Raw genomic sequence first — 57,179 nt, 5'->3', positions numbered from 1 at the left:
GATCGGGTTTGTCGAACTCCAGCCAGGCGATGTCGGCCACCCGGATGATCGGGTTCCTGGCCCTGCCCGGGTGCTCGCCGCGCAGGGCACCGTGCTCGCTGTGCAGATCGGTGTGCGCGTCGCGGTGCCCGTCGACCTTCGGGATCGTCATCTGACCTCCTTAGTTGATGAAATCGTCACATACGACCGATCCGTCAGTCAAGGTTTTCTGACGGATTCCTCAGTGATGACGGGGCAGGACCAGCGGTGTCGACACGCGCACCCGTCCGGGGCGAGCACCGCCTGCGTGCGCCCCGTAATCCCTCGTCGCCGGTTGGGCCTTAATTTGTGCTGTTAGGGTCAAACGGGTTTTGCCGCGCGCGAAGGGAGACACGGTATTGAACCGCGCAGTTGCGCTGAGGTATGCCGCGTGCGGACTCATGGGCCTCGGCGCAGCGCTGCTCATCGCAGCGCTGCTCCTGACCACCTACACCAAGGGCAAGATCTCCAAGATTCCCCTGGACATCGACACCACCCTGGTCAGCGAAGGCACCGGTGACGTCTTCGACCCCGCCTCGCTGAACTCCCAGCGGTTCGTCGTCGACCAGGACGTCCCTGTGGTGATGCAGCAGCAGATCAGCGTCGAATCCCCCGCCAACGCCGATGTGGTGACGCTGCAGGTCGGCGACTCGCTGCGGCGCTCGGACCAGCAGGGCGACCGTGGCCTGCTGCTGGCGATGGTGGACACCGTGACCCTGGACCGCACCACCGCCGAGGCGGTCTCCAGCGAGTCCAACCCCGGCGGCGCCGTGCAGAAGCCGCGTGCCATCGAGGACCAGAACCCGCCCACCAACATCGCGCTGCCGCACGAGGGCCTGGCCTACCGCTTCCCGTTCGACACCGAGAAGAAGACCTACCCCTACTTCGATCCGATCGCGCAGAAGGCCTACGACGCCAACTACGCGGGTGAAGAAGACGTCAACGGACTGACCGCCTACAAGTTCACCCAGAACGTCGGCTTCGACAACGAGGGCAAGCTCGTCGAGCCCGTCAAGTACGCCTCGCTGTACGACGACGACGCCGACAGCCAGGTCACCGCACGCGCCGCGCTGTGGGGGCTCGAGGGCGATCCCGAGGAACAGATCACGATGACCCGGTACTACGCCGCCCAGCGCACCTTCTGGGTCGACCCGGTGTCGGGCACGATCGTCAAGGAAACCGACCGGGGCTACCACTACTACGCGCGTGAGGCCCTCAAACCCGAGGTGACGTTCGCCGACTACACGGTCACCACCAACGACGAGTCGGTGGAGAGCCAGGTCAACGCCGCGTACGACGAGCGCGACCGGGTCTCGCTGTGGGGCCGCATCCTGCCGATCACGTTCACCGCGCTGGGCATCGTGGCACTGCTCGGCGGCGCGCTGCTCGGCTCGTTCAGCCTGCGCGCGGAGTCGACCCTGATCGATCCAGGCCTCGACGACACCAGTAGTCGCTTCTACGGCGGCCGCGGTGACGAGGGTGAACCGGTGCCCGGCGCGGAGGCGAAGACAGAGAAACTGCCGGCGCAGCGGCCCACCGATCTACCCCCGGACCGACCGGTCTGATCCCCCGCGCCCGTCCGCTGGCGGCCCCGGCCTATGCGCTGGTGCTCACGCTGGCGGTGACCGCACCGCTGTTCGCCCCGGGTTATCTGCTGCTGCGCGACGCGGTGTCGACACCGCGGTCCTACCTCACCGATGCCGCGCTGGGGCTGACACAGGCCGCGCCGCGGGCTCTGCCCCAGGACGTCGCCGTCGCGCTGGCCTCGGCCGTGGTCGATGGCGGCGTGCTGGTCAAGGGGTTGCTGATCCTCGGGCTCTGGCTCGCGGGCTGGGGGGCCGCGCATCTGGCGACGACGGTGCTGCCCGGAGCCGGCCTGCCCGGGCAGTTCGTGGCCGTCACCGTCGCGGTGTGGAATCCCTATGTCGCCGAACGGCTTCTGCAGGGCCACTGGAGCCTGCTGGTCGGTTACGGCGCGCTGCCGTGGGTGGCGGCGGCCGTGCTGTCTCTGCGAGCCGCTGGGGCCACCGGCGTGGGGGCGCTGCTGTTCTGGCTCGCGCTGGCCGGGCTGACGCCGACCGGGTTGATGATGGCGGCGACGATCGCGCTGGCGTGCGTCGCCGCCCCGGGCGCGGGCCGTTCGCGGTGGTTCTGTGCCCTCGTGAGCCTGGCCGGGTCGACGACCGCGGCGTTGCCCTGGCTGGTCGCGTCGGCGCTCGGGTGGTCCCCCGGCGTCGATCAGGGGCCCGCGGTCGCGGCGTTCGCTGCGCGCGCGGAGCCCGGGCTGGGCACGCTGGGCAGCCTCGCCGGGCTGGCCGGAATCTGGAACGCCGACGCGGTGCCTGCCACGCGCACCACCCCGTTCGCGGTGGTGGCGACCGTGGTGCTGCTGGCGGTCGTGGCGACAGGGCTGCCGGTGCTCCTCCGGTACCGGGTCGCCCGGCCGCTGCTGGTGGTCGCCCTGATCGCCGTGCTGGTGCCCGCGCTGATGGCGACAGGACCCGGTCTGACGGCCGTCACGGCGCTGCTGGACGCGGTGCCGGGGCTGGGAGTGATCAGGGACGGTCAGAAGTGGGTGGCGCTGGCGATGCCGGCGTACGCGCTGGCCGGTGCGGCCGCCACGATCGCGCTGCGCCCGCGCGTACCTGCCCTCGCGACTGCCGCGGTGTGCTGCGCCGCTGTGATCGCGACGCTGCCCGACCTGGCGTGGGGGGTCGGCGGACGCGTGCATTCCGTCCAGTACCCGCCGGCGTGGCGGGAGGCGGCGGCCGTCATCAACGCCGAGCCGGCACCGGTGGCCGTGCTCCCGGTCGACAGCATGCGGCGCTTTTCCTGGGCCGGGCCGGCGCCGGTCCTGGATCCGCTGCCGCGCTGGCTGCGCGCCGAGGTGCTGACCACCGGCGACCTGTCGATCGGCGGCCGTCTGGTGCCGGGTGAGGGCGTCCAGGCGCGGGAGGTTCAGGCCCTGCTGCTCGCCGGTGCGGATCGGGCCCGGCTGGCCGACGCCGGGGTGGACTGGGTGGTGGTCGAAGGCGCGGGGACGAATCTCGACCTGCCCGTGGCGTTTCGGTCCGATGACTTGACGGTGTACCGAGTCGGCGGCGTGGGGCGGCCGTCGCCCTACCGCGGCGTGGCGTTGGCCGCGCACGGCGTGTGGCTGGCGCAGCTCATCGTGGGATTGGTCTTGATCGCGTTGCAGCGCAGTCGGATTCGAGAGGCGTGCCGAATGCGTCAGTGATCAGAACCAGCCATGGTTGTGATCACTCCCCTGTCGATGGCCCGGCTTTATCCTTGTGAGACAAGGGATTTCGCGAGGCGTTCCCGCCACCGGGACAGAGTCGAAGGGAAGTCGATCTGATCGGGCACCACGACCCACCAGTAGGAGTACCCGATGCCCGTGGTCAAGATCTCTCTGCTGAAGTCGTCGGCGTCGAGCTCCGCGGTGATCGACCCATCGGCCATACCGGCGCGAATACCATCGGCGATCACCTGGCGTACACGGATGAGCCACTGCCGGATCCGATCGCGCAGGGTGCCGGCGTCGTGTACCGCTTCGAAGTTGATGATGAACATGGCCCGCAGGAATGTGGGGTCGTCAGCCACGAATTGACAGAGCGCATCGACCGGCGCGATGGCTCTGTCTAAGCCGGTTGCATCCGAGGGAACGCCTGCGTCGATGCGACTCTCGTACTCGCTCAACACGGTGTCCAACAGAGCTTCCTTGCTGCCGAAGCGTTCGGCCACCATCGCCCGGCTGTACCCGGCCCGCAGGCCGATGTCCTTCGCCGTCGTGTGCGCATAGCCCTTTTCGACGATGAGCTCGATGGCCGCGGCGGCCAGGCGTCGAGAGGACTCGTCGACACGCTCTCGCTGGGTGCGTCGCTGCTTACCCTCAGTCATCGCTGGACGCGTACCGGTGCTCGCCGACGGCATCCCCACCCGAGCTCACTCTGCGGCGAACATCGCCGACGTCCGTGTCCGCCACGAGGAAGCGCCATGGTGGGAGGATAGTTGCTGGCTTCGATCACGGACAAGTCTTGCTTGCCTGAATGCAGACAAGTAAGTTACCCCGTGTGGAGCTACGCCAACTGGACGCGTTCGTTGCCGTGGCCACTGAACTGCACTTCGGCCGTGCCGCAGAGAGTTTGCACATCAGCCAACCCACTCTCAGCGACCTGGTCCGTCGACTGGAACGCGAAGTGGGCACCCCACTGCTGACGCGCACGTCGCGACGGGTGGCGTTGACCAACGCCGGAGCCGAGATGCTCCACCGCGCCACCTTGATCCTCGAGCAGGCCGGAGCCGCCGTCGCGGCGATGCACCAGTGGGCCGACGGTGACGCCGGGGTCGTACGCCTCGGTGTCGCCCCGCCCGTTGCGCCCGTGCTGACTCCCCACCTCGCCGCCGCTCTGCGCGCCGAGGCACCCGATGTCGAACTACAGGTACGGCGAATGTGGCCCTACGACCTGGAGCGCGCAGTCGCCGACGACACTGTTGATGTCGCGATCACGTGCGGCCCCGTGCTCGCGACCATGGGCGTGGTGAGCACTGTGTTCTGCGGCGAGCCGTGGTTGGTCGGGTTGCGTCCCGATCACCGACTCGCAAGCCGCGATGCTGTCACACTGGCTGATCTCCGCGATGAAACACTCGGGATGCACAGCGAGACACTGTTTCCCGCATGGACTGTGGCCCAGAAGCAACTTCTCCGCGGCGCAGGGCTGTGCCCGGCGATCGTCGAACTCGCCGATACTGATCTGTCTGCGTGGAAATGGCCGGCCCAGTCCGACGTCGACTGGATCCTCACGACAGCGTCGGTGGCCGTAGCGGATTGCACGGTCGCGATCCGACCGATCACACCGCAGCAGGTGGTCCCCTTCATGCTGCATTGGGCTCCTGGTCGGGCTTCCAATCCGGCGGTGGGTCGATTCGTGCGATTGACCTTGGACGGCGAGGTGCCGTCAGGATTGGTCCGACTGACCGACGAGTCGCGACGGAGCAGAGCTTCGTGAGCACGTGCTGGGCGACCGAGTCATCAGGCAGCTTAACCGCAGAATGAGAGTCATTGGAGACGAGCCGGTTTCACGCGATACCGGGCTCCGATGACCCACCCCGGCCGGGACCGCCACGGCATCGTCTCGACATCGCCGAGCCCACGGTCGCGATCTCATCCGGCAATCCTGGGGCTGACCGCGGCAGCGACCGTCGTTGTCGCGATGGTGCTGTTGGCGGGTCTTCAGCGAGCGCAGACCGCGATGCCGGCGGTCATGCCGGGGACCAGAACCTGGACGGGCCACTACTGCGATGTCGGAGCGTTCCTTCTGTGGACCCTCGGCGACACAACCGAGCCGGGCTTCGCACACTCAGCACTGGCCGGCGCCCTGATGCTGCTCGGTGGATACACCTCCCACGGGGCCTCCATCCGCAAGAGTCGCTGGGCTGGGTTCCCCGTCGCGTCAGGCACCGCGTTGCTCCCACGGGCCCTGGGCAGCGCGGCCCTGGGATTGGTGCTCAGCAACGTGGCGTGGGGCTGGACCATCGGCGTGTCCGGGACCTGGCAGCCCACCTTCGTGCCTTTCGCCTCCGTGTCCGCTGCGGTCGTGCTGATCTACGGCGGCAGTACGCCGGTGCTCCTCACCGGCGCCGCACTCGGGGCATGCCTCACCACACCTCTTGCGCTCGCGGCGGTGAACTTCGCCTGTCGCCCGCTGGGGCTGCCCACCGTCATCGGGGCCACCACCGGCATGTGGGTCAGTGCGCTCGTCGCCTTCGCACTGTGTCGCCATCTTCGGTGGATGCCGAAGAGGCTCGTCGCCGTGCCCCGCTGCCGGGCGACGTCACCACACACATTCCGAGACTCCGCACCGCTGGGTCCGAAGTGGCTGGCCCGCCGCATGTTGGCCGATTTCACCGAAGCGCAGTTCATCGGAAATGAGACAGCCGGCGCTGCACTGCTTTTCGGCACCGCCCTCTCCTATCTGCTGTCTCCCACGCTGACCAGCGGTGCGGGAGAACTCCTGCCGCAGCTCCTGGGCGCGCAGATCATGACCTCGGCACTGTCGGTGACGCTGTGGCACCGACAATGGGCGAAGCACGGCTGGTACCCGACGTTCGTCCCAGTGGTGTCCATCGCTCCCGCCACCGTGCTCATGGGCGGCGGTTCGCTGTCGTCGATCGTGGTCGGCGCAGTCGTCGGCGCTGTGATCGGACCGCCGCTCGCAGCGGCGATCGCGCGCCGACTGCCCGCAGATTTCCATCCGTTCATCGGCAATGTCGTCGCCATGTCCAGTGCCACCGCACTGGTCGCCATCGTCTGGGCGTCGTCACACTGAGAAACGTACGGACAGGTGAAGGCCACCGAACTCATCGATGGACGGACGCGAGGAGTCGTGGTCCTCACCTCATGATCGACGAGAACTCCTGCTCTCAGCGATTGCGTCACGCACCGCGGGCACGATGTCATGGGCAAACCGTCGCGTCTGGTCGAGATCATCGTCTGGGGCACCGAAGATGAACGTGTCCATACCGGTCTCGACGGCGAGCTCCGTCAGGTCATGGGTCCATTGGGCGACCGTTCCGCGGAACGGTTCGCTGGACTCGTGGTCGCTGATTTCTCCGAAGACGTTGTACGCGCGCACGATTGACGCCGGGTCGCGGCCGGCCTCGGCTGCGCCGCGGTCGATCTGCTGGTTCATGCCGTCGAGCGCCTCCGGCGGGAAGTAGGAGTTCGACGGTAGCCAGCCGTCTGCGTGGCCACCGAGGTACCTGAGCAGCTTGGGTCCGCCCACTCCCAACCAGATCTGCATGTCGTGGGCTGGCCGAGGCCCCGGGTGCACGCCGTGCACCCGGTAGATGTCTCCGTCGTATCTGACCGACCGCTGCCCCGACCACATCAGTCTCGTCACTTCGACCGCGTCGCGCAGGGCTCGGGCCGCCTCGCCCGGCGTACGCCGCGGACCACCCATGGCCACGATCGCATCCCAGAACGCTCCCGCCCCGAGAGCCAATTCGACCCGACCGCCGGAGATGACGTCAAGGCTCGCTGCCGTCTTGGCCAGAACCGCGGGGTTGTGCAACGGGAGGTTCGCCACGTCGGGCACCAACCGTACGCGGTCGGTCCTAGCCAGCAGTGTGGCGATGAACGCCCAGGCTTCCAGGAAGTCCTTCTGATAGGGATGGTCCTGTACGCCGATGAAATCCAGGTGTTGGTCGGCGAGCTCAGCGATGGCGTAACTGTTCTCGAGGAGGCCAGGGCTCGGGGTCACGAACACCCCGAACTGCAGTTCGCGTCCGTAGTCGGTCATCGCATCCACCCGCCTGCGACGTCCAGCGTGGAGCCGGTGATGTAGGAGGCCCGCTCGGACAGCAGGAAGCAGACCGTGTCCGCGATCTCTTCAGGGCGCGCGAGCCGACCGAGGGCATTCATCGAACGGGTCACGTCGTCCGGGGCGACGTGGGCCAGCGCGGGATGGACATAGTCCGCCCCGTTCTCGGCGGCCATGTCGGTGGCAGTTCCGCCGGGGGCAACGGCGTTGACAGCGATACCCGCCTCGGCCAATTCCGGTGCCAGGTTGAGCGCCATCGCCGAGACGGCGGCCTTGCTGGCGGCGTACAACGCGTGGTGATGCACCGCGATGCGGGCGCTGACCGAAGAGGTCAGCACGATCCGACTTCCCGGCGGCATGACGGCCGCCGCTGCCTGTACGGCGAACAACTGGCCACCGACGTTGGTGCGGAACACATTCTCGAAGTCGGCGGCGGTGATGTCCGCCAGTGGGGCGAAGTGCTCCACGCCTGCGTTGCTGGCCAACAGGTGCAAAGCGCCGAACTCCTCGACGACGCGGGCGACGACATCGGCGATCTGAGCGGGGTCGGTCACGTCGCCGCCGAACGACGCCGCGCGGTGTCCGCGCGCACGCAGCTCGTCGACGAGTTTCTCCGCTGCGCCGGCGTTGGCCCGGTAATTGACCGCGACCGCGGCGCCGCCGTCGGCCAGGCGCGACGCGATCGCGGCACCGATACCCCGGCTTCCGCCGGTCACCAGCGCGACGCGGCCTTCGAATGTCGAACTCATGTCGCTCTCCTCTTTCTCTGTGGCTCGACGTCAGGCGGTCGGTACGGCATCCAGCGTGGGGTAATCGGTGTACCCGCGATCGTCACCGCCGTAGAAGGTGGCACGGTCGGGAGTGTTGAGCGGCGCACCGGTGGCCAGGCGCAGCGGCAGATCGGGATTGGCCAGGAACGCGGCTCCGAACGCCACGAGGTCGGCGGTGCCGTCCTCGGCGAGGCCCAATTCGCTTGGACCGGTGATGCGTCCAGGTGTTGCCGGGTTGAGGATGAAGGTCCCGCCGAAGCGGTTGCGCAGCTCGTTGGTGAAGTCGCGATCACCCACTTCCATCACGTGCAGGTAGGCCAACTTCCTCGGCGCCAGAGCGTCGACCAGCGCGCGATACGTCTCGTGGTAGTCGTCTTCGTGAATGTCGTTGAGCGGGTTGGCCGGGGAGATGCGCAGACCGACGCGGTCCGCACCGATCGCGGCTGTCACGGCCTCGACGACACGCAGAGTCAAGCGGAGGCGATTGTCGACCGACCCACCCCACCGGTCGGTGCGCAAGTTGGCGTTGGACGACAGGAATTGATGCAGCAGATAGCCGTTGGCTCCGTGCACCTCGACGCCGTCGAATCCGGCGGCGACGGCGTTGCGTGCGGCCTGCGCGAAGTCGAGCACTGTCTGGGTGATCTGATCTTCGTCGAGCTCTTCGGGAGTCACGAAGGGCTGCATGCCCTCGAGGGTGAACACTTCGCCTACCGCAGCGACCGGTGAGGGACCCACGGGGACCATCCCGGGCGGGAGCAAGCTCGGGTGTCCGACGCGACCCGTGTGCATCAGCTGAGCGAAGATCACACCGCCGTCGGCATGCACCGCGTCGGTGACTGCCCGCCATGCCTGCACCTGTTCGTCCGAGTGCAGGCCCGGGGTGTTGGGATATCCCTGACCGATCACCGACGGCTGCGTGCCCTCGGTGATGATCAGACCCGCGCCGGCCCGCTGCCGGTAGTACTCAGCCATGCTGGGTGTTGGCGTCGCACCCGCGCCGTACGCACGGCTGCGGGTCATCGGCGACATGACGATTCGATTCTTCAGTGCGATACCGCCCACCGTAATGGGGTCGAAAGCAGTGGTCATGATTCTCCCTTTCATCAAGATGTCTCGGATACCTGTCCGAACAGGTAAACCGAGGCGTTCATTCCCACCGGCGAAAACCCATGAAAAAACTGTTTTTCTCCTTTTTGCGGAGTGACTCCGGGGCTCACCGGGGCCGAGTAAGCTGCCTGGACATGAAGCGCTCATCGGCTGCCGGTGACCCATCGGGGGCTGAGCTCGAATCCAGCGTCCCGGTCCCGGCGGCCGCGGAGAGTGGCCCCATCAGCCACGCGATCTTCCGGGTCGCACGGCTGCACCGGATGATCGCCGGACACCTGCTCAGGGAGGTGGGGCTGCATCCCGGGCAGGAGATCGTGATGATGCATCTGTGGCAGGCAGGCCCGCAACGGCAAGTCGATCTCGTCCGCGTCCTCGACTCGGACGCTGCCACGATGACGAGAACGATCCGACGATTGGAGAGCGCAGGATTCGTGCGCCGCGTCCCGACGCCGACCGACAAGCGGGCCTCGCTGATCGAACCCACGCCGGCGAGCGTCGCTCTGCGTCAGCGCGTCGAGCGCATCTGGGCCGAACTCGAAGACGCTGCGGTCGGCGGCTTGGATGCCGCATCCTGCCAGGCGATCGAGGAAAGTCTCCTCACCCTCGAGGAACGATTGAACCGTGCCGCAGACCGGCTGGGGCGCTGAGGCATTCACTCGTCGGCAGCGTCGTCGACGAGGCGGATCAGCACCCTGCCGGATGCGGTCCCGGCCTCCACGGCGAGGTGTGCGTCGACGGTACGCGCCAGCGGCACCACCAAACCGATCCGGGGACGAAGACCCCCGTCGCGCAGGCAGTCTCCGATGTCGGCGACGGCGGCTGCCTTGCCCTCCACGGGCACCGTGTACACGTAGACGAAGCGCACGGCCGCGTTGGCGACCATCGCCCGCACGATGGGCAGACAGACCTCGTCTGACGGGGATTCGGTCGCGTAGGCGCTGATGACGCCGCCGTCGGCCAGTGCGGCGAGATCGGTGTCGAGGTTGACACCGATTGCCACGTCGACGATGCGGTCCGCGCCACGGCCGCCGAGAATTGTTCGCAGCTGCGACATGTCGTCACTTCCGGCGACGACCACTGACTCGGCGCCCGCGAAACGCGCCGTATCCGCGTGCTCGGCTCTGCGCACCGTCGCCGCCACTGTGGCGCCCCTCCAGGTGGCGAGTTGAATGGCCGCCAGGCCCACCGCCCCAGCTCCACCGTGAACCAGAACCCGGCGACCTTCGAGACGACCGTCGGCGAACAGGCAGCGGTGCGCGGTCATCGCCGGCACGCCCAGCGCGGCTCCGATCTCGAACGAGATCTCATCGGGCAGTGGTACGGCGGGCCAACCGGCCGCCGCGCCACCGCCGGGCAACGAGGCCGTCCTGCTGGCCCCCGCGTTGGGGCCATGACGACGCCGTCGACGCTGCCCCGGGCATGGCTGGCGGTTCTCGCGCTCCTCACCGCGGTTGGCCCCCTCTCGGTGGACTTGTACCTGCCGACGCTGCCTGCAATGGCGGGCGAGTTCGGCGCCGACGCGTCCCGGATGCAGTTGACGCTGCTCGGGTTCATGGTCGGGATGGCGGTCGGTCAGTTGGTCGGTCCGCTGTCGGACCGGTGGGGCCGACACCGCTTGCTGATCGCCGGCACGCTGCTGAGCACCGCGGCCGGCGCGGCCTGCGCACTCGCCCCGTCCCTGGAGGTCCTGGTCGGCTGTCGCATCCTGCAGGGCCTCGGCGGAGCCGCCGGGGTTGTGCTCAGCCGGGCGATCGTCGCGGACCGATCCGAAGGTGCTTCTGCGGCAGGGGCATTCAGCTTGATGATGATCATCAACGGGGCCGCGCCCATCGTGGCGCCGTTGATCGGCGGGTCCGTCGCCGGCATCATCGGGTGGCGAGGAATCTTCTGGATCCTGGCCGCGCTGAGTGCCCTGATGGTTCTCGGAGCGACGATCGTGTTGTCTGAAACCTGTCCGGCGGCAGCACGTTCCGAGCGAGCAGGCGCCGGCATCCTGGGGGTGCTCGGGAACCGGTCCTTCCTCGGCTGTGCGTTGACGTTCGCGTTCGGTTTCTCGGTGATGTTCGCGTTCATCTCGGCGTCCCCGTTCGTCCTGCAGAACGTGCTGGGACTCTCGCCGGTGGGTATCGGAATCGCCGTCGCCGCCATCGCGTTCGGGCTGCTCGCATTGAACGCGGGAACGCGCGCATCGTGGCGAGGTTCGGGGCGCCCCGGCTTCTGAAGACCGGGGCCATGTTGGGTGCTGCTGCTGGCGCTCTGGTGCACGGTGGCCAGCTTGGGTCTGTTTGTCGCAAATGCCACATCGCCGGCACTCGATCAGGTGCGCCGCGCCGCGGACGCGGGTTCGGCGGCCCTCGGGGTGCTCCAGTACGCCCTGGCTGCCGTGGTCTCACCGCTCGTCGGGCTCGCCGGCAGCCACACCGCCGTGCCGATGGCGATCACGATGGCCGCATGTGCGGGCGTCGCGGCGGTCGCGTTGACCCTGCTCACACCAGGCCGCTGACCCGGCCGCCCGCCTGCACCGCGCCGAGCACAGCCGCCATCGCGTCGGCGCTCTGCTCCCAGGAGAATTCCGAGCTGCGCACCCGAGCTTTCGCACCGAGCTGTTCGCGCAACACGTGATCGGTCAGCAACCGGTGCAGTCCGTCGACCAGATCGTCGACGTCGTCGACCAGCACCCCGGTCACCCCGTCGACGATCGAATCGGACAGCCCACCCGAGGAGCGGTACCCGATCGTCGGCACCCCGTGCTGGGCGGCCTCGATCACGGCCAACCCCCAGCCTTCCTTGCGAGACGGCAACAGGTTCACCCAACTCTGTTGCAGCAGATCGTGTTTGGTCGCATCGTCCACGTGGCCGTGGAACGTCACCGCGTGGGAGATGCCCAACTTCTCCGCATGATCGAGCAAGGGCTGCGCCCACCAGCCGCCGCCCACCACGTCGAGGTGCAGGTCCGGAATCCGGCCGCGCAGTCGCGCGACCGCGTCCAGTGCGTCCTCGATCTGCTTGTGCGGCACCAGCCGCGACAGCACGACCACGCGGGGCGTCGCCGAGCGGGGCGCCGTCAACGACTCCGGCGGCGCGTCATCGACGCCGTTGCGCACCACCGCGACGTGGTCGGCGCGCACACCCAGATCCGTCAGGTCCCGAGCCGACGGCAGCGACACCGTCACGTACTGATTGCGCCGGTGCAGCCGCGGCGACAGGCGCGATTCGACGAACCACCCGATGCGGCTCTTCATCGGGCCTGCCACCGGCCACTGTTCGCGGTGGCAGTGGTGCACCAGCACCACGGCGCGGCGGCCGTAGGCCAGGCGGGCCAGGAACGGCAGGCCGTTCTGCGTGTCGACGACGACGTCGGGCTTGGCCCTACGCAGTGGGCCCACACCCAGCCGGCCGGCCACCATGGCCAACCCCGCCCGCACGTACACCGAATAGGGCCCGCCTCGGCGCTGGATCTCCACACCGTCGACCACCTCGCGGCGGGCGGCGCCGGGGTAGCGGGCGGTGCGCAGCGTGACCCGCACCCCGGACTCGGCGAGGTGCGTACCGATGCGCTGCAGATACGTCTCACTGCCGCCACCCTGCGGGTGCCCGGTGTCGCGCCAGCACAGCAGCAACACGGAGTTCAGGGGGGCGGACATCGGTGTTCAGACTAGCGGTGTGCCTAGGGTGGCCGGGTGGTCGCTACGGAACTGTTCGCCCGACGGGCGACGCTGGCGCGCTCGTTGCGGTTGCTGTCGGCCTTTCGCTTCGAGCAGAGCGACCCGGACCGGTTCTACGGCGCGCTGGCCGACGACACCGTCGCACTCGTCGCCGACCTCTGGACCGGCGTCACCGGGGCCGTCACCGCCGGCCGGACCGTCCTCGACGTCGGCGGCGGCCCCGGCTACTTCGCGTCGGCGTTCACCGAGGCCGGGATGCGCTACGTCGGCGTGGAACCCGACCCGCGGGAGATGCACGCCGCGGCGCCGCGCACCCACGAGCGCGCGGGATCGTTCGTCCGCGCCTCCGGTACCGCGCTGCCGTTCCGCGACCACAGCGTCGACATCTGCCTGTCCTCCAACGTCGCTGAGCACGTCGCGCAGCCGTGGCGCCTGGGTGAGGAGATGCTGCGGGTCACCCGGCCGGGCGGGCTCGCGGTGCTGTCGTACACGGTGTGGCTGGGACCGTTCGGCGGCCACGAGATGGGGTTGACGCATTACCTCGGCGGGCAGCGCGCCGCCGACCGCTACGCCCGCCGGCACGGCCACCGACCCAAGAACGACTACGGCTCGTCGTTGTTCGCCGTGCATGCGCGCGATGGCCTGCGCTGGGCGCGCGGCACCGGCGCGCTCATCGCGGCATTTCCGCGCTACCACCCGCGATGGGCCTGGCGCGTGGTCCGGTTGCCGGGGCTGCGGGAGTTCGCGGTGAGCAACCTGGTGCTGGTGTTGTCGCCGTCCTGAATCGGCGAACTGCAACAGGTTCTACTTAGCGCTGTTCGTAGGTAGTGTGACGTCTATGACACAGAGCACCGCATTCCGGACCGAGTGGGACAAGTTGTTCATCGGCGGTAAATGGGTCGAGCCGGCCACCTCGGACGTCATCGAGGTGCACTCCCCCGCCACCGGTGAGCTGGTCGGCAAGGTGCCGCTGGCGTCTGCCGCGGACGTCGAGGCGGCCTGCGCGGCCGCCCGCAAGGCCTTCGACGACGGCCCGTGGCCGCAGATGTCGCCTGCCGAACGCCAAGAGGTGCTGGCCCGCGCGGTCAAGATCCTCGAGGAGCGCGCCGATGAGCTGAAGTTCCTGCTCGCCGCGGAGACGGGGCAGCCGCCGACGATCGTCGACATGATGCAGTACGGCGCCGCGATGTCGGCGTTCCAGTACTTCGCCGGCGCGGCCGACAAGTTCACCTGGCAGGAGATCCGCGACGGCATCTACGGCCAGACCCTGGTGGTGCGCGAGCCGATCGGTGTCGTCGGGGCTGTGACCGCATGGAATGTGCCGTTCTTCCTGGCGGCCAACAAGCTGGGCCCGGCGCTGCTGGCCGGGTGCACGATCGTGCTGAAGCCCGCCGCCGAGACCCCGCTGTCGGTGTTCGCGATGGCCGAGGCGTTCGCCGAAGCCGGGCTGCCCGAAGGCGTGCTGTCGATCGTGCCGGGTGGGCCGGAGACGGGCCGGGCGCTGACCAACAACCCGGAGCTGGACAAGTTCACGTTCACCGGGTCCTCGGCAGTGGGCAAGGAGATCGCCAAGATCGCCGCCGAGAAGCTCAAGCCGTGCACGCTCGAGCTGGGCGGCAAGTCCGCGGCGATCATCCTCGAGGACGCCGACCTGGATTCCACACTCCCGATGCTGGTGTTCTCCGGCCTGATGAACTCCGGACAGGCGTGCGTCGGACAGACCCGCATCCTGGCGCCGCGCTCGCGCTACGACGAGGTGGTCGAGAAGCTGTCGGCCGCGGTGTCGGGGATGCTGCCGGGGCTGCCGACCGATCCGGCCGCGATGATCGGCCCGCTGATCAGCGAGAAGCAGCGCGAACGGGTCGAGGGCTACATCAAGAAGGGTGTGGAGGAAGGTGCCCGCGTGGTCGTCGGCGGTCAGCGTCCCGAGGGTCTGGACAGCGGCTGGTACGTGCAGCCGACGGTGTTCGCCGATGTCGACAACTCGATGACGATCGCCCAGGAGGAGATCTTCGGGCCGGTGCTGGCGGTGATTCCTTACGAGGATGAGGACGACGCGGTACGCATCGCCAACGACTCCGTGTACGGCCTGGCCGGGTCGGTGTACACCACCGATCACGATCGGGCGCTGCGCATCGCGCGGCGAATCCGCACCGGCACCTACGCGGTCAACATGTACGCCTTCGACCCGGGGGCGCCGTTCGGCGGGTTCAAGAACTCCGGCATCGGGCGCGAGAACGGCACCGAGGGCATCGAGGCGTACTGCGAGCCGAAGTCGATCCTGCTGCCGTTCGGCTACACCCCGGCCTAGTTCTCCCCGCGACCAGACGCGAACTCGAGTGGTCTCTCGGCGTGTCCACTCGAGTTCGCGTCTTGTCGCGCTAAGGGGTGTGGGGCATCGAGTGGTGCTCGTGGGCGATCAGCCACGCGCCGTCGACCTTGCGCATGCCGAACGTGCTGCGCAGCCGGTTCTCCGGATGGGCCGCGATGTCCTCGGGCATGCCGGCGCGGAACAGGCCGAACGCGTAGGCGACGGTGTCGCCGGCGATGACGTCGAGCATGAGTAGTTCGAGCACTGCACCGCCGGCGATCCATTCGAAGAACTCCGGCCAGGTCTGCCGATACGCATCGATGCCGTAGACGCCCTCTTGAGGTGGCGGCACGTCGTACAGCACGACGTCGTCGGTGTGCGCGGCGATGACGCCGTCGATGTCACGCGCGCGAATCGCCTCGATCCAGCGGTCGATGACGGTGCGGATGTCGGTGTCGTCGGTCATGCGGATGCAGACCGGCCCGTTGCGGGAAACTCATCGGGGCCGCGAGGGCTCACTTTCTTCCCGCGAGAAGACGCGAACTCGAGCGCGACACGCCGCGAAGAGCTCGAGTTCGCGTCTGGTCGCCGAAAACACGGGACCCTAGAACGCGGCTTCGGGGACGTCCATGGCCGTCAGGTCGACCGCCTCGAGGATCGCCCGCCGCGCCGTCAGCACCGGCAGCATGTTCTTGGCGAAGAACAGCGCGGTCGCCACCTTGCCCGTGTAGAAGTCGCGATCGCGTGCGCTCGGCGAGCCGTCCAGCGCAGTCAGCGCGATCTCGGCCTGATGCAGCAGCTGCCAGCCCAGCAGCAGGTCGCCGACCGCCAGCAGGAACGGCACCGACTCCAGCCCCACCCGGTACAGCTCCTGCGGGTTCTGCTGCGAATCGATCAGGTACTTCGTCATCGCCGCGACCATGGCCTGCACATCCGCGACCGCGGTCGCGAGCAGCGCGCGACCCTCTGCCAGTTCCGGACGGGCCGCGCCATCGTCGAGGAACGCCCGGATCTGCGTCACCACATGCAGCAGCGCGCCTCCTTGATCGCGGGCGATCTTGCGGAAGAAGAAATCCTGCGCCTGGATCGCGGTGGTGCCCTCGTAGAGCGAGTCGATCTTGGCGTCGCGGATGTACTGCTCGAGCGGATAGTCCTGCAGGAAGCCCGAGCCGCCGAGGGTCTGCAGCGATTCGGTCAGGCACTGGTAGGCCCGCTCCGACCCCACCCCCTTGACGATCGGCAGCAGCAGGTCGTTGACCCGGTCGGCCATCGACGCGTCGGCGCCCGACACCACCGCCGCCACCGCCGGATCCTGGTGGGCGGCGGTGTAGAGGTACAGCGCCCGCAGCCCTTCGGCATACGCCTTCTGCGTGAGCAACGCCCGGCGCACGTCGGGATGGTGGATGATCGTCACCCGCGGCGCCGACTTGTCGGTCATCTGGGTCAGATCGGCGCCCTGCACACGCGACTTCGCGTACTCCAGCGCGTTCAGGTACCCGGTCGACAGGGTCGCAATCGCCTTGGTGCCCACCATCATTCGCGCGTACTCGATAACCTTGAACATCTGTGCGATGCCGTTGTGGGTGTCGTTGACCAGCCAGCCCACCGCCGGGGTGCCGTGCTGGCCGAACGTCAGCTCGCACGTCGCCGAGGCCTTCAGACCCATCTTGTGCTCGAGCCCGGTGACGAAGACACCGTTGCGCTCGCCGAGCTCACCGGTCTGCGGGTCGAAGTGGTACTTGGGCACGATGAACAAACTCAAGCCCTTGGTTCCCGGGCCTGCACCCTCCGGGCGAGCGAGAACCATGTGCACGATGTTGTCGAACAGGTCGTCGCCGTCGCCGTTGGTGATGAACCGTTTGACGCCGTCGATGTGCCAGGTGCCGTCGGGTTGCTCGACGGCCTTCGTGCGGCCGGCGCCGACGTCCGAACCGGCGTCGGGTTCGGTGAGCACCATCGTCGCGCCCCAGTCCCGCTCGATCATCAGCGAGGCCCAATGCCGTTGCTGCTCATTGCCGATCGCGTAGAGGATGTCGGCCATCTTGGGGCCGGCCGAGTACAGGAACACCGCGGGCTGCGCACCCAGAGCGAACTCGTTGATCGCCCACTCGACCATCGACGGCACCGGGACGCCTCCGATGTCGGACACCATGCCGACCCGCGACCACTCGCCGTCGCGCCAGGCGCGGAACGTCTTCTTGAACGGCTCGGGGATGCTGACGACGTGGGTGGCCGGGTCGAACGTGGGAGGCGTGCGGTCGGTCTCGGCGAAGGATTCGGCCAGCGGACCCTCGGCCAGCTTGGCGGCCTCGTGCAGCATCTGCCGCACCGAGTCGCCGTCGAGATCGGAGAAGTCACCCGTCGCGAGCACCTTCTCCAGCGCCAGCGTCTCGAACAGGTTGAACTCGATGTCGCGGACGTTGCTGCGGTAGTGGCCCATGGTGGGCCAGACTATGCCGAAACGGCGCTCCCGTCAGGCTTTACGCCAGTGCGCGCAGACGAAATCGGCGTTGCGGGCCGTGGAGACCAGCGTCCACTCCGAGCGCGCAGGCAGCACCGGCGAGCCGGCGCCCAGCGTGCACGGCGCATACGACACGATCATCTCGTCCACCAGTCCCGCCCCGACGAACTGCGCGGCCACCTCGCCGCCGCCCACCACCCAGACGTGCCCATCTCCGGCCGCCTCGACGAGCGTCGGGAACAGGTCGGTGACCTCGCCCGCGAACGTGTGCACGGCGTGGCCGGGGTCGACGATCTCCGGGCGGTGCGTCATCACCCAGGACGGCTGGCGGTACATCCACTCCCCCGGGTGGTTGGCCAGAATCCACTCGTAGGTGTCGGCGCCCATCACGAGCGCGCCCACCGACGCCAGGAACGGGTCGATGGCGAAGGGACCGTCGGCGTCGATGTCGCGGGTGACGAGCCACTGCAGGCTCGCGTGCTCGTCGGCCACGAAACCGTCGAGGCTCGAGGCGGTGTAGTAGATGCATGCCATGTCAGGTCCTCATCCAGTCCAGGGGATCGCCGCGGCCGGTGTCGACGCCGTGCTCGGCGAGCATCGTCCGGGCCAGTTCCCGGCGGTGCGCCGAATAGGTCAGGACGTGCGCGACGATCCCGTACAGCGGGAACGATTCCGGCGGTTCGCACAGGGCGTCGATGACGGTGTCGCCGAGCCTGCCCGCCGCGGCGTAGTCCGCGATCGTTGTGCGCCAACGCTTTCCGATGTCGGTGTGGAAGGCCGCGAGAGCAGCGGCGCCGACCGACCGGGTAGGGGCCCGCGCCGGGAAGTCCTCTCCGGCGATGGTGGCCAGCCACACCTGTTTGCTCCAGACGATCGCGCCGAGCACGGCCCCGACGCTCGGTTCGGGGCCATCCCAGTCCAGCACCGTCTGGCCCGGCCGGATCGGCGCCGTCCACTGCTGCGGGCTCAACCGCGTGGCGCGGCCGAGCAGGTGCTCGGTGTCGGCGAGGTCGTGGTCGATCATCAGAGCCGTCACATCCGGCACGGCGGCCGGAGACGGCGTGCTGTCGATCCAGAGCGCCTGCGGCGGGTGGAAGTGCAGCCCGTTGGGCGCGGGCAGACGGAAGTGCACATCGGCGGCCTGCGAGGGTGGGCGGCCGTAGGTGCGCCGGAACGCCCGGGAGAACACCTCGGCGGACGACCAGCCCTCCGCGGCGGCGACGGCCGCCACCGGTTCGCCGCGCTGCAGCCGCCAGGCCGCCCGTTCGAGCATGACGCGGCGCCGCAGCGCCGCCGGGGATTCGCCGGTGAGCCGCCGCACCTCCCGCGAGAAGTGGAATTCCGACGCGTGGCTACTGCGGGCCATCGACCCGACATCTCCGTTGTCCGCGGCGGTGACCGCGTCGAGGAGTTCACGCAGCCGATCGCGCCCCGAAGGTTCCGTCACGGAATCCGAGTATCGTCGCCGATCGCCGTGGCCACCATGACGATTCCTGCTGTGCCGCGGGACCGAAACAGGCCGGAAAGCCCTGTGGCGGGAGCCCCCGACCGGGTCCCGCCACATTGCGCATCAACCTACCGTCCGGTGCCCTCCCCCGCGTTCTTTTCGATGCCGGACTTTTCGGCGACCCTCCTGCGTTCAGTGTGCTATACCCAGCAGTGACATCAAGGGAGCCCGACATGACCACCGACCACATCACCGCACTCGTCACCGGCGCCAACCGCGGCCTCGGCCGCCGCTTCGCCGAACAGCTCCTCGAACGCGGAGCGACCGTGTACGCCGCGGCGCGCAACCCGGAGAGCGTCGACCTGCCCGGGGCGATCCCGCTGCAGCTCGACATCACCGACCCCGAATCCGTCCGCCGCGCCGCCGAGACCGCGAGCGACGTCAACGTCGTGATCAACAACGCCGGGGTCTCCACTCAGGCGGGGCTGCTCGACGGCCCGATCGAGGACATCCGGCTGGAGATGGAGACTCATTACTTCGGCACCCTTGGCGTCACCCGGGCCTTCGTGCCCGTACTGGAACGAAACGGTGGCGGTCGCATCCTCAACGTGCTGTCCGTGCTCTCCTGGTACCACCCCGCGACCAGCGGCGCGTACTCGGCGGCCAAAGCCGCCGGCTGGGCGCTCACCGATGCGGTACGCGCCGAGCTGGCACCGCGCGGCATCCACGTCGCGGCACTGCACGTCGGCTACATGGACACCGATATGGTCAGCTACATCCCCGCAGATCAGAAGACCGATCCGGCGGTCGTCGCCCGGCTCGCCCTCGACGGCCTGTTCGCCGGCGACAACGAGATCCTCGGTGACGAACTGACCCGAACAGTGAAGGCACACCTGGCCGGCACGCCACAGTGACAGGATGGTCGGCACGGCGCCGGCCATCCCTTGGGTAGACTGGCCAAAACTAGAACACGTTCCAGTCATCGCGCTCCAGGGGGTCCCGTGAACTCGACCGACATCACGCCGTCCGAGATCACGCCGTCTGAGATAACGAAGTGGGACCCCGTGCTCACCGAGCGGGTGATGGGGCTGCTGCGCCCCTTCCTGAAGGGCTACCACCGAGCCGAGGTCCGGGGTCTGGACACCTTTCCCGCAGGCGGGGCGCTGGTGGTGTCCAACCACTCGGGCGGGCTGTTCGCGATGGACGTCCCAGTGTTCGCCAGCGGCTTCTACGAGAAGTTCGGCTTCGATCGCCCCGTCTACACGCTCAGCCACGACATGCTGATGGTCGGCCCCACGGGCGCGTTCTTCAAGAAGGCCGGCTTCATCCCGGCCAATCACCGCAACGCCGACGAAGCGCTGCGCTCCGGCGGCGTCGTCGTGGTGTTCCCTGGTGGGGACTACGACGTGTACCGACCCACCCTGTCGGCCAACAAGATCGACTTCGGCGGGCGCACCGGGTACGTGAAAGCGGCCCTGAACGCCGGCGTGCCGATCGTGCCGACCGTCGGGATCGGCGGACAGGAAGCTCAGCTGTTCCTGTCCCGCGGCACCGACATCGCCAAGGCCCTCGGCCCCATCGCGCGTGCGTTCCGCACCAAGATCCTGCCGATCTCGTTCGGCTTTCCGTTCGGCCTGTCCATGGTGGTGCCACTCAATGTGCCTCTGCCGGCGAAGATCACGATGCAGACGCTGCCGCCGATCGACATCGTCGCCGAGTTCGGGGAAGACCCCGACATCGACGAAGTCGACGCACATGTCCGGCACGTGATGCAGCGGGCCCTCGACGACCTGGCCGCCCAGCGCCGGCTGCCGGTGATCGGCTGATGGGCCTTCTCGATCCGATCACCAGCACCGCCGGGTTCGTGTCGACCCTTGTGCGCGCCGGCGTGATCGCGCCGATGCGGCCGGACAAGTACCTGCGCATCGGCGCCGCCATGCAGCGCGAGAACATGGCGGTCACCTCCGGATTCGCCGCCGCCGCCCAGCGTTGCGGCGACCGGGCCGGATTGGTCGACGAGCTCGGTGTGCTGACATGGCGCCAGATCGACCGACGCGCTGACGCATTCGCCGCCGCACTGCAAGCCCAGCCCGGCGGCGCGCCCGACGTCGTCGGCCTGATGGCCCGCAACCACCGCGGCTTCGTCGAGACGATGATCGCGGCCAACCGCATCGGCGCCGATGTGCTGCTGCTCAACACGTCGTTCGCCGGCCCGGCGCTGGCCGAGGTGGTGGCGCGCGAGAGCGAGGGCCGCTCGCTGGTGCTCGTGTACGACGAGGAATTCACCGACACCGTCGACCGCGCGCTGGCCGAACACCCCGACACGCCGCGGATCGTCGCGTGGACCGACACCGACGATCACGAACAGACCGTGGAATCGATGATCGAGGTCCATGCCGGGCAGGAACCGCAGAGGGCGTCGACCAAGAGCCGAACCATCCTGCTCACCTCGGGCACCACGGGAACACCGAAGGGCGCCAGCCATTCCGGGGGCGATCCGAGCGTGCTCAAGTCCATCCTGGACCGCACCCCCTGGCGAGCCGAACAGCCCGTCGTCGTGGTCGCGCCGATGTTCCATGCATGGGGCTTCTCGCAATTGGTGTTCGCGGCGTCGATGGCGTGCACGATCATCACCCGCCGCAAGTTCGATCCGGAGGCGACGCTCGATCTGATCGATCGGCACCGCGCGACCGGATTGTGCGTGGTGCCGGTGATGTTCGACCGCATCATGGAGCTGCCCGACGAGGTGCTCGACCGTTACAGCGGGCGGTCCCTGCGGTTCGCCGCGGCGTCGGGCTCCCGGATGCGCCCCGATGTCGTCATCGCGTTCATGGACCGGTTCGGTGACGTGATCTACAACAACTACAACGCGACCGAGGCGGGCATGATCGCGACCGCCACCCCGCGCGACCTGCGTGCCGCGCCGGACACGGCGGGCCGGCCGGCCGAGGGCACCGAGATCCGCATCCTGGACAGCGATTTCCGGGAACTGCCGGCCGGTGAGACCGGCGCCATCTACGTACGCAACTCCACGCAGTTCGACGGCTACACCTCCGGGGCAACCAAGGATTTCCACGACGGGTTCATGTGCTCCGGTGACGTCGGCTACCTCGATGACGAGGGCCGACTGTTCGTGGTGGGCCGTGACGACGAGATGATCGTCTCCGGTGGGGAGAACGTCTACCCGATCGAGGTGGAGAAGACGCTGACCGGCCACCCCGATGTGGCGGAGGCGGCCGTGCTCGGCGCCGACGACGAGAAGTTCGGTCAACGTCTGGTGGCCTTCGTCGTGCTGAAGCCGGGTTCGTCCGCCGATCCGGACTCGCTCAAGCAGCACGTGCGTGACAACTTGGCGAATTACAAAGTGCCGCGCCAGATCACGATTCTCGACGAGCTGCCCCGCAGCATCACCGGCAAGATCTCCCGCAAGGACCTGCAGAACCTCATCGACCATGCCTAAACCCCGCCCGCTGCTGCGGGCTGTCGCCGAACTACTCAACGCGGCCAACGGTGTCCGGCCGCTGGCCCGCGAGGGCTACCTCACCATCGGGGTGTTCGCGTTCGGCTGGCCCACCTCGGAGATGTCGGTGCTCTACATGGCCGGTTCCATGGCCGATGCGGTACGCCGCGGCCTGCGCGGCGATTTCCGCGGCACCCGCGGCCGTATCGCGCTGGCGCTGACCGCCGTCGCGTGGGCACTGCTGTGGCTCATCCAGCGTCGAAACGTGGCGTCCCAACCGCACTTCGAAGACCCCCTGCGGGACGCGCTCGGCGACGACTACCAGGACATCGCCGACAAGGCCAAGGCTCGTCGGCGCCGATTGATCGGCATTCCGCCCAACGACTTCGTGCGCCGGCGCTACGTGGAGAAGGCCGCCACCGTGTCGTACGGACCGCACGGCGGCGCCAACCGCGCCGACATCTGGCGTCGCGCGGATCTCCCACGGGACGGCAAAGCACCTGTGCTGCTGCAGGTCCCGGGGGGCGCCTGGTCGATCGGGATGCGCCGCCCGCAGGCCTATCCGATGCTCAGCCATCTGGCCGACCACGGCTGGGTGTGCGTGTCGATCGACTACCGGGTCAGTCCGCGCAACACCTGGCCCGACCACATCGTCGACGTCAAACGGGCCCTGGCGTGGATCAAGGACAACATCGCGGACTACGGCGGCGATCCGGACTTCGTCGCGATCTCCGGCGGCTCGGCCGGCGGGCATCTGTCGGCGCTCGCCGCGCTGACCGCCGATGATCCGACGCTGCAACCCGGATTCGAGGACGCCGACACCTCGGTGGTGGCCGCCGTCCCGATCTACGGCCGCTACGACTGGGTGTCCGCGGAAGGCAGCGGCCGCAAGGAGTTCATCGCGTTCCTGCAGAAGTTCGTCGTCAAGCGGCCGTTCCGGACTGACCGGGCCGTCTACCGTGACGCGTCGCCGATCCTGCGGTTGCGCGCCGACGCACCGCCGTTCTTCGTGCTGCACGGCCAGGACGATTCGATCATCCCCGTCGGGGAGGGGCGGAAGTTCGCCGAAGCCCTGCGCGAGGTGTCCAGCTCACCGGTGGTCTACGCCGAGATCCCGCACGCGCAGCACGCGTTCGACTTCTACTACGGATCGCCGCGCGCCCACTACACCGCCCAGGCGGTCGAGGAGTTCCTGTCCTGGGTGCAGGCCACCCGCGTGAAAGGCTGACCGTCAGGGCGCGAGCGCGGTGTCGATCTCTGTCAGCTGCTCGGAAAGCCCCGCGGCGCGGCGGATCTCGATGAACGCCTGAACCATGGCGTCGGTCAGTTCGTGAGGGTCCTCGAGTGTCTTGCCGTCGGCCAGTACCGAGATGTTGAGCTGGTCGACATAGCTCCACACCGTGATGTTCAGACCGCTGCCCGCGGTGAGCGGTCCGACCGAGTACAGGCCCGTCACCAGCGCACCACCGACCTTCGCGCGCTCACGCGGCCCCGGCACGTTGGAGATCGGCAGGTTCATCACCTTGTTCTGGCCGTCCTTGGCCGAGAGCCACCGGAACATCGCCTCGGCGGGGGCCGGTGGGAAGTAAGCAGACCAGCGGCTGACCAGCTCCGGCCCCAGCAGGGTGTTGCTCTCCTTGCCGGCCGCCGCGGACTCGTGCGCGGCGCGCACCCGTTCCAGCGGATCCTCCACCTCGACGGGCAGGCTGACCAACACACCCGTGAAGTAGTTGCCCGAGATCCGGTCCGGGGAGAAGTCGAAGCTCACCGGCACCGACGCCAGCAGCGGGTGATCGGCATGACCGTCGTAGCGCAACAACAACTCTCGAAGGGCGCCTGCCGACATCGACAGCACCATGTCGTTGATCGTCACCCCGAGGTGCTTGGCGGTCTCCTTCACGTCGGCCAGCGCCACGGTGGCCGTCGCGAACCGGCGGGTCGCGTCGAGCATGTGATTCATGAAGGTCGGTGGCGGGGTGAAGGGTCTCGTCAGTTCGGGCGACAACTTGTGCTGGCTCTCGCGGACCCGGCGCACCCCCTGCGCGGTGTAACTCACCACCGACGGAAACCGTCTGATCTGGCGGAGGTGGTCGGTGAACGCCGACCGGACCAACTCGCCGCGGGTGGGGGCCGGATCGGTCGCATACGAATCGCGATCGACCTGCGTACCCTGCAGGTCCATTCCTCGCGCCAGCAGATTCGCCGACGCCACACCATCGGCCAGCGCGTGATGGATCTTGCCCAACACCGCAATCCGGCCTTCGGCCAGACCCTCGATCAGATACATCTCCCACAGCGGCCGGCTGCGGTCCAACGGGGTGCTCGCGAGCCTGCCCACCATCTCGTCGAGCTGGCGGCGGCCCCCGGGCTCGTCCACCCGGCAGGACCGCACGTGGTAGTCGAGATCGACCTCGGCGTTCTCCCGCCACATCGGATGGTGGAACTTGAACGGGATGTCGATGAGCTCGTAGCGGAAGGGGTCGAGCTTGTAGAGCCGGCTGTGGATGACCGTGCGCAATTCCTCGACACCGAAGCGTGCCCCGTCGAGCCCGGCGAGATCGATGATCGCCAGCTTCAGCGTGTGCATGTGGACGTTCGGCGTCTCGCTGTACAGAAGGACAGCGTCCCACCCGCGGAGCCTCTTCACAGTCCCGACACCTCTCCTCCGAGGTGTCTATATAACCTCTTTGGCCCCGAGGAGACTGCGATTTCGATGGATGTGGTTGAGGAACAAGCCGATTGCCGTCGCAGCCGCACCGGTGCGGGCGCCGTCGGTCATGTCGAAGCCGTGTCCGGCACCGGGCAACTCGACGTAGCTGACCACCGACCGAGACACCTCCTTCAACCGGTCGACGAAACTGCGGGCCTGCGCGACCGGGATCACGCTGTCGCCGGTGCCGTGCATGACCAGGAACGGCGGCGCCTCGGCATGCACACGGGCGATCGGTGATGCCTTGCGGAAGATGTCGGGATGCTTGGCCATCGAGCGACGTACCACCACCCGCTCGAGGAAGTCGACGAACCGGACCCGCTCGACCGTGGACTTGTCCTCCCAGTCGTAGCGGCCGTAGATGCCGATCACCGCGTCGACCGACGTGTCCGACCCCTCGGGCAGCTCACACTGCATCTCGGGGTCGTTGGCCGTCAATCCCGCCAGCGCAGCCAGGTGCCCGCCTGCCGACGTGCCCGCGATGGTCACGAAATCGCGATCCCCACCGAACTTGTCGACATTGGCCCGCGCCCAGGCGATCGCCGTCTTCACATCGGTCAGGTGCGCCGGCCAGGGGTGGTGCGGCGCGACGCGGTAGTCGATGGACAGACAGACCCAGCCCTTCTCGGCGAGATGGGACATCAACGCATAGCCCTGCAGCATCCTGCTGCCGTGCACCCATGCCCCACCGGGCACGAACAACAGCACCGGGGCCGGCTGCGCCGGCAGATCGTCACGGCGCCAGACGTCGAGCAGCTGCGTGGGGCGCGGACCGTACCGCACGGAGGTCCGGTGGACGTTGCGCCGGTGCTCCCGCATCTTCCAGACCGGCGGGGTGCGCTCGGCCGCCGGCCAGTCGATGTCGAGGTCCTTGGCCGACACCACACTGCGCAGCGCCGCCTGGGTGACCTCGTTGGTGCAGTCGCGATCGCGCTGCTTCGACTCGGCGTCATTCGGCGTCAGCAGGCCCTTGACCGTGGCGTTCAGGAACTCGGGTGCGTGGCGGGCACCCCAGATGCCGGCGGCGGTGAGAGCACCGAGTGGTTCGAGGTGCTTCCCGATCACCGGCAGGGAGGCACTCGCGACACTGGCCGCCAGCAGGTAATCGCCGGGGCCCGCCTTCATCAACCACTGCAAACGCGTGGTCAGGGTGGGCCCGGGATACCGGATGTCCGGCCTTTCGGTCATGGCGGCTACCGTACCCCCACCCCTGCTGCTCAAACTGACATTCGGCACAGGGTTGTCTACTGTTTTCCAGCTGTGGTCCATCTGTGACGACATCTCGACTGAATCTGCAGGTCAGGGGCTCCCCAGGGGATCCGCGGCGATACTGCGCATACTGAACCGATGGCCCGCTCCAAACCCGTCATCGATTTCCACCCTGAACTGCGCCGTAGCGCACGTCTGCTGCCCAAACAGATGATCACCCCGGTCACGCTGCCGTTCGTGCGGGCGGCGTCACGACTGATGTGGCGCTCCGCCCCGGCGGACGTCGACGTGCTCACGCTGGGCTCCGGCGTGTCGGTCCGGCTGCACCGGCCGGCCGGCGTGTCCTCCCCCGGCCCGGCGCTGTTGTGGATCCACGGCGGCGGGTACGTCATCGGCGACGCCGCTCAGGACGACGAGCTGTGCCGGCGCTTCGCGCGGGAACTCGGTGCGACCGTCGCCGCGGTGAATTACCGCCTGGCACCGGAACATCCGTACCCGGTCCCGCTCGACGACTGCTATGCCGCGCTGTCGTGGTTGAGCGAACTGCCGTCGGTCGATCCGGCCCGGGTGGCGATCGGCGGCGCCAGCGCCGGCGGCGGCTTGGCCGCCGCGCTGGCCCTTCTGGCCCGTGATCGCGACGAGATCCCGCTGGTGGCACAGCTTCTGGTGTATCCGATGCTCGACGACCGCACCGTCGGGCGCGCCGATCTGGAGAATCCCGGCCATCGGCTGTGGAACCAGACGAGCAACCGATTCGGCTGGCAGGCCTATCTGCGCGACGCGGACCCCGACGTGGCCGTCCCCGCCCGGCGCACCGATCTGGCCGGGTTGCCGCCGGCGTGGATCGGGGTCGGCACGCTGGATCTGTTCCACGACGAGGACCTCGCCTACGCGCAGCGGCTGCGTGATGCCGGCGTGTCGTGCGAGGTGACGGTGGTGCCGGGCGCGTTCCACGGCTTCGACGGCATCGCTCCGAAAGCCGATGTCTCGCAGTCGTTCTTCGCCAGTCAGTGCGCGCTGCTGCGGAGCGCCTACGCGACTTCGGCGGCGTGAGGCTCAGCCCACCAGAGCGGTGAACACCCAGTCGAGGACCGCGCGGTCGGCCCCGTCGCCGTCCACGTCGTCGGTGACGGCGTAGACGACCGAGCGTAGCCGCACCGTCACGCCGTTGCCGTCGGCACGCGGTTGGGACGCCTCGATCGTGAGATCGCTGTAGAGAGTGTCGCCTTCGTGCACCGGCGCGGTGTGCCGGCAGGACTCCCACCCCTCGACGACGACCAAGTTGGGGAGCAGCCGGGTGGCCTGCGCCAGCGCGAGGCCGATGGTGTGGCCGCCGTACACGAGCCGCTTTCCCGACACCCTCGAATCATGATGCGTTGCAGCGATATTGAGCGTCAACCGGGCCAGTTCGGGGGCGCTGCTCACCACGTCGGCCGAGCTGCGCAGCACCGTGCCGACCGCCGGGGTGGACCCGGAGCCGGAAACCCGGGACCGAAAGGCGTCGATGTCCCAGTGGGCGACGAGATCGGCGGGTGAACCGGCCGCGGCACCGATGGCGTCCATGTCATCGCGGTTCCCGGTACTGACGGTGTCGGCACTGAGCGGCAGCATCGCGCAGCGGTGGAAGTCGAGCACGAGCCGTCCGTCACCGTCGGTGGTCGTCACGCGCAGCGCGGCCAGACCGGTGGCCCGACGCCCGGGCTTGGCGGAATTCTGCTTCAGACCAACGACTTCCGTTCGGGTGGACAACGTATCGCCGATGACCGGGAAGCGGTGGAACGTCAACCCGCGGTAGAACAGATTGGCCATGACCCGCTGGGTGACGTGTGTCGACTGTCCGATCGCCACGTCGCAGACCAGCGCGGGATGAGCCAGGGGCGCGACCTCACCCGTCACGGCGGCCGAGAGCCCCGCATCGAGGGGGAGCCGCATCCGGTCGCCGAGGATCGCGTGGTGCGTCGCCGCCACACCGGAAGTCAGCGTCATCGACGGTGCGGAGTCGAAGACCTGACCGACGTGCAGATCGTCGAAGAAGGGCCCGCTTGCGATTTGGCCGTACAAATCCACAAGCCGCATGCTGGCACTTCTCCGCTCAGCATGTCAACATCGATGCCATGGCCGTACATATGCTCGACGCCGACGAGGCGATGCTGGTCGACACGGTGCGGTCGTTCATCGATCGAGAGGTCAAGCCCGGCGTTCGGGAGATCGAGCACGCCAACACCTATCCCGAGGAATGGATCGAGCAGATGAAACAGCTCGGGATCTACGGCCTGGCCGTGCCCGAGGCCTACGGCGGCACCCCGGTCTCCACCCGCTGCTACGTGCTGATCACCCAGGAACTCGCCCGCGGGTGGATGAGTCTGGCCGGTGCGATGGGCGGCCACACCGTGGTCGCCAAACTGCTCGCCCTCTTCGGTACCGAGGAACAGAAACAGCGGTATCTGCCTGCCATGGCCACCGGGCAACTCCGCGCGACGATGGCGCTGACCGAGCCCGGCGGTGGCTCGGACCTGCAGAACATGACCACCACTGCCCGCCCCGACGGTGACGACCTCCTCATCAACGGCGCCAAGACATGGATATCCAACGCCCGCCGCTCCGGGCTGATCGCGCTGCTGTGCAAAACCGATCCCCACGCGACACCACGGCATTCCGGCATCTCCATCGTGCTGATCGACAACCCCACGCCCGGCCTGACCGTCTCCCGCGACCTCCCCAAACTCGGCTACAAAGGCGTCGAATCCTGCGAGCTGTCGTTCGACACCTGCCGCGTCCCCGCCACCGCCATCCTCGGCGGCCAGCCCGGCCACGGGTTCGCCCAGATGATGAAAGGGCTGGAGACCGGCCGCATCCAAGTCGCCGCCCGCGCCCTGGGGGTGGCCACCGCCGCCCTCGACGACGCGCTGGCCTACGCCCAGTACCGCGAGAGCTTCGGCCAGCCGATCTGGAAACACCAAGCCATCGGCCACTACCTGGCCGACATGGCCACGCACCTCACCGCCGCCCGCCAACTCACTCTGCACGCGGCCGACTGCTATGACAGCGGGGCGCGTGCCGACATGGAGGCCGGCATGGCCAAACTCTTCGCCTCCGAGACCGCGATGACCATCGCTCTCAACGCCGTTCGCATCCACGGTGGTTATGGCTACTCGACCGAATACGACGTCGAACGCTACTTCCGCGACGCCCCCCTGATGATCGTCGGCGAAGGCACCAACGAGATACAACGCAACGTCATCGCCGCCCAACTCGTCGCCCGCGGCGGCATCTAGATGAAGCCCGCACCGGCATATCGGGTACTGCGCGACCGGCTGCGCGACGAGATCCGCAGCGGCCGGTACGCCGGGGGCGCGCGGCTGCCGACGGAGTCGGAACTATCTGCGCTGCACGGTCTTTCGCGTCAGACCGTGCGGCGCGCATTCCAGGATCTGGTCGCCGACGGCATGGTGTACCGAGTGCCCGGCCGGGGCACCTACGCGGGTGGGGACCGCCGCCGCTACCTACGTAGCCTCGGCTCGATCGACGATCTGATGAGCCTGTCCGACGACACGACGATGGAAGTGCTCGACGGACTGCGCCGCCGCGTCGACATCGACGCGGCCAGCAGGCTACGTCTCGACGGCGACGTGGTCCACACGGTCGTCTTCCGCCGACTGCACGACGGGATACCGTTCGGTCACACCGTCGTTCATCTGCCGCCGGAGGTGGCGTCGATGGTCACGGCATCGGCCGACCTACGCACCGGGGCACGAAGTAGGCACACGGTGATCGGGCTGCTCGAGCCACACCTGAGCAGCCCGATCGCCGAGGCTGCGCAGTCCATCACGGTGGGTGCCGCCGACGCGGGGTCGGCGACGGCTGTCGGATGCGAAACGGGGCATCCGATGCTGCGTGTCGACCGGCTCTATCGCGACACCGAGGGCCGCGCAGTCGAACTGGCCGTCAGCCATTTCCTCCCCGAGCAGTACACCTATCGCGTCACCCTGCACCGTTCGAGCTAGGTGCCTGGGTGCACCGCACCCTGGATCCCGGTCACGCGGCCCGTGAAGCTCGTCTCATGAGCGATTCCAAGATCATCATCGTCACCGGTGCCAGCAGCGGGATCGGCGAGGCCGTGGCCGAACGGCTTGCCGCCGAGGGCCATCACGTGGTGGCCGGCGCGCGGCGGGCCGACCGCCTGGAGGCGCTCGTCGAGCGCGTCAGGGCGAACGGCGGCAGCATCGAGGCCCGCACTCTCGACGTCACCGACCGGTCCGCGGTCGGTGCCTTCGTGGACGCGACGGTCACCGCGCACGGCCGCTTGGACGTCATCGTCAACAATGCCGGGGTGATGCCGCTGTCGCGGCTCGACGCGTTGTCGGTCGACGAGTGGAACACCATGATCGACGTCAACGTGCGTGGCCTGCTGCACGGCATCGCCGCCGCCCTACCGCACTTCCAGCGTCAGGGCGCCGGCCACTTCGTCACCGTCGCGTCGATCGGGGCCCACGAGGTGGTGCCCACCGCCGCCGTCTACTGCGCCACCAAGTACGCCGCGTGGGCGATCACCGAGGGGCTGAGGCTCGAGGTGGACCCGTCGATCCGGGTCACGACAGTGTCTCCCGGCGTCATCCAGTCCGAATTGGCCGACACCATCACCGATTCCACCGCAGCCGCCGCCATGCGGGACTATCGCGCGGCCGCGATCCCGCCGGACTCCATCGCCCGCGCGATAGCGTACGCAGTCGGCGAACCGGCCGAGGTGGACGTCAACGAGATGATCATCCGGCCGGCACGCCAGCGCTGAGGGCTCAGGAGTACTTCGCGATCAACTCCTGCTTGTACAGCTTGCCGGTGTCGGTGCGCGGCAGCTGCGCTTCGAACGAGATGGATCGCGGACACTTGTAGTGCGCCAACCGATCTCGTAACCACGCGACCAGCTCGGCGGCGAAGGCGTCCGTGGCGTCGGCCGGATCGACGGTCTGCACCACGGCCTTGACCTGCTGGCCCATCTCGTCGTCGGGAATCCCGAAGACGGCGGCATCCATCACCAACGGGTGTGTGACGAGCAGGTTCTCGGCTTCCTGGGGATAGATGTTGACGCCGCCGGAGATGATCATGTGGTGCCGGCGATCGGTCAGGTAGAGGAAGCCCTCCTCGTCGAGATATCCGATGTCGCCGACCGTCTTCCAGCCGCGCGGATCACGTGACTTCTCGGTCTTGTCGGGATCGTTGAGGTACTCGAAGTCGTTGCCGCCCTCGAAGTAGATCTCTCCAGGGTGCCCAGGCGGGAGCTCGTTGCCGTCCTCGTCGAGAATGTGGACGACACCGCCCAGCGGCTTGCCGACCGACCCCGGGTGGGTCAACCAGTCCTCGGCGAAGATCAGCGTCGAGCCGTGCGCCTCCGAGGACGCGTAGTACTCGTCGACGATCGGCCCCCACCAGTCGATCATCTGCTTCTTGATGTCGACGGGACACGGTGCAGCGGCGTGCATCACGCGCTGCAGGCTGGACACGTCGTAGGAGGTGCGGACGTCCTCGGGCAGCTTCAGCATCCGGGTGAACATGACCGGCACGAACTGCCCGTGCGTGACCTCGTGCTTCGCGATCGCGTCGAGAGCGCCCTCGGCGTCGAACTTCTCCATCACCACGGTCGTGATGCCGGCGGCCTGGGTCTGCATCGACCACACCGATGGCGCGGTGTGATAGAGCGGCGCGGGGCTCAGATACACGGCGTCGGGGTGCATCCAGAACTGCACGAGCGCAGCCATCAGACCCGGCGCCTCGGACGGCGGAACGTGCGGCAGTGCGCGTTTGATGCCCTTCGGCCGGCCTGTCGTACCCGACGAGTACTGCAGCAGATCGCCCTCGATCTCGTCATCGATCGCAGTATCCGGCTGTCCCGCAACACATTCCGGGTAGCTCTGCCAGCCCTCCAGCGAACCGTCGGTGACGATGCGCACCGGCGGCAGACCGTTCGGCAGTTCGGCTTCCAGGCCCGCGAGGGTGTCGGCGAGCTTGCCGGACCCGACGATCGCCTTGGCCGAGCTGTTGTCGATGATGTAGGCCGCCTCCGCGGCGGTCAGGTGGGTGTTGATGGGGACGTAGTACAGCCCGGCGCGACGCGCGGCCCACATGACCGCGTGCATGTGCTGGTTGTTCTCCATCAGGATCGCGACGGCATCGCCCTCGACCAGACCGGCATCGCGGAACAGGTGCGCCAACCGATTGGCCCGGGCCTCGAGCTCGCCGAACGTCACCACCGTGCCGGATGGATACATGATGATCGCGGGCTTGTCGGGGGTGGCAACAGCGGTGTCGCGGATCTGCATGCAGAGAGGATACGTCGAGATACTTGACAGGTGTCAAGCAGGCTCCGAGCGTGCTCTCAAGCCCCGCGAGCGCGCGCAAAATGCCACGCTGAGCGGCGCGTCGGCGTGCAGACACGCGCGCTCGCGGGACAACGGGCTCTACTTACTCCGCTTCGGCGAGGCGGGTCTTCAGCGCGTCGAACTCGTCCTTGATGCCGGTGGGCAGCTTCTCGCCGACGAACTCGAACCACTCCTCGATCAGCGGCAACTCCTTGCGCCACTCCTCGGGCTTGACCACCAACGCCTCGTCGACGTCGGCGGCCGACACGTCCAGACCCTCGAGGTCCAGATCCGCGGCGGTGGGCACGATGCCGATCGGGGTGCTCTTGCCGTCGGCCTGGTGCTCGATGCGCTCGATCGCCCACTTGAGCACCCGGCTGTTCTCACCGAAGCCCGGCCACAGGAAGCGGCCGTCGTCGCCGCGCCGGAACCAGTTGACGAAGAACACCTTCGGTAGCTTGGACTCGTCGGCCTCCTTGCCGATGTTGATCCAGTGCTGGAAGTAGTCGCCGACGTTGTAGCCGAGGAACGGCAGCATCGCCATCGGGTCGCGGCGGACGGTGCCGACCTTGCCCTCGGCGGCGGCGGTCTGCTCGGAGCCGAGCGTGGCGCCGATGAACACGCCGTGCTGCCAATCGCGGGCCTCGGTGATCAGCGGCACCGTGGTCTTGCGGCGGCCCCCGAACAGGATCGCCGAGATCGGCACGCCCTGCGGGTCGTCCCACTCCGGCGCCAACGTCGGGCACTGCGAGATCGGCGTGCAGTACCGCGAATTCGGGTGCGCCGCTTTGGTTTCGGTTTCCCGCAGGATGTAGTCGTTGCCCTTCCAGTCGATCAGGTGATCGGGCTCGCCTTCCAGACCCTCCCACCACACATCACCGTCGTCGGTCTTGGCGACGTTGGTGAACACGGTGTTGCCCGCCGCGATCGTCTTCATCGCGTTGGGGTTGGAGTCCCAGTTGGTGCCGGGCGCGACGCCGAAGAAACCGAACTCGGGGTTGGTCGCGTACAGCCGGCCGTCCTTGCCGAACCGCATCCACGCGATGTCATCGCCGACGGTCTCCGCGCGCCAGCCCGGGATCGTGGGCTGCAGCATCGCGAGGTTGGTCTTGCCGCACGCCGACGGGAACGCCGCGGCGATGTAATAGGCCTTGTTCTCCGGCGAGATCAGCTTGAGGATCAGCATGTGCTCGGCGAGCCAGCCCTCGTCGTGCGCCATCGCCGAGGCGATGCGCAGCGAGTAGCACTTCTTGCCCAGCAGCGCGTTGCCGCCGTAACCCGAGCCATAGCTCCAGATCTCACGGGTCTCGGGGAAGTGGGTGATGTACTTCGTGTCGTTGCAGGGCCAGGGCACGTCCTTCTCGCCCGGTTCCAGCGGCGCACCGATCGAGTGCAGGGCCTTGACGAAGAAGCCGTCGTCGCCCATCTTCTCCAGCGCCGCCGCACCCATCCGGGTCATCGTGCGCATCGACACGACCACGTACTCACTGTCGGTGATCTCCACACCGAGCTTCGGGTCCTCGGCGTCGAGCGGCCCCATGCAGAACGGCACCACCCACATCGTGCGGCCGCGCATGCTGCCGCGGTACAGACCGGTCATCAGCTCCCGCATCTCGGCGGGGTCCATCCAGTTGTTGGTCGGTCCCGCGTCGATCTCCCGCTCGCTGCAGATGAAGGTGCGCGACTCCACGCGGGCGACGTCGGAAGGGTCGGACAGCGCCAGGTAGGAGTTGGGTTTCTTGTCGGGGTTCAGCTTCTGGAAGGTGCCGGCCTCGACGAGCTGATCGCACAGCCGCTCGTACTCCTCCTCGGACCCGTCCGCCCACGCGACACGATCGGGCTGTGTCAGCTCGGCGATCTCGCGCACCCAGGCGAGCAGCCCCTCGTGCTCGGTGGGTGCGGAATCCAGTCCCGGAATGGTCGCTGCGGTCATTGGCGTGTCGTCTCCTGCACTGTTCCGGCGCGTCGGCCTGTGCGGCCCGATCGAAGATCCTGGGAGGAACGTACGCCGCCGTCACCGACCTGGACGTGGTCTTGACAAACCGGTTCCGACCCTCCTGACCTTCGAGGTTAACGCGGGTGACATACCCGGGGAAATCCAGGATCATGTCCGATCACTCACAGGAACGATTCAGATGAGCTCACGTCGGCCCGGGTCGTCCAGCTACCGATCGGTAACCACGAAATCCGTCGCCTCCTGCCCACGCGGGGGCGCTCTGGGCGGCGTCGAGCGCCAGTAGTCGGCCCGCCACCGCGTCCTCGAGCTCGATGCGCAACGCGGCGACGACATCGCCCGCCCAGCGCTCCCAGTGGGCGCGGTCGTGCAGCAGACGCCGGGCTCGCACCACCCAGGCACTCAGCGCGATCCCGGCCACCCCTCCCGCTGCGGACGCCCAGCCCGGCCCGACGGCGAACGTCGCGGTCAGCCGGGCCACCACCAGCGCCACCCCGACACCGAAGCCCACGCCCAGCACCGCCATCAGCTGGGTCTCCAGCCGCCGCCCAGCCGCCGGAAGCAGCATCGGCGGGCACCCCGGCACACCCGGCGTGAGGGTCGTCTCTCCGACCCCACGCATGAACTGCGTCTCGACGTCGGCCCGCACCTGCGCACAGCGGGCGTGAACCCGGTCCTCGACCTGTCCACGGCGCCGCATCGTGGACACTTCGGCGACGAGCTCGGCGCGCGCCGCGATGCACCGCTGTCGGACCGTGGACGTCAGCTCGATGCGCAGCTGCTGGAGCTGGTAGCGCCGGCGGGTGTGCGCGGCCCGCTCGGTCTCCCGGGCGCGTGCCGCGCTGCGCCGGGCCAGCGTCGGATCGGCCAGCTGCGCCGCGAGCGCGGCGGTCAGGTCGTCGACGCGCGCCGGTCCCAGCCGCGGCGCCGCCGCAGCCGTCACCCAGGTGAAGCGGGGTAGCCGGGCAGCATTGGCGGCCAGCACCTGCCGCCAGGCGCGATGGTCGTCGATCTTGTTCACGACCGCGATGGCGGCGTCGCAGGCGGCGGCGACGGTCGCGGCCAGGCCGCTCTCCGCCGGTGTCATCGGCGCGGTGGCCGACACCACCCACACGACGGCGACGGGGGCGTGGCCGGAGGGCAGCTCGTGCACCTCGACGAACCGGTGGTCCGGCATGCGCTCGTGCAGACGCGCGACGACGCTGCTCACCCCTGCCCGAGCGGCTCCGGCCACCAGCACCACGGGCGCCCGGGCCTCGACGCGAACCGGCTGAGCCACCGCACGACTCGAGCAGCCGGAGGCTGCCACGCCTGATGTCGGCGGCGCAGCGGCGGTGCAGCTCGTCGAGCGGACCGCGCGACAGGTGGTGGAAGCGCAGCGCCCGGCGCAGGTGGGCGCCGGGACCGGCGTCGGCGTCGCCGCGATCCACCGTGGCGCCCGCGGCCTCGACCAGCTCGACAGCCGCAGCCATCACCGCGACCACGACGTCGTCGCCGTCCAGTCGCGCCGCGAGCTGCTCGTCGTCTCGCTCCGCGGCGAGCAGACGCAATGTGTGCACCGCCGTCACGCAGCGCCGATAGTGGACTGCCGCAACGGTCCTGCCGATTGCGGCGCGCAGGGCGTCGACGCCGCTGAGCGCGCGCAGCCGGGCGGTCACCTCGTCGCCGGCCATCCCTGCCGACACGGCGAGGATCGCGTGCGCCAGCCCGAAGCGGTCCAGTCGATCGATCAGATCGCGGCGCACCTCGGTCGGCAGCGGGTGATCGCAGCACGTGAACGCGTCCACCGACGACACGTCCGCCGGCGTCTCCACCAGCGCGCGCAGCGCCGCGATGTCGTCCTCGCCGATCCGCACCCCGGCCAGCAGCGCGACCGCCGGCACCACCGGTACGCCCAGCATCACCTCGAACTCGACGGCCGCGGCCTGCGCGGCACGCAGAGGTCCACCCGCGACCGCGCCACCCAGATCGGCCTTGTTCAGCACCGCCACCGTCGCGTCCGTCACGCCCGCACGGTCCTCGTCGGTGAGCGCCTCCGCGACGACGAGCACGTCGACGTCGGCGGTCTCGCCCGGGGCGGCGGCCCGAGCACCGACAGAGCAGGCCACCGTCCTGACGCCCACCCCGGCCCGCCCGCGCACGGCTACCCTGACGGGAGCACGCAACAGTCGCTCCACGTCGGCGACATCGGGATCGGGTCCCTCGGCGGCCAGCGCGGCCACCACCTCAGCCAGCTCACCCGGCATACCTCCGCCCCCGTCCGGTGGGCCCCCGCCCGCCTGTCCAGTGATCGTGGCATCCGAATCGACCAGCTCGACGCACCAGTTGTGCCCGAGCCGGCTCATACCAGCCGAAGGCAACTGTTGGGTATCAATCTGTAACACGATGCAGGGAGTGACTCCGCGATGAGCGACGATGGATCGATGCGGGTGCCAGGTTCCAGTGAGGTCGATGACGACCTGGACAGGGACACACCGGACAGATCGGCACCTGCGGTGCACCATCCCCGCCGGGTCACCAGCTTCCGCGCCCGCCGGTCCACGATCTCCGATCGCCAGCAGGCCGTCTGGGACGCCCGCTGGCCCGAGCTGGGGCTCCTGGCCCGCACCGGGGACGAACCGCCCGCCCCCCTCGACACCGACGCCTGGTTCGGCAGGCACGCCCCGCTGGTGCTGGAGATCGGCTGCGGGACCGGGACCTCGACGCTGGCGATGGCGCAGGCCGAGCCCGACCTCGACGTGATCGCCGTCGAGGTCTACAAGCGCGGATTGGCCCAGTTGCTGTCCGCCATCGACCGCGAGGACGTCGGCAACATCCGGCTCATCCGCGGCGACGGCGTCGACGTCCTCAGCCACATGCTCGAATCCGGGTCGCTGACCGGCGTGCGCGTCTTCTTCCCCGATCCGTGGCCCAAGGCCCGCCACCACAAGCGGCGCTTGCTGCAGCCCGACACCGTCGCGCTCATCGCCGATCGGCTGCGCCCCGGCGGGATCTTCCATGCCGCCACCGATCACCAGGGCTACGCCGAGCAGATCGCCGAGGTCGGCGACGCCGAGCCCCGGTTGCGGCGCGTCAGTCCGGATGCCGACTCACCCATCTCGCTCCCCATCTCGGTGGACCGGCCCGAGACCAAGTACGAGCGCAAGGCCCTCGCCGGACCCGTCGTCACCGAACTGCTGTGGGCAAGGTCATGAGCCTGACGAGCGACATGGCCGATCACATCGCCGATGACGACGGCACCGCCCCCACCGCGCCGGCGCGGGTGCTGCTGGTGTGGGACGCCCCGAACCTCGACATGGGCCTGGGCGCGATTCTCGGCGGCCGGCCGACCGCGGCGCACCGACCCCGCTTCGACGCGCTGGGGCGGTGGCTGCTCGCCCGTACCGCCGATCTGTCCACCCAGAACCCGACCGGCACCGCGCTGGAGCCCGAGGCCACGGTGTTCACCAATATCGCGCCCGGCAGCGCCGACGTCGTGCGCCCCTGGGTCGAGGCGTTGCGCAACGTCGGTTTCGCCGTCTTCGCCAAACCCAAGATCGACGAGGACAGCGACGTCGACTCCGACATGCTCGCCCACATCGCGCTGCGCCGTGGGGAGGGGCTGGCCGGGCTGATCGTGGCATCGGCCGACGGTCAGGCGTTCCGCCTTCCGCTCGAGGACATCGCTCGTGACGGGATCGCTGTCCAGGTTCTCGGATTTCGCGAACATGCCAGTTGGGCGTTAGCGTCGGATACCTTGGAGTTCGTCGATCTGGAGGACATCCCTGGTGTCTTCCGGGAGCCGCTACCGCGAATCGGGCTCGATTCGCTACCCGAGCAGGGCGCGTGGCTGCAGCCGTTCCGGCCGTTGTCCTCGCTGTTGGCGTCTCGTGTCTAGAACAGTGGGTAAGCCTGGTCGCGATGTGCGCGCCGATGATCACAGACTCAACAACGACTTAATGAGGAGCTGACCGTGTTCGCCTGGTGGGGTCGAACGGTGTACCAGTACCGATACATCGTCATCGGTGTCATGGTCGCACTGTGCCTGGGTGGCGGCGTCTTCGGCATCAGCCTGGGACAGCACGTCACCCAGAGTGGTTTTTATGACGAGGGCAGTCAGTCCGTCCACGCGTCGGTGATCTCCGACGAGGTGTACGGGCGTGACCGCACCAGCCACGTGGTGGCGATCCTGACGCCGCCGGACGGCAAGAAGGTCACCGATCCGGCGTGGCAGAAGGAAGTCACCGGCGAGCTCAACAAGGTCGTCGACGACCACAAGGATCAGGTGGTCAGCTGGGTCGGTTGGCTGCGGGCGCCCGACACCACCGCCGAGACCGTCCAGCAGATGAAGACGGCGGACGGCTCCAAGACCTTCGTCAGCATCCCGCTCAAGGGCGACGACGACGACACGATCCTGAAGAACTATCAGACCGTCGAACCGGAGCTCGAGAAGGTCAACGGCGGCAACATCCAGCTGGCCGGGCTCAACCCGCTGGCCAGCGAACTCACCGGCACCATCGGTGAAGACCAGAAGCGCGCCGAGGTGGCTGCCATCCCGCTGGTCTGCGTGGTGCTGTTCTTCGTCTTCGGCGGTGTGGTCGCAGCGGCGCTGCCCGGCATCATCGGCGGCCTGACGATCGCGGGTGCCCTGGGCATCATGCGGTTGACCGCGGAGTTCATGCCGGTGCACTTCTTCGCCCAGCCGGTGGTGACGCTGATGGGCCTCGGTATCGCGGTCGACTACGGCCTGTTCATGGTGAGCCGGTTCCGAGAAGAGATCGCCGAGGGCTACGACACCGAGACCGCGGTCAGGCGCGCGGTGATGACGTCGGGCCGCACGATCATGTTCTCCGCCGTCATCCTGGTGGCGTCGTCGGTGCCGCTGCTGCTGTTCCCGCAGGGCTTCCTCAAGTCGATCACCTACGCGATCATCGCGTCGGTCATGCTGGCGGCGATCCTGTCGGTCAGCGTGCTGCCGGCCGCCCTGGGCATCCTGGGCCACAACGTCGACGCCCTCGGCGTGCGCACGCTGTTGCGGGTGCCCTTCTTCCGCAACTGGAAGCCGATGCGGGTCTACCTGGAGTGGCTGGCCGCGAAGACCCAGAAGACCAAGACCCGCGCCGAAGTCGAGAAGGGCTTCTGGGGCAGGTTGGTCAACGTCGTGATGAAGCGGCCGATCGCGTTCGCCGCACCGATCCTGATCGTGATGATCCTGCTGGTGATCCCGCTGGGTCAGTTGGCGCTCGGCGGCATCAGCGAGAAGTACCTGCCACCGGACAACAAGGTCCGTATCGCGCAGGAGGACTTCGACAAGACGTTCCCGGGCTTCCGCACCGAACCGCTGACGATCGTCGTCGAACGCCAGGACGGCCAGCCGGTCACCGACCAGCAACTCGCCGACGTCCGCGCCAAGGCGATGACGATCAGCGGATTCACCGACCCGGACAACGATCCGACCAAGATGTGGCAGGAACGGTCCGTCCAGGAGGGCGGCTCCAAGGATCCGTCGGTGCGCACCATCCAGAACGGTCTGGTGAGCCGCAACGACGCCCCGCAGAAGATCGAGGAGCTGCGCTCGATCACGCCGCCGCGCGGCCTCGACATCTCCGTGGGCGGCACCCCGGCGCTCGAACAGGACAGCATCCACAGCCTGTTCGACCGGCTGCCGCTGATGGTGGTGGTGCTGATCCTGACCACGACGATCCTGATGTTCCTGGCGTTCGGCTCGGTGGTGCTGCCGATCAAGGCCGCGCTGATGAGCGCACTGACGCTCGGCTCGACGATGGGCATCCTGACGTGGATGTTCGTCGAGGGCCACGGCTCCGGGCTGATGAATTACACGCCACAGCCGCTGATGGCACCGATGATCGGCCTGATCATCGCCGTGATCTGGGGTCTGTCCACCGACTACGAGGTGTTCCTGGTCTCCCGCATGGTGGAGGCGCGCGAACGGGGCATGTCGACCGCGGAGGCCATCCGGATCGGCACGGCCACCACCGGCCGGTTGATCACCGGTGCCGCCCTGGTGCTGGCGGTGGTCGCCGGGGCGTTCGTGTTCTCCGACCTGGTGATGATGAAGTACCTGGCGTTCGGCCTGCTGATCGCGCTGCTGCTGGACGCGACGATCATCCGGATGTTCCTGGTGCCCGCGATCATGAAGCTGCTCGGTGACGACTGCTGGTGGGCACCGCGCTGGATGAAGCGGGTCCAGGAGAAGTTGGGCCTGGGCGAGACGGAGCTGCCCGACGAGCGCAAACGCCCGACCGTGCGCGAGACCGCACCGGCCGAGGCACTCGTCGGCGCCGGCGCACCGGTCGCCGCTGCGCCGCGGCCGCTGCCGCCGCACGACCCCGGTCATCCCAATCCCGACCGGGCAGGAGTGACCACGCGCATCGCCACCGGGCCGCGAAGCGGCGGACCCGCAGGGCCCTCCGGCGCCGGGACGACGCGCCTGCCGGGTGCCCCGGTCCGTCCGCCCGCGCGCGACGACGAACCGCAGACCACCCGTCTGTCGGTGGCCCGCAACGCCGTCCGCAACGCGGTCAGCAGCGCGGCCGACGCCGTCACCCAGCGCGGGCAGCGGCCCGAGGCGCCCTCGACCCCGCCTCAGCGCGACGACCGGGAGATCGAGTCCTGGCTCGGTGACCTGCGGGGTACGGGCGGTTCGGCCGCCACACCGCCGGCCCCACCGCGCCCGTCCGGCGAGCCGACCCGGGCCCTGCATGACTCCGGGCCCGATCCCGACGCCGCCGATGCGACCACCGCGATCCCCGCGCAGCGAGCCGAGGACGAGGACACCGACGACGCCACCCGCGCGATCCCGACCGCACGGGCATCGGATGCGGACACGGCGACCGAGAAGCTCAACACCCGGCGCGGCGGCGGCGGGCTGAGCGCGCAGGAATTGCTGCGCCGCGAAGGCCGCCTGTAGCTACTTCGGTTCCACGTCGTCGGGTTCGGCGTCGATTATGGGGCCGTCGTCGGCCTCGGCGGCGGCGTGTACCTCGGCGGGGTCGTCGGCGACGAGCACGCGGATCGCACTGTTGAGGAACGCCAGTACCGGCACCGCGAGCAGCGCGCCGACGATGCCGGCGAGCACACCGCCGCCGGCGATCGCGAGCACGACGGCCAGCGGGTGGATCGACACCGCGCGGCCCATCACCAGCGGCTGCAGCACGTGCCCTTCCAGCTGCTGCACCGCGAGGATCAGCCCGAGGGTGATCAGCGCATAGATCAAGCCCTTGGTCAGCAGTGCGACGATCACCGCGAGGAACCCCGTGACCACCGCGCCCACCAGCGGGATGAACGCGCCGAGGAACACCAGCGAGGCCAGCGGCAGTGCCAGCGGGACGCCCATGATCGCCAGGCCGACGCCGATGCCGAGTGCGTCGACCAGCGCCACCAGGAACGTGGCCCGCACGTAACCGATCAGTGAGTGGAAGCCGGCCCGGCCCGCGTCGCGGACCCGCCGGCGGGTGCCGGCCGGGAAGATCCGGGTGACGAACTCGAAGATGTTGCGGCCGCCGTGCAGCAGGAAGATCAGCGTGAACAGCATCAGCAGGGCGCCGGTGACGATCTCGGTGATGGTGCCCGCGGTCGACAACGCGCCGCTGGTGACTCTCTCCTGGTTGTCGCGCAGCGCCTGGATCGCCGAGTTCCCGGCGTTGTCGATCTGTTCCCGGCTCAGGCCCAGCGGTCCGTCGATCAGCCAGCGCCGCAGCCCGTCGATGCTTCGGGTGACCTGGTCGACCAGCGCCGGCGTGCCCTCGATGAACTGGCTGACGACGAAGCTGAGCATGCCCCCGACCAGCGCGAGACCGCCGAGAAGGATCAGCGCGACCGCTCCGCCGCGCGGCGCGCCGCGCCGGTCCAGGAAGTCCACGGCGGGCATCAGCAGCGCGGCGGCCAGCGTGGCCAGCGCGACCGGGACGACGATGACCTCGACCCGGACGACCACCCACAGCGCCGCGAACACCGCCCCGAAGATGACGAGCAGGCGCCACCCCCACGCGGCACCCTTGCGGACCAGCGGGCTGACCGATTCATCGGCGGACGGGTCCACAAACGGACGCGCAGACATTCCGGTAGCGTAACGGCACTTTCTCCCACCGGTTTCGCTGTGCGGGTTCCGGCGGGTCAACGCCTTACCCTGTAGGGCGTGTCACACGACGCTCCTCCGATGCAGCCGCACGCGGCCGGCGCCGGTCCGGAGCGGCCCGCCCGGGGCAAGTACTGGTGGCTGCGATGGGTGCTCATCGCCGTCGCGCTCATCGTGCTGGCCGTCGAGCTGGTGTTGGTGCGCGACCAGCTGACCAAGGCGTGGAAGAGCCTGTACTCCGCGAACTGGTGGTGGGTGGGCGTCGCGGCGCTCGCCGCGATGGCGTCGATGCACAGTTTCGCCCAGATCCAGCGCACCCTGCTGGCCTCGGCCGGCGTACGCGTGCACCAGTGGCGCAGCGAGGCCGCGTTCTACGCCGGCAACGCACTGTCGACCACGATGCCGGGCGGTCCCGTGCTGTCGGCGACGTTCATCTACCGGCAGCAGCGGCTGTGGGGCGCCTCCCCGCTGGTGGCGTCGTGGCAGCTGGTGATGTCGGGTGTGCTGCAGGTCGTGGGTCTGGCGCTGCTCGGACTCGGCGGCGCGTTCCTGCTGGGCGCCAGCAAGAACCCGCTGTCGCTGATCTTCTCGCTCGGCGGCTTCCTCGCGTTGGTGCTGCTGGCGCAGGCCGTGGCGACCCGCCCCGAACTGATCGACGGCATCGGGGTGCGGGTGCTGAGCTGGTTCAACTCCGCCCGCGGCCGGGCACCCGACACGGGCCTGACGAAGTGGCGGGAAATTCTCTCCCAGCTCGAGTCGGTGCAGCTGGGCCGCCGCGATCTGTCGGTCGCGTTCAGCTGGTCGCTGTTCAACTGGATCGCCGACGTCGGCTGTCTGCTGGCCGCCTGCTACGCCACCGGGGGTCACCCGTCGCTGGCCGGCGTGACCGTGGCCTACGCCGCCGCGCGCGCCGTCGGATCCATCCCGTTGATGCCCGGCGGGCTGCTGGTGGTGGAGGCGGTCCTGGTACCCGGTCTGGTGTCCAGCGGCATGTCGCTGGCTTCGGCGATCTCGGCGATGTTGATCTACCGGCTGATCAGCTGGATCTTCATCGCCGCGATCGGGTGGGTGGTGTTCTTCTTCATGTTCCGCACCGAGGGGGACCTCGACAGCGACATCCCGTCCGACACCGAGACGCCCGCGGCCGCGCCGGCCACCGTCGAGGAGATCTGTCCGCAGTTCAGCCCCGATCCGGATGCGCCGCATCCGCCGCCGCCCGAGGAGACCCAGCAGGCCTCATGACGTTCCCCCGAACCCTCGCCGTCCTGACGATGGCTGCAGTCACTGCGTTCTCTTCGGCCTGCTCGCAATCGTCCTCCCCCGAGACCTCCACCTCGACGTCCGCGTCGAGTACGACGCCGACCTCGGCCGCCGCGGCGCCGAGCCCCACACCCCGCCCCGGCCCGGCCGAACCGTCGGTGGTCACCCCGGTGCTGGCGCAGGCAGTGGCCGAACCGATTCCGGTTCCGGCGACCGACGGCAAGACGCACCTGGTCTACGAGCTCACCCTGACGAACACGCTGTCGCAGGAGGTGTCGCTCACCTCGCTGGAGGTGCGCGCCGGCGACCAGACCCTTTTGACACTGCCCACCGATCGTCTCACCGCCGTCACGCGACTGGCCGGAAGTCCGGCTCCCACAGGCGTTTTGGGACCCGCGCAGACCGCACACGTGTGGCTGGACGTCGCGCTGCCCGCCGACAGCCCGGCACCCGAGCGGCTCGTCCACGCGCTGGGGCTGTCGGTGCGCCGCCCGCAGCCACCGCTGATCCCGGCGGCGTTGGTCGAAGAGGTGGCGCCGGTGGCGGTGCAGAAGCGCAAGCCCATCACCATCGACCCGCCGCTGTCAGGACCCAACTGGCTCGACGGCGACGGCTGCTGTGGCATCTCCGGGCACCGCGGTGCACTCAATCCGATCAACGGAAGCACTTGGGTCGCCGAACGATTCGCGATCGACTACGTGCAGCTGATGCCCGACGGCAAGCTGTTCACCGGCGCGCCCTCGGATCTGACCGGCTTTCCGTACTACGGCACCGACGTGCACGCCGTCGCCGACGGTCCGGTGGTCGCTGTCGTCGACGGGATGGCCGAGGAGACGCCGTTCGCCGCGCCGAAAGGCCTGACACTGGACCAGTATCCGGGCAACCACGTCGTGCAGGATCTCGGCGGCGGCAACTATGCGCTGTATGCGCATCTGCAAACGGGGAGCATCACGGTCAAACCGGGTGACCGGCTCACCGCCGGGCAGTCGTTGGCCCACCTCGGCAACACCGGCAACACCGACGCCCCGCACCTGCACTTCCACGTGATGAGCACGCCCGATCCGCTGCGCTCGGACGGTCTGCCGTTCGTGTTCTCGTCGTTCGACCTGCAGGGCAGGGTGCCCGACTCGCAGGACCCGCTGAGTGCGGGGCGACCCGTCACGCTGCCGCCCGCCACGGATGCCAAGCCGCAACGCGACGTCATGCCGCTGCAGGACGACCTGATGACCTATGCGGGCCGGTAGCCGCGCACCGGCCGCGTTGGCCGCCGACGTGGTCTGCGTCCTGGTGTTCTGCGCGATCGGGCGCCGCAGCCACGCCGAGGGACTGACGGTGGCGGGCGTGGCACAGACGGCGTGGCCGTTCCTGGCCGGCACCGCGCTCGGCTGGGTGCTCGCCCGCGCGTGGCGACGCCCGGTGGCGCTGGTACCGACCGGCGTCGTGGTGTGGGTGGCGACGGTCGTCGCCGGGATGCTGCTGCGCAAGATCAGCGGCCAGGGCACCGCGGTCAGCTTCATCGTGGTCGCCACGCTCACCACCGCGGCGCTGCTGTTGGGTTGGCGGGCGATCGCCCGGTCAGTCCGCTGAATCTGCCTGCGGCACAGGCTGTGTCGATACCGTGAGGGTGGCTCGCAGGCCACCGAGGGGTCCGTCGGACAGTTCGATGGCGCCGCCGTGCAGCGCCGTCTGCTGCGCGACGAGGGCCAACCCGAGACCCGATCCGCCCGGGGCGGCGTTGCTGCCGCGGGAGAAGCGGCCCAGCACGCTCTCGTGCTCGTCGACGGGCAGCCCGCGGCCGTTGTCGTCGACGACGATCGTCACGACGGTGCCGTCGTCTGTGGACCGCCGGTAGGAGGCCAGCACGATCCGGGTGGCATGCCCGTGCGTGATCGCGTTGCGCACCAGGTTGTCGACCGCCAGCCGCAGCCCACCCGGCCAGCCCAGCACGAAACCGAGGGTGTCGGCGGCGTGCACCTCGATCGTGACATCCCGGTTGACCCGCATGTTCTCCCGGGCCACCCGGTCGAGCATGTCGGTCACGTCGATGATCTCGCGGTCCTCGGCCTGCGCCAGCTGACCCGACGCCAGCTGACCCAGCGCGGTGATGATGCCCTCCACCCGGCGCTGCGCCCGGGACAGATCGGCGACCACCTCGTCGCGCTCATCGGCGGGGAGATCGTGAATGCGCAGCGTGTCCAGGTCCGCACGCATCGCGGTCAGCGGAGTGCGCAGTTCGTGGGCGGCGTTGGCCGCGAAGTCCTGCGCGGCCTGCAGCGAGTTGCTGGTGGCGCGCTGCGCGGCGGCGAGCCGGTCCAGCATCGCGCTCATCGCCTCGGACAGATCCTCCGCCTCGCGGACCCCGCGCACCTCCGGCATCGTCTCCGAGCCCTGGCCCAGGTTCTTGGTGTGTTCGGTGAGCCGGCGCAACGGCCGGATCGCCGGCCCGGCCAGCAGCCAGCCCAATCCGGCGGCGATCAGCACCGTCACCACAGCCACGGCGATGGCCAGCGGCACCCGAGCCCGGTTGAGCAGGATGCTGTCGGCGCGGATGCCGATCGACATCAGCACGCCGCCGTTCTGGTCGACCGGCAGGGTGCGCACCCGGTATTCGACCCCGTTGACCGTGACGGTCTGGGTGCCCGGCGGCAACGCGGGGAGCTGGAAGCCGCGCTGATAGACCACCTGTCCCGAGGAGCGGGACCGGCCCGTCTGGAGTACGCCGCGGCGCTGATCGGTGAGCTGCTCGGGATACACGCTGGCATCGACGATCGCATCGAGACGGCGATCCAGCTGTGCCGCGTCGTTGTTGGCCAGCACGAGTGAGGTCAGGATCGTGAACGCCGCGACCACCGCGGCCGCGGCGGCCGCCGACGCGATGGCGACCCTGGTGCGAAGCGATGCCGACCGTAAGGCGCGCGGAAGCCTCACCGCGCGCCCGGGACCAGGCTTCTCACGGTTCCTCCCGCAGCACGTAGCCGATGCCGCGCACGGTGTGGATCACCCGCGGCTGGCCGTCGCGCTCGAGCTTGCGCCGCAGGTACGAGACGAACACGTCGGCGACGTTGGTGTCGACGTCGAAGTCGTAGCCCCACACCAGTTCCAGCAGCCGCTGCCGACTCAACACCACGCCGGCGTTCTCGGCCAGCGCGGCGAGCAGATCGAACTCCCGCTTGGTCAACTCGACGCGTTCGCCGGCGACGAACACCAGCCGGCGCGACGTGTCGATGGTCAGCGATCCCACCGTCATCGTGTCCGACATCGGATCGGAGTGATGGGCACGGCGCAGCAGCGCGTGCAGGCGTGCCACCAGCTCACCGAGATCGAACGGCTTGGTCAGGTAGTCGTCGGCGCCCGCCTCCAGGCCCGCGATGCGGTCGTTGACGGTGTCGCGCGCCGACAGCACGCAGATCGGGATGTCGTTGCCGAGGGCACGCAGCGCCGTCACCACCGCGACGCCGTCGAGTTCGGGCATCTGCACGTCGAGCACCAGCGCGTCGTGCGACTCACTCGAGAGCAGCCGCAACGCTTCCTTGCCCGTCGCGGCGACCCTGACGTCGAACCCCGAATGCCGCAGACCGCGAGCCACCGAGGTCCGGACATCCGGGTCGTCGTCCACCATCAGCACCGTCCGACCCGCGCCGTCCTGGGCGGACAGCTCCCCCCCACGCGTGGGCGAAGCATCCACCCTGTCTCGCATGGCGCCTATGGGAAGAGCGGTCCGTTGGTGTCCTGCTCCGAGAAGCCGCACCGGTTCTTGATGTCGATCAGCGGCTGCCGAATCGCCGTCATCTCCGCCTTGACCTGAGGATTGGCGTTCATGTAGTCGACCACCTTGGGGCGGAGCTGATCCATCGGCAAGCCCTGCAGACCGGAGAAGAAGTCGTTGACCTGCGGATGGGTGAACAAGTACGCCGAGGTCGACGCGGAAACGCCGGAGGCGACCCCGGCGAAGTCGGCCGCCGTGCAGTTCGGCGGCAGCGCCGGCTGCGCCGAAGCCATCGGCATCGCGCCGAACAGCGAGGCGCCGGCGACCGCGCCCGCGCCCAGTGCGCCCGCAACGGCGCGGCGCAGGATGGGGCCCGAGATCAACATGAAGTCTCCTTCAGCAGTGGTGGAGCCGGCGCCTGTCGGGCCGGTCTGCCGACCATCCTAGAAAGCTAAGCAGACCGGTAGCCGACTTTCCTGCCGAGCAATTAACGGTTGGTGAGAAATCTCCTCACCGCAGCGGCGCCGTCGGGGCCTCCCCGGGGGTGGCTTCGGCCGCCCCAGCACCCATGCTCGCCGCGGCAGGAGACGACACGGGCGACGCTGGCGAGGCGGCGCCCGGCGAGGCGGCCTGCACCAGACCGAGCAATTGCGGCAACGTCACCGGCAGCTGACATTGAGCGGCCAAGGACGTCAACGGCTTCTGCAGGCGCTGGAGATCGGCCTGAACGAGAGGGTTGGCGTCCAGGTAGGACTTGAGTGCGCCCAGGGACTGCGCTCCACCCTGCTGCTTGGCGATCAGCGTCAGCGCCTGGTTGGTCTGCGGGTGGGTTTCCAGATAGGTGCCGGTGTCGGTGGCCACCGCACCTGCGGTCTTGGCGACCTCGCTGGCCGCGCACGGGTCCGGCCCGGCCTGCCCGGCCGGCGCGCCCGGCCCGGCCATCAGCACCGCGGCACCACCGGCGGCGACGACGACCGCGGTCGCGGCGCCCACCCGGCGCGCGGTGGACATCGTGCGTGCAAACATGACGAACTCCTCACGGCCCGCGGGCGCCCGGTGACGCCGCAGGCGTTCCTACGGTCAACAGCAAAGATCCCCGACCGACGGACATCATCTAGCCCACCTCGAGGCCATCGTGCCATCACCGGCGCCCGACGCCCAATCGAGCGATCGGGCAGGGCGCGAATTAGAGCTGCATGAGGCATCTCCGGCAGGAGCATTTGCGCAGGTGTCCTCACAACCGACTGCTGTACCCTTTCGCTACGAAAGGCCGGGGAGAAAGTGGGGACGTCCCATCCAGCAGTTCATGATGCGCGTGAGCAGCAACCTGCGCAGATTCCGCTGGGCGGTCTTCGCGGTGTGGCTGCTGCTCCTCGTCCCCTCGATCTACCTCGCGATGAACCAGTCGGGCAACCTGACCGGCGGCGGTTTCGAGGTCGAGGGCTCACAGTCGCTGTACGTGCAGCGCCAACTCGAGGCACAGTTCCCCGACCAAGGTGCATCCCCGTTGGCGCTGGTCGCCGCACCCCGACCGGACGCCTCCTTCGATGACATGAACGCCGCGGTGGCGTATCTGGAGAAGATCGCCGCCGAGGTGCCCAGCGTCACCGTGATGCCCAACCCGGGTCAACCACCACCCCAGCCCGACCGGCCCTATGTGATCACGCTGCAGCTCGGGTTCGAGAACACCGGCGCGGTCGACATCGCCAAGCAACTGCGCCAGAAAGTCGGCATCGTCGGCGAAGACCCGGGCCAGACCGAGAACGGCAAGGTGCGCTTCTACGTCATCGGGCAGGGCGCGTTGGGCGCCGCGGCGACGCTGGCCACCAAACACGACATCGCCCAGGCCGAGCGGTGGAACCTGCCGATCGTGCTGATCGTGCTGCTGGCGGTGTTCGGGTCGTTCGCCGCCGCGGCGATGCCGCTGCTGTTGGGTGTGTGCACAGTCGCGGTCACGATGGGCCTGGTCTATTGGCTCTCGATGTACACCACGATGTCGGTGTTCGTGACCTCGACCGTCTCGATGTTCGGCATCGCCGTGGCCATCGACTACTCGCTGTTCATCCTGATGCGCTTCCGCGAGGAACTGCGCGCCGGCCGCGAGCCGCAGGACGCTGCCGACGCCGCGATGGCGACGTCGGGGCTCGCGGTGGTGCTGTCGGGTCTGACGGTGATCGCGTCCGTCACCGGCATCTACTTGATCAACACGCCCGTGCTGCGGTCGATGGCCACCGGCGCGATCCTCGCCGTCGCGGTGGCCGTCCTCACGTCGACGACGCTGACTCCCGCGGTCCTGGCCACGTTCGGCCGTCGGGCCGCGCGACGCTCGTCGTACCTGCACTGGGGCCGCGGCATCGAGGCGACGCAGTCCAAGTTCTGGACCCGCTGGACGGGCGGGGTGATGCGCAGGCCGTGGTTGTCGGCGCTGGGTGCGGCGGCGCTGCTGCTGGCCCTGGCGGCGCCGGCCTTCTCCATGGCGCTCGGCAACAGCATGCAGCGACAGTTCGATCCCACCCACGAGATCCGCGGTGGCGTCAACGCCGCAGCCGAGGCGCTGGGCCCCGGCGCGCTCGGCCCGGTCCGCGTGCTGGTCACGTTCCCCGACGGCAACGCCGCGTCCGCGCCGGCCAAACAGCCGCTGCTCGACGCGATCCGGCAGAAGATGGCCCAGGCGCCGAACACGGTGTCGGTGTCTCCGGCGGTGTTCGGCACCGACTACCGCAGCGCGCTGCTCTCCGCGGTGCTGTCGGTCGATCCGGAGGACATGGGCGCGCGCGACACCGTCGACTGGATGCGGGCACAACTACCCGCGGTGGCGAGGGGCAACGCGACGATCTCGGTGGGCGGGCCCACGGCGTTGATCAAGGACTTCGACGACAGGGTCGCCGCGATCCAACCGGCGGTGTTCGCGTTCGTCGCGCTCATCGCGTTCGTGATGCTGCTGGTGTCGATCCGCTCGGTGTTCCTCGCGCTCAAGGGCGTGGTGATGACCGTGCTCTCGGTGGCGGCCGCCTACGGCTCCCTGGTGGCGGTCTTCCAGTGGGGGTGGTTGGAGGGTCTGGGCTTCAAACAGCTCTCGTCGCTGGACAGCACGATCCCGCCGCTGGTGCTCGCCCTGACCTTCGGCCTGTCGATGGACTACGAGATCTTCCTGCTCACCCGGATTCGGGAGCGGTTCCTGCAGACCGGTAACACCCGCGACGCGGTCGCCTACGGGGTGTCGACCAGTGCCCGCACCATCACCAGCGCCGCGCTGATCATGATCGCGGTGTTCATCGGATTCGCGTTCGCCGGCATGCCGCTGGTGGCCCAGCTCGGCGTGGCGTGCGCGGTCGCGATCGCCGTGGACGCGACGGTGGTGCGGCTGGTGCTGGTGCCCGCGCTGATGGCGATGTTCGACGAGTGGAACTGGTGGCTGCCGCGCTGGCTGGACCGGGTGCTGCCGTCGGTGGACTTCGAGAAGCCGTTGCCCAAGGCAGACATCGGCGACCTCATCATCATCCCCGACGACATCTCGGCACTCGCGCCGTCGGGGGCCGACCTGCGCACCGTCGTCAAATCGGCGGCGAAGCTCAAAACCCTTGCGCCACAGGCAATCACGGTGGCAGACCCGCTGGCCTTCAGCGGCTGCCAACCGTGCGGCAAGTTGGTGCCGGGACGGTTGAAGAACGAGGGACGGGTGCCGGCGGCCATCAGCAACCGGGCGCACGGCAAGACCGTCGCAGTGAAGCTGCCCAAGCATCCGGTCACCATGTGGCGGGGCCGCCTCGACGTGGCGCTCGACGCCCTGGCCATAGAAAGAGCCACCGAAAGAGCCGGTCCCGCGCAGTTGGAGCGGATCAGCCCGATGGAGACCACCAACGTGCTGCTGCCCACCGGAGACCGGCTGCAGATCCCCACCGGTGCCGAGACCCTGCGGTTGAAGAGCTTCCTGATCATGGAGCGCAACAGCGCCCGCGACTACTCGGAGTTCGCCGAACTCGTCGCCTCGATGGACACGCAGACCGCGGCGGAAGTACTCACCGGCATGGACCGGTACTACTGTGGTCAACCGGCGCGTGAGCACTGGGTGGCCACCCAGTTGGTGCGCCGCCTGGCCGATCCCCGGCCTTCCGACGGGCCCGACGTCGCCGCCTCGGGGCCCGACGCGGAGACCGAGTGGGCCGCAGCCAGGCAGCGGTGCCTGTCGGTCGCAGTGGCGATGTTGGAGGAGGCGAGGTGACTGTGTCGTCCGAACAGCGGTCGTCGCCGGAACAGCGGTCGTCGCCGGAACAGCGGTCGTCGCCGGGCACGCGCTCCGACGACCGGCCCGTCGAGTTCTGGCCGACGGCTGCCATCCGGGCCGCGCTCGAGCGTGACGACCTCGCCGTCTGGCAGCGCATCGTGGTGGCCATCAAGCGCGATCCCTACGGCCGTACCGCCCGTCAGGTCGAAGAGGTCCTCGAGACCGCCGAGCCGTACGGGGTGTCGAAGGCGATGTCGGAGGTGCTGGTGCGCACCCGGGAGCATCTCGAGGCCAACGAATGCGCCGAGGTGGGCCGTCACGTGCGGCTGCTGCTCGAGCGCTCGGGCCTGGGCGAGCAGGAGTTCGCCTCGCGGATCGGGGTGGCTCCCGTCGACTTCGCCGCCTACCTCGGCGGCACCGTCAGCCCGCCGGCGTCGCTGATGATCAGGATGGGCCGGCTGTCGGAGCGCTTCGCGAAGATGCGCAGCCAGCGCTGACCCACCTCGCCGCGGAAGCGCATTCCCGGTCGTGATCGGGGCGCCGATCACGACCCTGGCTTCTCACTGGCGTACCAGCATTGACTAGCGGGAGTGCAGCGGCGAGACGTCTTCGACCAGCCAGCGGCCGTCGGTCTTGACCAATGACACCCGCAGCGCGAGCACCGCGCTGTCGGTCGGTTTGCCCGGCGAACTCTGCGTACCGCGCAGCACCACGGCCACGCTCGCCGCCTGCGGCCCGATGGCCTCCACGCCTGCCGACACCGTGCTGGCCTGCGCCGACACATTGCGCCCGCCCAGATCCTTGGCGACAGTGGCGAAATCGGCCTTGAACCGCTGCGCGCTCTCGGGCGACATCATCTGCGTCGCGCGGTCGATCGAGGCGGTCGGATCCTGCGGCGTGAACGTCGCCGACGCCTCGGCGACACTGCTGGCGATGCCGTTGACCTCGACACTGTCGGAGTTCAACGTGCGATCGGGCACCGTCCACTGCGTGTAGCCGACCACCGCCGCGGCGATCAGTGCGGCCGCCGCCGTCCCGATCACCGCCAGCCGCAGCCCCGGCCCGTCGTCGTCGGTACCGACAGTCACCGCGTCGCGGCGGGCGAGCACGATGTTGACGATCACGCCCTGGACCACGAGCAGGCACAGCACCGAACACACCGACACCCACCACAGCGGCCAGGCCAGCGCCATGCCGATGTAGATCAGTGCGGCCACGGCGGCCAGCGGTGCGAGCACATCGAAGAGCGCGACGCGCAGCAGGTTCTTCATCGGATGGGCTCCAGCCGGGAGATCAGCAGTCTGCCGTCGACATCGGAGACGTCGAGGCGCAGCGTCCACCGCACGGTCTGGGGTGTGTCGGTGCCTGCGTTCTCGCTCAGCGATGTGGCGACCACCAACACCGTGTCGGTCCGGCTGGCGAACCCGGCCAGCTCGGGCGGCGGCGGTGCGGCGGGCATCCCGGGCGCAGCGTGGTAGACGCTCTCCAGCGCGACGGCGTTGAGCTGGCCCGTAGTGCGTGACTTGAGTGTGCGAACCAGCTGTCGGTAGGGCTCGACGGTCCGCTCGAAGTCGGCGTTGAGCTGGCCGACGGTGCCGTCGTGCAGGGTGGCGAGATCGGTGTCGACGGTGTCGGCGGTCATGTTGATCAGCACACCGGTCCACTCGGCGGCCGCCTGCAGCACACGGGTGCGGTAGGCCCGTTCCTCGGTCTCGTTGTGATGGCCGGTCCAGATCATCGCCGACAGGACGACAGCGACGACGGCGACGACGGCCAGGACCGCCGAGGCGATGCCGTAGCCGCTCACGGTGCGGTGCGGCGCCCCCTCCTCACGGTCGGGTTCGGGGCCCGCGCTGGATCCGGGCTGGTCATCGGGCATGCCGGTGAGGGTACCCGGGCAGTTCTGGAAGGATGTCGGGGTGACGGTAGAAGCGACATCCCTCAAGTCCGGTATCGATCTGCGCTACGTCGACGGCGACGCCAGACCGCAGGACGATCTGTTCGGTCACGTCAACGGCCGCTGGCTCGCCGAGTACCAGATCCCCGCGGACCGGGCCACCGACGGCGCGTTCCGCACGCTCTACGACCGCGCCGAGGAGCAGATCCGCGACCTCATCACCGAGGCGGCCGAGGCGCACGCGCCGGAAGGGACCGATCAGCAGCGCATCGGCGATCTCTTCGCGAGCTTCATGGACGAGGAGACGATTCGCGAGCGCGGGCTGACCCCGCTGCTGGAGGAGCTGGCCCTCGTCGACGCCGCCGACACCCCCGAGGCGCTGGCCCGGGTGCTCGGCGAGCTGCAGCGCACCGGCATCGGCGGCGGCACCGGTGTGTACGTCGACACCGACTCCAAGGACTCGACCCGCTACCTGCTGCACATGACCCAGTCCGGCATCGGCCTGCCCGACGAGTCCTACTACCGCGACGAGCAGCACGCCGAGATCCTGGCCGCCTACCCCCGCCACATCGCCGCGATGTTCGCCCTCGTCCTGGGAGGCGACCACAGCGACAGCGCATCGACGATCATCGCGCTGGAGACCAAGCTCGCGGCCGCGCACTGGGACGTGGTCAAGCGCCGCGACGCCGACCTCACCTACAACCTGCGCACGCTGGCCGACGTGGTCGCCGAGGCGCCGGGCTTCGACTGGCGCGGCTGGCTGGGCGCGCTGGGCGCGTCCCCGGCCGAGGTGGTCGTACGCCAGCCCGACTATCTGACCGCGTTCGCCGCGCTGTGGTCGAGCGAGTCCCTCGAGACGTGGAAGACGTGGCTGCGCTGGCGGCTCATCCACGCCCGCGCCTCGCTGCTGACCGACGAGCTGGTCGCCGAGGACTTCGCGTTCTACGGCCGGCTGCTCTCGGGCACCGAGCAGATCCGCGACCGCTGGAAGCGGGGCGTGTCGGTGGTCGAGTCGCTGATGGGAGACGCGCTGGGCCGGCTCTACGTCGAGCGGTACTTCCCGCCCCAGGCGAAGGCGCGGATGGACGAGCTGGTGGCCAATCTGCGTGAGGCGTACCGGGTGTCGATCAACGAGCTGGAGTGGATGACCCCGGCGACGCGGGAGAAGGCACTCGCCAAGCTCGACAAGTTCACGCCGAAGATCGGCTACCCGGCGAAGTGGCGTGACTACTCCTCGCTGGTCATTGCCCGCGACGATCTCTACGGCAACTACCGCCGCGGTTACACGTTGGAGTACGACCGCGACCTCGCCAAGCTCGGCGGCCCGGTCGACCGCGACGAGTGGTTCATGACGCCGCAGACGGTCAACGCGTACTACAACCCCGGCATGAACGAGATCGTGTTCCCCGCGGCGATCCTGCAGCCGCCGTTCTTCGACGCCGACGCCGACGACGCCGCAAACTACGGCGGCATCGGCGCGGTGATCGGGCACGAGATCGGGCACGGCTTCGACGATCAGGGCGCCAAGTACGACGGTGACGGCAACCTGGTGGACTGGTGGACCGACGAGGACCGCACTGAATTCGGTTCGCGCACAAAGGCTTTGATCGAGCAGTACGAGACGTTCACCCCGCGCGGGCTCGAACCGTCACATCACGTGAACGGCGCGTTCACCGTCGGCGAGAACATCGGCGATCTCGGCGGACTCTCGATCGCACTGCTGGCCTACCGGCTGTCGCTGGGCGGCAGGCCGGCGCCGGTGATCGACGGGCTGACCGGCGAGCAGCGCGTGTTCTTCGGCTGGGCCCAGGTGTGGCGCACCAAATCCCGCGAGGCCGAAGCGATCCGACGCCTGGCGATCGACCCGCACTCCCCGCCGGAGTTCCGCTGCAATGGCGTGGTGCGCAACATGGATGCCTTCTACGAAGCCTTCGACGTCAGCGAGAGCGACGAGCTGTACCTGGAACCCGAACGGCGCGTGCGTATCTGGAACTGACTCAGCTGACGGGCAGCCGCAGGACGTAGCCCGCCTCCAGGGCGACCCACAGGCCGCCGTCGGCTGCCATCAGGAGTCCGTGCGGTTCGCTGCCTGCGGGCAGGTCGATGGTCGCGACCTCCCCGTCGGCGGCGACCCGTGCGATCTGGTCGCTTTCCCAGAGGCTGACCCAGACCGCGTCGGCGTGGTCGGCCACCACCGCATGGGGTTTGCCCGGCAACTCGAGTTCCTGGATCGCCTCGTTCATCGGGATGCGGCCCAGCCTGTCTGCGCGGATCTCGGTGAACCACACCGCATCGTCGTGGGTCGCCGCGATGCCGACAGGTCCGGCCGCCGGGGTCGGTGTCGGCCGGACGCTGACGTTTCCGGTCATGTCCACCCGCCCGACTGCGCTCTTCTCGTTCAGGGTGAACCACATCGCGTCGTCGGGACCCGCGGTGATCATCGACGGGGTGCCGCCGGGCACGGCCACGACGTCCACCTCGTCGTCCGTGCCGAGCCGGCACACCGTGCCCGAGGTCATCGTGGTGAACCACAGCGCTGCGTCGGGTCCGACGCAGAGCCCGAAAGGTGCACTGTCATGCGGGAGTTCGATCTCGCGCTGCGCACCGTCGGTCCCGATTCGCCCGATCCGGTCGTCACCGCTGCGGGTGAACCAGATGCCGCCGTCCGGCGCTGCCACGATGACCGCCGGCTTGCTCTGCGGGTGCACGGGGTGGACGTCGACGTCGCCGCCGGGTGCGATCCGCGCGATCTCCCCGCTGTGGATGAGGGTCACCCAGATGGCGCCGTCCGGACCCTGGGCGAGCGCGTAGGGGCCGCCGGGGATGGGGATGTCGAGGGCGCGGCTCACGCCACGACGCTACGGCACGACTCAGCACAGGAACCCGCACCTCCGGCTTCGCGACGGCCGGCATCGAGGTATCAGGTGCTCGGTCGATCGGGCGTGACGAACGGCCGCACCGCCACCAGATAGGCGACCAGGAGCACCAGCGGCGCGGCGAGCGGTATCCACGGCAGCTCGACGGGCACCGCGGCGACGAGAGCAGTGGTGACGGCGAATGCGACCACCGTCGTCATCGTCGGCACCGTCGCGGCGTCGTGCCGGGTGACCAGATAGGCGGCGGCCGCGAGGCCGGAGAGGGCCACGGCCAGCGGCGGGGTGCCGGCGAGCAGGACGGTGAGCACGGTTGCCACCACCGCGGCCGTGGCCGCGGGGCGCCACCAG

General features: G+C 68.8%; 52 protein-coding genes and 1 pseudogene (1 of these 53 running past the window's edge). 27 read left to right on the top strand and 26 right to left on the bottom strand.

Going from position 1 to position 57,179, the window contains the following annotated elements; translation table 11 throughout:
- Positions 1-151 carry the 5' end (the start) of a VOC family protein gene (locus MHN84_RS23195; RefSeq protein WP_241206868.1) on the bottom strand. 992 nt of this gene lie to the left of the window's left edge, so 151 of the gene's 1,143 nt are visible here — the first part of the coding sequence; the start codon lies at positions 149-151; the stop codon falls past the left edge of the window.
- Positions 152-377: 226 nt separating this feature from the next.
- Between MHN84_RS23195 and MHN84_RS23190 the strand changes: the two genes are divergently transcribed.
- Complete coding sequence (locus tag MHN84_RS23190; RefSeq protein ID WP_241206867.1) at positions 378-1,583, top strand: DUF3068 domain-containing protein; 1,206 nt, start codon at positions 378-380, stop codon at positions 1,581-1,583.
- A 41-nt stretch (positions 1,584-1,624) separates the two neighbouring features.
- A complete protein-coding gene (locus tag MHN84_RS23185) occupies positions 1,625-3,256 on the top strand; it encodes a hypothetical protein (protein ID WP_241206866.1) in 1,632 nt (543 codons plus the stop codon).
- A gap of 47 nt (positions 3,257-3,303) precedes the next feature.
- On the opposite strand, the gene MHN84_RS23180 is transcribed toward MHN84_RS23185, so the two are convergent.
- Positions 3,304-3,918 (bottom strand): TetR/AcrR family transcriptional regulator, encoded by a 615-nt coding sequence (locus tag MHN84_RS23180; protein WP_241206865.1) that lies wholly within the window; start codon positions 3,916-3,918, stop codon positions 3,304-3,306.
- A 173-nt stretch (positions 3,919-4,091) separates the two neighbouring features.
- On the opposite strand from MHN84_RS23180, the gene MHN84_RS23175 reads away from it, so the two are divergent.
- A complete protein-coding gene (locus tag MHN84_RS23175; RefSeq protein WP_241206864.1) occupies positions 4,092-5,027 on the top strand; it encodes a LysR family transcriptional regulator in 936 nt (311 codons plus the stop codon).
- 90 nt (positions 5,028-5,117) lie between these two features.
- Complete coding sequence (locus MHN84_RS23170) at positions 5,118-6,347, top strand: hypothetical protein (RefSeq protein WP_241206863.1); 1,230 nt, start codon at positions 5,118-5,120, stop codon at positions 6,345-6,347.
- A gap of 69 nt (positions 6,348-6,416) precedes the next feature.
- Here the strand turns inward: MHN84_RS23170 and MHN84_RS23165 are convergent, their stop codons facing one another.
- From MHN84_RS23165 to MHN84_RS23155, 3 genes are read right to left on the bottom strand one after another with little or no spacing between them, the layout of a single operon-like run.
- Positions 6,417-7,319: an LLM class flavin-dependent oxidoreductase gene (locus MHN84_RS23165; protein WP_241206862.1), complete on the bottom strand. Its 903-nt coding sequence runs from the start codon at positions 7,317-7,319 to the stop codon at positions 6,417-6,419.
- The gene (locus MHN84_RS23160; RefSeq protein WP_241206861.1) at positions 7,316-8,089 is read right to left on the bottom strand and encodes an SDR family NAD(P)-dependent oxidoreductase; all 774 of its coding nucleotides are present in this window, start codon (positions 8,087-8,089) and stop codon (positions 7,316-7,318) included. Before MHN84_RS23160 ends, MHN84_RS23165 begins: the two co-directional genes overlap by 4 nt.
- 30 nt (positions 8,090-8,119) lie before the next feature.
- A complete protein-coding gene (locus MHN84_RS23155) occupies positions 8,120-9,202 on the bottom strand; it encodes an alkene reductase (protein ID WP_241206860.1) in 1,083 nt (360 codons plus the stop codon).
- 152 nt (positions 9,203-9,354) lie between these two features.
- On the opposite strand from MHN84_RS23155, the gene MHN84_RS23150 reads away from it, so the two are divergent.
- Complete coding sequence (locus MHN84_RS23150; protein ID WP_241206859.1) at positions 9,355-9,867, top strand: MarR family winged helix-turn-helix transcriptional regulator; 513 nt, start codon at positions 9,355-9,357, stop codon at positions 9,865-9,867.
- A gap of 5 nt (positions 9,868-9,872) precedes the next feature.
- Here the strand turns inward: MHN84_RS23150 and MHN84_RS23145 are convergent, their stop codons facing one another.
- The gene (locus MHN84_RS23145; RefSeq protein WP_304654339.1) at positions 9,873-10,577 is read right to left on the bottom strand and encodes a zinc-binding dehydrogenase; all 705 of its coding nucleotides are present in this window, start codon (positions 10,575-10,577) and stop codon (positions 9,873-9,875) included.
- A 33-nt stretch (positions 10,578-10,610) separates the two neighbouring features.
- Here MHN84_RS23145 and MHN84_RS23135 point away from each other — a divergent pair, with 33 nt between their 5' ends.
- Together MHN84_RS23135 and MHN84_RS29910 are read left to right on the top strand one after the other, a co-directional pair.
- Positions 10,611-11,441 (top strand): MFS transporter, encoded by an 831-nt coding sequence (locus MHN84_RS23135; protein ID WP_308192984.1) that lies wholly within the window; start codon positions 10,611-10,613, stop codon positions 11,439-11,441.
- Positions 11,442-11,495: 54 nt separating this feature from the next.
- The gene (locus MHN84_RS29910) at positions 11,496-11,723 is read left to right on the top strand and encodes a hypothetical protein (RefSeq protein WP_308192983.1); all 228 of its coding nucleotides are present in this window, start codon (positions 11,496-11,498) and stop codon (positions 11,721-11,723) included.
- Here the strand turns inward: MHN84_RS29910 and MHN84_RS23130 are convergent.
- Positions 11,707-12,864 (bottom strand): glycosyltransferase family 4 protein, encoded by a 1,158-nt coding sequence (locus tag MHN84_RS23130; protein ID WP_241206858.1) that lies wholly within the window; start codon positions 12,862-12,864, stop codon positions 11,707-11,709. The genes MHN84_RS29910 and MHN84_RS23130 overlap by 17 nt on opposite strands.
- A 36-nt stretch (positions 12,865-12,900) precedes the next feature.
- Here MHN84_RS23130 and MHN84_RS23125 point away from each other — a divergent pair, with 36 nt between their 5' ends.
- Both MHN84_RS23125 and MHN84_RS23120 read left to right on the top strand, forming a co-directional pair.
- Complete coding sequence (locus MHN84_RS23125; protein WP_241206857.1) at positions 12,901-13,668, top strand: class I SAM-dependent methyltransferase; 768 nt, start codon at positions 12,901-12,903, stop codon at positions 13,666-13,668.
- Positions 13,669-13,723: 55 nt separating this feature from the next.
- A complete protein-coding gene (locus MHN84_RS23120) occupies positions 13,724-15,196 on the top strand; it encodes an aldehyde dehydrogenase (protein WP_241206856.1) in 1,473 nt (490 codons plus the stop codon).
- 70 nt (positions 15,197-15,266) lie between these two features.
- Here MHN84_RS23120 and MHN84_RS23115 read toward each other — a convergent pair whose 3' ends face one another.
- From MHN84_RS23115 to MHN84_RS23100, 4 genes are all read right to left on the bottom strand, one after another.
- Positions 15,267-15,662, bottom strand: coding sequence for an SgcJ/EcaC family oxidoreductase (locus MHN84_RS23115; RefSeq protein ID WP_241206855.1), 396 nt, complete (start codon positions 15,660-15,662; stop codon positions 15,267-15,269).
- A gap of 138 nt (positions 15,663-15,800) precedes the next feature.
- Positions 15,801-17,636, bottom strand: a complete 1,836-nt coding sequence (locus MHN84_RS23110; protein WP_241206854.1) for an acyl-CoA dehydrogenase — start codon at positions 17,634-17,636, stop codon at positions 15,801-15,803.
- 33 nt (positions 17,637-17,669) lie between these two features.
- Entirely contained in the window at positions 17,670-18,191 is a 522-nt protein-coding gene (locus MHN84_RS23105; RefSeq protein ID WP_241206853.1) for a dihydrofolate reductase family protein, read from the bottom strand.
- A 1-nt stretch (position 18,192) separates the two neighbouring features.
- Positions 18,193-19,104, bottom strand: a complete 912-nt coding sequence (locus MHN84_RS23100) for a helix-turn-helix domain-containing protein (protein ID WP_241206852.1) — start codon at positions 19,102-19,104, stop codon at positions 18,193-18,195.
- Positions 19,105-19,337: 233 nt separating this feature from the next.
- Here MHN84_RS23100 and MHN84_RS23095 point away from each other — a divergent pair, with 233 nt between their 5' ends.
- The 4 genes from MHN84_RS23095 to MHN84_RS23080 all read left to right on the top strand — a co-directional run bounded on the left by MHN84_RS23095 (position 19,338) and on the right by MHN84_RS23080 (position 23,792).
- Complete coding sequence (locus MHN84_RS23095) at positions 19,338-20,018, top strand: SDR family oxidoreductase (protein WP_241206851.1); 681 nt, start codon at positions 19,338-19,340, stop codon at positions 20,016-20,018.
- A 168-nt stretch (positions 20,019-20,186) separates the two neighbouring features.
- Positions 20,187-20,930, top strand: coding sequence for a 1-acyl-sn-glycerol-3-phosphate acyltransferase (locus MHN84_RS23090; RefSeq protein WP_241206904.1), 744 nt, complete (start codon positions 20,187-20,189; stop codon positions 20,928-20,930).
- A complete protein-coding gene (fadD12, locus tag MHN84_RS23085) occupies positions 20,930-22,564 on the top strand; it encodes an acyl-CoA ligase FadD12 (protein ID WP_241206850.1) in 1,635 nt (544 codons plus the stop codon). Before MHN84_RS23090 ends, fadD12 begins: the two co-directional genes overlap by 1 nt.
- Positions 22,557-23,792, top strand: a complete 1,236-nt coding sequence (locus MHN84_RS23080) for an alpha/beta hydrolase (RefSeq protein WP_241206849.1) — start codon at positions 22,557-22,559, stop codon at positions 23,790-23,792. Before fadD12 ends, MHN84_RS23080 begins: the two co-directional genes overlap by 8 nt.
- Before the next feature lie 3 nt (positions 23,793-23,795).
- On the opposite strand, the gene MHN84_RS23075 is transcribed toward MHN84_RS23080, so the two are convergent.
- Both MHN84_RS23075 and MHN84_RS23070 read right to left on the bottom strand, forming a co-directional pair.
- Positions 23,796-25,211 (bottom strand): wax ester/triacylglycerol synthase family O-acyltransferase, encoded by a 1,416-nt coding sequence (locus MHN84_RS23075; protein WP_241206848.1) that lies wholly within the window; start codon positions 25,209-25,211, stop codon positions 23,796-23,798.
- A 27-nt stretch (positions 25,212-25,238) separates the two neighbouring features.
- Entirely contained in the window at positions 25,239-26,462 is a 1,224-nt protein-coding gene (locus tag MHN84_RS23070; RefSeq protein WP_241206847.1) for an alpha/beta hydrolase, read from the bottom strand.
- Between the two features lie 159 nt (positions 26,463-26,621).
- Between MHN84_RS23070 and MHN84_RS23065 the strand changes: the two genes are divergently transcribed.
- Positions 26,622-27,536 (top strand): alpha/beta hydrolase, encoded by a 915-nt coding sequence (locus MHN84_RS23065; RefSeq protein WP_241206846.1) that lies wholly within the window; start codon positions 26,622-26,624, stop codon positions 27,534-27,536.
- Positions 27,537-27,539: 3 nt separating this feature from the next.
- On the opposite strand, the gene MHN84_RS23060 is transcribed toward MHN84_RS23065, so the two are convergent.
- Positions 27,540-28,559, bottom strand: coding sequence for a MaoC family dehydratase (locus tag MHN84_RS23060; RefSeq protein ID WP_241206845.1), 1,020 nt, complete (start codon positions 28,557-28,559; stop codon positions 27,540-27,542).
- A 38-nt stretch (positions 28,560-28,597) separates the two neighbouring features.
- On the opposite strand from MHN84_RS23060, the gene MHN84_RS23055 reads away from it, so the two are divergent.
- Genes MHN84_RS23055 through MHN84_RS23045 form a run of 3 tightly spaced genes read left to right on the top strand, consistent with a single transcriptional unit; the run spans position 28,598 to position 31,272 of the window.
- A complete protein-coding gene (locus tag MHN84_RS23055) occupies positions 28,598-29,758 on the top strand; it encodes an acyl-CoA dehydrogenase family protein (protein ID WP_241206844.1) in 1,161 nt (386 codons plus the stop codon).
- Entirely contained in the window at positions 29,759-30,487 is a 729-nt protein-coding gene (locus MHN84_RS23050) for a GntR family transcriptional regulator (protein WP_241206843.1), read from the top strand. It begins immediately after the preceding gene.
- A 56-nt stretch (positions 30,488-30,543) separates the two neighbouring features.
- Positions 30,544-31,272, top strand: a complete 729-nt coding sequence (locus tag MHN84_RS23045) for an SDR family oxidoreductase (protein WP_241206842.1) — start codon at positions 30,544-30,546, stop codon at positions 31,270-31,272.
- 4 nt (positions 31,273-31,276) lie between these two features.
- Here MHN84_RS23045 and fadD4 read toward each other — a convergent pair whose 3' ends face one another.
- The 3 genes from fadD4 to MHN84_RS23030 all read right to left on the bottom strand — a co-directional run bounded on the left by fadD4 (position 31,277) and on the right by MHN84_RS23030 (position 36,069).
- A complete protein-coding gene (gene fadD4, locus MHN84_RS23040; RefSeq protein WP_241206841.1) occupies positions 31,277-32,797 on the bottom strand; it encodes a fatty-acid--CoA ligase FadD4 in 1,521 nt (506 codons plus the stop codon).
- 142 nt (positions 32,798-32,939) lie between these two features.
- Positions 32,940-34,769 (bottom strand): phosphoenolpyruvate carboxykinase (GTP), encoded by a 1,830-nt coding sequence (locus MHN84_RS23035; RefSeq protein ID WP_241206840.1) that lies wholly within the window; start codon positions 34,767-34,769, stop codon positions 32,940-32,942.
- 208 nt (positions 34,770-34,977) lie between these two features.
- A complete protein-coding gene (locus MHN84_RS23030; RefSeq protein WP_241206839.1) occupies positions 34,978-36,069 on the bottom strand; it encodes a hypothetical protein in 1,092 nt (363 codons plus the stop codon).
- A 55-nt stretch (positions 36,070-36,124) separates the two neighbouring features.
- On the opposite strand from MHN84_RS23030, the gene MHN84_RS23025 reads away from it, so the two are divergent.
- The 4 genes from MHN84_RS23025 to MHN84_RS23010 all read left to right on the top strand — a co-directional run bounded on the left by MHN84_RS23025 (position 36,125) and on the right by MHN84_RS23010 (position 41,700).
- On the top strand, positions 36,125-37,171 hold the full coding sequence (locus tag MHN84_RS23025; RefSeq protein WP_241206838.1) for a hypothetical protein: 1,047 nt from the start codon (positions 36,125-36,127) through the stop codon (positions 37,169-37,171).
- Positions 37,172-37,195: 24 nt separating this feature from the next.
- Positions 37,196-37,984, top strand: a complete 789-nt coding sequence (gene trmB, locus MHN84_RS23020) for a tRNA (guanosine(46)-N7)-methyltransferase TrmB (RefSeq protein ID WP_241206837.1) — start codon at positions 37,196-37,198, stop codon at positions 37,982-37,984.
- The gene (locus MHN84_RS23015; protein WP_241206836.1) at positions 37,981-38,667 is read left to right on the top strand and encodes an NYN domain-containing protein; all 687 of its coding nucleotides are present in this window, start codon (positions 37,981-37,983) and stop codon (positions 38,665-38,667) included. Before trmB ends, MHN84_RS23015 begins: the two co-directional genes overlap by 4 nt.
- Positions 38,668-38,742: 75 nt before the next feature.
- Positions 38,743-41,700, top strand: coding sequence for an MMPL family transporter (locus MHN84_RS23010; RefSeq protein ID WP_241206835.1), 2,958 nt, complete (start codon positions 38,743-38,745; stop codon positions 41,698-41,700).
- Here MHN84_RS23010 and MHN84_RS23005 read toward each other — a convergent pair whose 3' ends face one another.
- A complete protein-coding gene (locus tag MHN84_RS23005; RefSeq protein ID WP_241206834.1) occupies positions 41,701-42,849 on the bottom strand; it encodes an AI-2E family transporter in 1,149 nt (382 codons plus the stop codon).
- Between the two features lie 78 nt (positions 42,850-42,927).
- Between MHN84_RS23005 and MHN84_RS23000 the strand changes: the two genes are divergently transcribed.
- The 3 genes from MHN84_RS23000 to MHN84_RS22990 are packed head-to-tail and all read left to right on the top strand — an operon-like array spanning position 42,928 to position 45,714.
- Complete coding sequence (locus MHN84_RS23000; RefSeq protein WP_374238409.1) at positions 42,928-44,109, top strand: YbhN family protein; 1,182 nt, start codon at positions 42,928-42,930, stop codon at positions 44,107-44,109.
- A complete protein-coding gene (locus MHN84_RS22995) occupies positions 44,106-45,371 on the top strand; it encodes a M23 family metallopeptidase (protein WP_241206833.1) in 1,266 nt (421 codons plus the stop codon). The genes MHN84_RS23000 and MHN84_RS22995 overlap by 4 nt, the downstream gene beginning before the upstream one ends.
- Entirely contained in the window at positions 45,358-45,714 is a 357-nt protein-coding gene (locus MHN84_RS22990) for a DUF3054 domain-containing protein (RefSeq protein ID WP_241206832.1), read from the top strand. Before MHN84_RS22995 ends, MHN84_RS22990 begins: the two co-directional genes overlap by 14 nt.
- Here the strand turns inward: MHN84_RS22990 and MHN84_RS22985 are convergent.
- From MHN84_RS22985 to MHN84_RS22970, 4 genes are all read right to left on the bottom strand, one after another.
- Positions 45,703-47,055 carry a HAMP domain-containing sensor histidine kinase gene (locus tag MHN84_RS22985; RefSeq protein ID WP_241206831.1) on the bottom strand — a complete coding sequence of 451 codons (1,353 nt, stop codon included), beginning with the start codon at positions 47,053-47,055 and terminating at the stop codon, positions 45,703-45,705. The two genes, MHN84_RS22990 and MHN84_RS22985, sit on opposite strands and share 12 nt — an antisense overlap.
- A 22-nt stretch (positions 47,056-47,077) precedes the next feature.
- Positions 47,078-47,824, bottom strand: a complete 747-nt coding sequence (locus MHN84_RS22980) for a response regulator transcription factor (protein ID WP_304654338.1) — start codon at positions 47,822-47,824, stop codon at positions 47,078-47,080.
- Positions 47,825-47,829: 5 nt separating this feature from the next.
- Positions 47,830-48,219: a heme-binding protein gene (locus MHN84_RS22975; protein WP_241206830.1), complete on the bottom strand. Its 390-nt coding sequence runs from the start codon at positions 48,217-48,219 to the stop codon at positions 47,830-47,832.
- 124 nt (positions 48,220-48,343) lie between these two features.
- Complete coding sequence (locus tag MHN84_RS22970) at positions 48,344-48,859, bottom strand: hemophore (RefSeq protein WP_241206829.1); 516 nt, start codon at positions 48,857-48,859, stop codon at positions 48,344-48,346.
- Positions 48,860-49,139: 280 nt separating this feature from the next.
- On the opposite strand from MHN84_RS22970, the gene MHN84_RS22965 reads away from it, so the two are divergent.
- The gene (locus MHN84_RS22965; RefSeq protein WP_241206828.1) at positions 49,140-52,055 is read left to right on the top strand and encodes an MMPL family transporter; all 2,916 of its coding nucleotides are present in this window, start codon (positions 49,140-49,142) and stop codon (positions 52,053-52,055) included.
- Positions 52,052-52,555: an XRE family transcriptional regulator gene (locus tag MHN84_RS22960; RefSeq protein WP_241206827.1), complete on the top strand. Its 504-nt coding sequence runs from the start codon at positions 52,052-52,054 to the stop codon at positions 52,553-52,555. The genes MHN84_RS22965 and MHN84_RS22960 overlap by 4 nt, the downstream gene beginning before the upstream one ends.
- A gap of 84 nt (positions 52,556-52,639) precedes the next feature.
- On the opposite strand, the gene MHN84_RS22955 is transcribed toward MHN84_RS22960, so the two are convergent.
- The gene (locus MHN84_RS22955; RefSeq protein ID WP_241206826.1) at positions 52,640-53,329 is read right to left on the bottom strand and encodes a hypothetical protein; all 690 of its coding nucleotides are present in this window, start codon (positions 53,327-53,329) and stop codon (positions 52,640-52,642) included.
- Positions 53,326-53,937 (bottom strand): hypothetical protein, encoded by a 612-nt coding sequence (locus MHN84_RS22950; RefSeq protein WP_241206825.1) that lies wholly within the window; start codon positions 53,935-53,937, stop codon positions 53,326-53,328. Before MHN84_RS22950 ends, MHN84_RS22955 begins: the two co-directional genes overlap by 4 nt.
- Positions 53,938-53,977: 40 nt before the next feature.
- Here MHN84_RS22950 and MHN84_RS22945 point away from each other — a divergent pair, with 40 nt between their 5' ends.
- Complete coding sequence (locus tag MHN84_RS22945) at positions 53,978-55,951, top strand: M13 family metallopeptidase (protein ID WP_241206824.1); 1,974 nt, start codon at positions 53,978-53,980, stop codon at positions 55,949-55,951.
- A gap of 1 nt (position 55,952) precedes the next feature.
- Here MHN84_RS22945 and MHN84_RS22940 read toward each other — a convergent pair whose 3' ends face one another.
- Together MHN84_RS22940 and MHN84_RS22935 are read right to left on the bottom strand one after the other, a co-directional pair.
- Positions 55,953-56,804 (bottom strand): virginiamycin B lyase, encoded by an 852-nt coding sequence (locus MHN84_RS22940; RefSeq protein ID WP_241206823.1) that lies wholly within the window; start codon positions 56,802-56,804, stop codon positions 55,953-55,955.
- A 71-nt stretch (positions 56,805-56,875) separates the two neighbouring features.
- Positions 56,876-57,179 (bottom strand): annotated as a pseudogene (locus MHN84_RS22935) (hypothetical protein); the annotation flags it as partial.

Origin of the sequence: Mycobacterium sp. PSTR-4-N, from assembly GCF_022348085.1 — a bacterium.
Taxonomy (GTDB): Bacteria; Actinomycetota; Actinomycetes; order Mycobacteriales; family Mycobacteriaceae; genus Mycobacterium.
The sequence above is the reverse complement of the archived record's forward strand: the minus strand, read 5'-3'. Positions and strand labels throughout refer to the sequence as shown.

Bases quoted from the DNA above. Each gene is read 5' to 3' on its own strand.
- MHN84_RS22965 (WP_241206828.1), top strand. From the start codon at position 49,140: ATGATGCGCGTGAGCAGCAACCTGCGCAGATTCCGCTGGGCGGTCTTC.
- fadD12 (WP_241206850.1), top strand. From the start codon at position 20,930: ATGGGCCTTCTCGATCCGATCACCAGCACCGCCGGGTTCGTGTCGACC.
- MHN84_RS23080 (WP_241206849.1), top strand. From the start codon at position 22,557: ATGCCTAAACCCCGCCCGCTGCTGCGGGCTGTCGCCGAACTACTCAAC.
- MHN84_RS23005 (WP_241206834.1), bottom strand. From the start codon at position 42,849: ATGTCTGCGCGTCCGTTTGTGGACCCGTCCGCCGATGAATCGGTCAGC.
- MHN84_RS22980 (WP_304654338.1), bottom strand. From the start codon at position 47,824: ATGCGAGACAGGGTGGATGCTTCGCCCACGCGTGGGGGGGAGCTGTCC.
- MHN84_RS23110 (WP_241206854.1), bottom strand. From the start codon at position 17,636: ATGGGCCACTACCGCAGCAACGTCCGCGACATCGAGTTCAACCTGTTC.
- MHN84_RS22955 (WP_241206826.1), bottom strand. From the start codon at position 53,329: ATGAAGAACCTGCTGCGCGTCGCGCTCTTCGATGTGCTCGCACCGCTG.
- MHN84_RS23105 (WP_241206853.1), bottom strand. From the start codon at position 18,191: ATGGCATGCATCTACTACACCGCCTCGAGCCTCGACGGTTTCGTGGCC.
- fadD4 (WP_241206841.1), bottom strand. From the start codon at position 32,797: ATGCAGATCCGCGACACCGCTGTTGCCACCCCCGACAAGCCCGCGATC.
- MHN84_RS23060 (WP_241206845.1), bottom strand. From the start codon at position 28,559: ATGCGGCTTGTGGATTTGTACGGCCAAATCGCAAGCGGGCCCTTCTTC.
- MHN84_RS23035 (WP_241206840.1), bottom strand. From the start codon at position 34,769: ATGACCGCAGCGACCATTCCGGGACTGGATTCCGCACCCACCGAGCAC.
- MHN84_RS23170 (WP_241206863.1), top strand. From the start codon at position 5,118: ATGACCCACCCCGGCCGGGACCGCCACGGCATCGTCTCGACATCGCCG.
- MHN84_RS23165 (WP_241206862.1), bottom strand. From the start codon at position 7,319: ATGACCGACTACGGACGCGAACTGCAGTTCGGGGTGTTCGTGACCCCG.
- MHN84_RS22970 (WP_241206829.1), bottom strand. From the start codon at position 48,859: ATGTTTGCACGCACGATGTCCACCGCGCGCCGGGTGGGCGCCGCGACC.
- MHN84_RS23180 (WP_241206865.1), bottom strand. From the start codon at position 3,918: ATGACTGAGGGTAAGCAGCGACGCACCCAGCGAGAGCGTGTCGACGAG.
- MHN84_RS23160 (WP_241206861.1), bottom strand. From the start codon at position 8,089: ATGAGTTCGACATTCGAAGGCCGCGTCGCGCTGGTGACCGGCGGAAGC.
- MHN84_RS22975 (WP_241206830.1), bottom strand. From the start codon at position 48,219: ATGTTGATCTCGGGCCCCATCCTGCGCCGCGCCGTTGCGGGCGCACTG.
- MHN84_RS23150 (WP_241206859.1), top strand. From the start codon at position 9,355: ATGAAGCGCTCATCGGCTGCCGGTGACCCATCGGGGGCTGAGCTCGAA.
- MHN84_RS23055 (WP_241206844.1), top strand. From the start codon at position 28,598: ATGGCCGTACATATGCTCGACGCCGACGAGGCGATGCTGGTCGACACG.
- MHN84_RS23050 (WP_241206843.1), top strand. From the start codon at position 29,759: ATGAAGCCCGCACCGGCATATCGGGTACTGCGCGACCGGCTGCGCGAC.
- MHN84_RS23120 (WP_241206856.1), top strand. From the start codon at position 13,724: ATGACACAGAGCACCGCATTCCGGACCGAGTGGGACAAGTTGTTCATC.
- trmB (WP_241206837.1), top strand. From the start codon at position 37,196: ATGAGCGACGATGGATCGATGCGGGTGCCAGGTTCCAGTGAGGTCGAT.
- MHN84_RS23095 (WP_241206851.1), top strand. From the start codon at position 19,338: ATGACCACCGACCACATCACCGCACTCGTCACCGGCGCCAACCGCGGC.
- MHN84_RS22950 (WP_241206825.1), bottom strand. From the start codon at position 53,937: ATGCCCGATGACCAGCCCGGATCCAGCGCGGGCCCCGAACCCGACCGT.
- MHN84_RS23065 (WP_241206846.1), top strand. From the start codon at position 26,622: ATGGCCCGCTCCAAACCCGTCATCGATTTCCACCCTGAACTGCGCCGT.
- MHN84_RS23130 (WP_241206858.1), bottom strand. From the start codon at position 12,864: ATGTCCGCCCCCCTGAACTCCGTGTTGCTGCTGTGCTGGCGCGACACC.
- MHN84_RS22995 (WP_241206833.1), top strand. From the start codon at position 44,106: ATGACGTTCCCCCGAACCCTCGCCGTCCTGACGATGGCTGCAGTCACT.
- MHN84_RS23015 (WP_241206836.1), top strand. From the start codon at position 37,981: ATGAGCCTGACGAGCGACATGGCCGATCACATCGCCGATGACGACGGC.
- MHN84_RS23135 (WP_308192984.1), top strand. From the start codon at position 10,611: ATGACGACGCCGTCGACGCTGCCCCGGGCATGGCTGGCGGTTCTCGCG.
- MHN84_RS22990 (WP_241206832.1), top strand. From the start codon at position 45,358: ATGCGGGCCGGTAGCCGCGCACCGGCCGCGTTGGCCGCCGACGTGGTC.
- MHN84_RS23045 (WP_241206842.1), top strand. From the start codon at position 30,544: ATGAGCGATTCCAAGATCATCATCGTCACCGGTGCCAGCAGCGGGATC.
- MHN84_RS23155 (WP_241206860.1), bottom strand. From the start codon at position 9,202: ATGACCACTGCTTTCGACCCCATTACGGTGGGCGGTATCGCACTGAAG.
- MHN84_RS23115 (WP_241206855.1), bottom strand. From the start codon at position 15,662: ATGACCGACGACACCGACATCCGCACCGTCATCGACCGCTGGATCGAG.
- MHN84_RS23090 (WP_241206904.1), top strand. From the start codon at position 20,187: ATGGGGCTGCTGCGCCCCTTCCTGAAGGGCTACCACCGAGCCGAGGTC.
- MHN84_RS23070 (WP_241206847.1), bottom strand. From the start codon at position 26,462: ATGACCGAAAGGCCGGACATCCGGTATCCCGGGCCCACCCTGACCACG.